This window comes from Xaviernesmea rhizosphaerae, from assembly GCF_001938945.1.
GTDB lineage: Bacteria > Pseudomonadota > Alphaproteobacteria > Rhizobiales > Rhizobiaceae > Xaviernesmea > Xaviernesmea rhizosphaerae.
Window position 1 is genome coordinate 1 of sequence record NZ_MKIO01000048.1, and the last position, 57671, is coordinate 57671.

General features: G+C 64.9%; 47 protein-coding genes (1 of these 47 running past the window's edge). 15 read left to right on the forward strand and 32 right to left on the reverse strand.

Annotated features, from left to right (window positions below; genetic code table 11):
- From BJF92_RS23955 to BJF92_RS23985, 7 genes are all read right to left on the reverse strand, one after another.
- Positions 1-663: polysaccharide biosynthesis/export family protein (locus BJF92_RS23955; RefSeq protein WP_143524190.1), on the reverse strand; the 663-nt coding region annotated here is incomplete at its 3' end.
- Positions 664-1207: 544 nt separating this feature from the next.
- A complete protein-coding gene (locus BJF92_RS23960; RefSeq protein WP_075637288.1) occupies positions 1208-1432 on the reverse strand; it encodes a hypothetical protein in 225 nt (74 codons plus the stop codon).
- A 505-nt stretch (positions 1433-1937) separates the two neighbouring features.
- Positions 1938-3899 (reverse strand): molecular chaperone HtpG, encoded by a 1962-nt coding sequence (gene htpG / locus BJF92_RS23965; RefSeq protein ID WP_075637289.1) that lies wholly within the window; start codon positions 3897-3899, stop codon positions 1938-1940.
- 104 nt (positions 3900-4003) lie between these two features.
- On the reverse strand, positions 4004-4768 hold the full coding sequence (gene tam, locus BJF92_RS23970; RefSeq protein ID WP_075637290.1) for a trans-aconitate 2-methyltransferase: 765 nt from the start codon (positions 4766-4768) through the stop codon (positions 4004-4006).
- A gap of 168 nt (positions 4769-4936) precedes the next feature.
- Positions 4937-5587, reverse strand: coding sequence for a nucleotidyltransferase family protein (locus tag BJF92_RS23975; RefSeq protein ID WP_075637291.1), 651 nt, complete (start codon positions 5585-5587; stop codon positions 4937-4939).
- Between the two features lie 307 nt (positions 5588-5894).
- Positions 5895-6407, reverse strand: coding sequence for a YciE/YciF ferroxidase family protein (locus BJF92_RS23980; protein WP_075637292.1), 513 nt, complete (start codon positions 6405-6407; stop codon positions 5895-5897).
- Positions 6408-6579: 172 nt separating this feature from the next.
- Positions 6580-7182 (reverse strand): hypothetical protein, encoded by a 603-nt coding sequence (locus BJF92_RS23985; protein WP_075637293.1) that lies wholly within the window; start codon positions 7180-7182, stop codon positions 6580-6582.
- A 215-nt stretch (positions 7183-7397) separates the two neighbouring features.
- Here BJF92_RS23985 and BJF92_RS23990 point away from each other — a divergent pair, with 215 nt between their 5' ends.
- The gene (locus BJF92_RS23990; RefSeq protein WP_075637294.1) at positions 7398-7697 is read left to right on the forward strand and encodes a hypothetical protein; all 300 of its coding nucleotides are present in this window, start codon (positions 7398-7400) and stop codon (positions 7695-7697) included.
- Positions 7698-7798: 101 nt separating this feature from the next.
- On the opposite strand, the gene BJF92_RS23995 is transcribed toward BJF92_RS23990, so the two are convergent.
- From BJF92_RS23995 to BJF92_RS24005, 3 genes are all read right to left on the reverse strand, one after another.
- Positions 7799-8572, reverse strand: a complete 774-nt coding sequence (locus BJF92_RS23995) for an ATP-binding cassette domain-containing protein (RefSeq protein ID WP_075637295.1) — start codon at positions 8570-8572, stop codon at positions 7799-7801.
- A complete protein-coding gene (locus BJF92_RS24000; protein WP_075637296.1) occupies positions 8572-9648 on the reverse strand; it encodes an ABC transporter permease in 1077 nt (358 codons plus the stop codon). The genes BJF92_RS23995 and BJF92_RS24000 overlap by 1 nt, the downstream gene beginning before the upstream one ends.
- A gap of 345 nt (positions 9649-9993) precedes the next feature.
- Positions 9994-11022, reverse strand: coding sequence for a sugar ABC transporter substrate-binding protein (locus tag BJF92_RS24005; RefSeq protein WP_075637297.1), 1029 nt, complete (start codon positions 11020-11022; stop codon positions 9994-9996).
- A 221-nt stretch (positions 11023-11243) separates the two neighbouring features.
- Between BJF92_RS24005 and BJF92_RS24010 the strand changes: the two genes are divergently transcribed.
- Together BJF92_RS24010 and BJF92_RS24015 are read left to right on the forward strand one after the other, a co-directional pair.
- Positions 11244-12491 carry an ROK family transcriptional regulator gene (locus tag BJF92_RS24010; protein ID WP_075637298.1) on the forward strand — a complete coding sequence of 416 codons (1248 nt, stop codon included), beginning with the start codon at positions 11244-11246 and terminating at the stop codon, positions 12489-12491.
- Positions 12491-12919, forward strand: coding sequence for an RbsD/FucU family protein (locus BJF92_RS24015; RefSeq protein WP_075637299.1), 429 nt, complete (start codon positions 12491-12493; stop codon positions 12917-12919). The genes BJF92_RS24010 and BJF92_RS24015 overlap by 1 nt, the downstream gene beginning before the upstream one ends.
- Before the next feature lie 172 nt (positions 12920-13091).
- On the opposite strand, the gene BJF92_RS24020 is transcribed toward BJF92_RS24015, so the two are convergent.
- The gene (locus BJF92_RS24020; RefSeq protein ID WP_075637300.1) at positions 13092-13607 is read right to left on the reverse strand and encodes a ferritin-like domain-containing protein; all 516 of its coding nucleotides are present in this window, start codon (positions 13605-13607) and stop codon (positions 13092-13094) included.
- 503 nt (positions 13608-14110) lie between these two features.
- On the opposite strand from BJF92_RS24020, the gene BJF92_RS24025 reads away from it, so the two are divergent.
- The 3 genes from BJF92_RS24025 (at position 14111) to BJF92_RS24040 (ending at position 18860) form a co-directional block, all read left to right on the forward strand.
- On the forward strand, positions 14111-14908 hold the full coding sequence (locus BJF92_RS24025; RefSeq protein WP_075637392.1) for an SDR family oxidoreductase: 798 nt from the start codon (positions 14111-14113) through the stop codon (positions 14906-14908).
- Between the two features lie 231 nt (positions 14909-15139).
- The gene (locus BJF92_RS24035; protein WP_075637302.1) at positions 15140-18472 is read left to right on the forward strand and encodes a hybrid sensor histidine kinase/response regulator; all 3333 of its coding nucleotides are present in this window, start codon (positions 15140-15142) and stop codon (positions 18470-18472) included.
- Between the two features lie 145 nt (positions 18473-18617).
- Positions 18618-18860 carry a DUF6894 family protein gene (locus BJF92_RS24040; protein ID WP_075637303.1) on the forward strand — a complete coding sequence of 81 codons (243 nt, stop codon included), beginning with the start codon at positions 18618-18620 and terminating at the stop codon, positions 18858-18860.
- A 113-nt stretch (positions 18861-18973) separates the two neighbouring features.
- Here BJF92_RS24040 and BJF92_RS24045 read toward each other — a convergent pair whose 3' ends face one another.
- Together BJF92_RS24045 and BJF92_RS24050 are read right to left on the reverse strand one after the other, a co-directional pair.
- Positions 18974-20377, reverse strand: coding sequence for an NAD(P)/FAD-dependent oxidoreductase (locus BJF92_RS24045; RefSeq protein ID WP_078058376.1), 1404 nt, complete (start codon positions 20375-20377; stop codon positions 18974-18976).
- Positions 20378-20717: 340 nt separating this feature from the next.
- Complete coding sequence (locus BJF92_RS24050; RefSeq protein WP_075637305.1) at positions 20718-21551, reverse strand: manganese catalase family protein; 834 nt, start codon at positions 21549-21551, stop codon at positions 20718-20720.
- A 273-nt stretch (positions 21552-21824) separates the two neighbouring features.
- Between BJF92_RS24050 and BJF92_RS24055 the strand changes: the two genes are divergently transcribed.
- Together BJF92_RS24055 and BJF92_RS24060 are read left to right on the forward strand one after the other, a co-directional pair.
- Positions 21825-22916 carry a glycosyltransferase family 4 protein gene (locus BJF92_RS24055; protein WP_075637306.1) on the forward strand — a complete coding sequence of 364 codons (1092 nt, stop codon included), beginning with the start codon at positions 21825-21827 and terminating at the stop codon, positions 22914-22916.
- Between the two features lie 150 nt (positions 22917-23066).
- On the forward strand, positions 23067-23813 hold the full coding sequence (locus BJF92_RS24060; protein WP_075637307.1) for a polysaccharide deacetylase family protein: 747 nt from the start codon (positions 23067-23069) through the stop codon (positions 23811-23813).
- Positions 23814-24264: 451 nt separating this feature from the next.
- Here the strand turns inward: BJF92_RS24060 and BJF92_RS24065 are convergent, their stop codons facing one another.
- A complete protein-coding gene (locus BJF92_RS24065) occupies positions 24265-25095 on the reverse strand; it encodes an MBL fold metallo-hydrolase (RefSeq protein WP_245294884.1) in 831 nt (276 codons plus the stop codon).
- A 425-nt stretch (positions 25096-25520) separates the two neighbouring features.
- Here BJF92_RS24065 and BJF92_RS24070 point away from each other — a divergent pair, with 425 nt between their 5' ends.
- Positions 25521-27254: a metallophosphoesterase family protein gene (locus BJF92_RS24070; protein ID WP_075637309.1), complete on the forward strand. Its 1734-nt coding sequence runs from the start codon at positions 25521-25523 to the stop codon at positions 27252-27254.
- A 90-nt stretch (positions 27255-27344) separates the two neighbouring features.
- Here the strand turns inward: BJF92_RS24070 and BJF92_RS24075 are convergent, their stop codons facing one another.
- The 9 genes from BJF92_RS24075 to BJF92_RS24120 form a co-directional block, all read right to left on the reverse strand.
- On the reverse strand, positions 27345-27806 hold the full coding sequence (locus tag BJF92_RS24075) for a cyclic nucleotide-binding domain-containing protein (protein ID WP_075637310.1): 462 nt from the start codon (positions 27804-27806) through the stop codon (positions 27345-27347).
- Between the two features lie 165 nt (positions 27807-27971).
- Positions 27972-30809, reverse strand: coding sequence for an ABC transporter transmembrane domain-containing protein (locus tag BJF92_RS26500; protein WP_245294885.1), 2838 nt, complete (start codon positions 30807-30809; stop codon positions 27972-27974).
- 312 nt (positions 30810-31121) lie between these two features.
- Positions 31122-32369 (reverse strand): glycosyltransferase family protein, encoded by a 1248-nt coding sequence (locus BJF92_RS24090; RefSeq protein ID WP_078058364.1) that lies wholly within the window; start codon positions 32367-32369, stop codon positions 31122-31124.
- Entirely contained in the window at positions 32359-33609 is a 1251-nt protein-coding gene (locus BJF92_RS24095; protein WP_075637311.1) for a glycosyltransferase family 4 protein, read from the reverse strand. The genes BJF92_RS24090 and BJF92_RS24095 overlap by 11 nt, the downstream gene beginning before the upstream one ends.
- A gap of 7 nt (positions 33610-33616) precedes the next feature.
- The gene (locus BJF92_RS24100; protein ID WP_075637312.1) at positions 33617-34828 is read right to left on the reverse strand and encodes a glycosyltransferase family protein; all 1212 of its coding nucleotides are present in this window, start codon (positions 34826-34828) and stop codon (positions 33617-33619) included.
- A gap of 98 nt (positions 34829-34926) precedes the next feature.
- Positions 34927-36102 carry an ABC transporter permease gene (locus BJF92_RS24105; RefSeq protein ID WP_075637313.1) on the reverse strand — a complete coding sequence of 392 codons (1176 nt, stop codon included), beginning with the start codon at positions 36100-36102 and terminating at the stop codon, positions 34927-34929.
- A complete protein-coding gene (locus tag BJF92_RS24110) occupies positions 36099-37097 on the reverse strand; it encodes an ABC transporter permease (RefSeq protein WP_075637314.1) in 999 nt (332 codons plus the stop codon). The genes BJF92_RS24105 and BJF92_RS24110 overlap by 4 nt, the downstream gene beginning before the upstream one ends.
- Positions 37098-37100: 3 nt before the next feature.
- Positions 37101-39026, reverse strand: coding sequence for an ABC transporter substrate-binding protein (locus BJF92_RS24115; RefSeq protein ID WP_075637315.1), 1926 nt, complete (start codon positions 39024-39026; stop codon positions 37101-37103).
- Entirely contained in the window at positions 39023-40927 is a 1905-nt protein-coding gene (locus BJF92_RS24120) for an ABC transporter ATP-binding protein (protein ID WP_075637394.1), read from the reverse strand. The genes BJF92_RS24115 and BJF92_RS24120 overlap by 4 nt, the downstream gene beginning before the upstream one ends.
- Positions 40928-41325: 398 nt before the next feature.
- Between BJF92_RS24120 and BJF92_RS24125 the strand changes: the two genes are divergently transcribed.
- Both BJF92_RS24125 and BJF92_RS24130 read left to right on the forward strand, forming a co-directional pair.
- Complete coding sequence (locus BJF92_RS24125) at positions 41326-42660, forward strand: nucleotide sugar dehydrogenase (RefSeq protein WP_075637395.1); 1335 nt, start codon at positions 41326-41328, stop codon at positions 42658-42660.
- Positions 42661-42796: 136 nt separating this feature from the next.
- Positions 42797-43384: an RBBP9/YdeN family alpha/beta hydrolase gene (locus BJF92_RS24130; RefSeq protein WP_075637316.1), complete on the forward strand. Its 588-nt coding sequence runs from the start codon at positions 42797-42799 to the stop codon at positions 43382-43384.
- 7 nt (positions 43385-43391) lie between these two features.
- On the opposite strand, the gene BJF92_RS24135 is transcribed toward BJF92_RS24130, so the two are convergent.
- On the reverse strand, positions 43392-44552 hold the full coding sequence (locus BJF92_RS24135) for a DUF3095 domain-containing protein (RefSeq protein ID WP_075637396.1): 1161 nt from the start codon (positions 44550-44552) through the stop codon (positions 43392-43394).
- 200 nt (positions 44553-44752) lie between these two features.
- On the opposite strand from BJF92_RS24135, the gene BJF92_RS24140 reads away from it, so the two are divergent.
- Positions 44753-45235 (forward strand): class I SAM-dependent methyltransferase, encoded by a 483-nt coding sequence (locus BJF92_RS24140; protein WP_075637317.1) that lies wholly within the window; start codon positions 44753-44755, stop codon positions 45233-45235.
- Between the two features lie 106 nt (positions 45236-45341).
- Here the strand turns inward: BJF92_RS24140 and BJF92_RS24145 are convergent, their stop codons facing one another.
- The 3 genes from BJF92_RS24145 to BJF92_RS24155 form a co-directional block, all read right to left on the reverse strand.
- Positions 45342-45641, reverse strand: a complete 300-nt coding sequence (locus BJF92_RS24145; RefSeq protein ID WP_075637318.1) for a type II toxin-antitoxin system RelE/ParE family toxin — start codon at positions 45639-45641, stop codon at positions 45342-45344.
- Entirely contained in the window at positions 45638-45901 is a 264-nt protein-coding gene (locus BJF92_RS24150) for a type II toxin-antitoxin system ParD family antitoxin (protein ID WP_075637319.1), read from the reverse strand. The genes BJF92_RS24145 and BJF92_RS24150 overlap by 4 nt, the downstream gene beginning before the upstream one ends.
- A 99-nt stretch (positions 45902-46000) precedes the next feature.
- Positions 46001-46858, reverse strand: a complete 858-nt coding sequence (locus tag BJF92_RS24155; RefSeq protein WP_075637320.1) for an FkbM family methyltransferase — start codon at positions 46856-46858, stop codon at positions 46001-46003.
- Between the two features lie 405 nt (positions 46859-47263).
- Here BJF92_RS24155 and BJF92_RS24160 point away from each other — a divergent pair, with 405 nt between their 5' ends.
- Complete coding sequence (locus BJF92_RS24160; protein ID WP_075637321.1) at positions 47264-47662, forward strand: response regulator; 399 nt, start codon at positions 47264-47266, stop codon at positions 47660-47662.
- A 109-nt stretch (positions 47663-47771) separates the two neighbouring features.
- On the opposite strand, the gene BJF92_RS24165 is transcribed toward BJF92_RS24160, so the two are convergent.
- A complete protein-coding gene (locus BJF92_RS24165; protein WP_078058365.1) occupies positions 47772-49685 on the reverse strand; it encodes a PAS domain-containing sensor histidine kinase in 1914 nt (637 codons plus the stop codon).
- 132 nt (positions 49686-49817) lie between these two features.
- On the opposite strand from BJF92_RS24165, the gene BJF92_RS25425 reads away from it, so the two are divergent.
- Positions 49818-50228 carry a hypothetical protein gene (locus tag BJF92_RS25425; protein WP_143524192.1) on the forward strand — a complete coding sequence of 137 codons (411 nt, stop codon included), beginning with the start codon at positions 49818-49820 and terminating at the stop codon, positions 50226-50228.
- Between the two features lie 114 nt (positions 50229-50342).
- Here BJF92_RS25425 and BJF92_RS24170 read toward each other — a convergent pair whose 3' ends face one another.
- The gene (locus BJF92_RS24170; RefSeq protein WP_075637323.1) at positions 50343-51521 is read right to left on the reverse strand and encodes an aminotransferase; all 1179 of its coding nucleotides are present in this window, start codon (positions 51519-51521) and stop codon (positions 50343-50345) included.
- Positions 51522-51831: 310 nt separating this feature from the next.
- Between BJF92_RS24170 and BJF92_RS24175 the strand changes: the two genes are divergently transcribed.
- Positions 51832-52422, forward strand: coding sequence for a DUF3833 family protein (locus tag BJF92_RS24175; protein WP_245294886.1), 591 nt, complete (start codon positions 51832-51834; stop codon positions 52420-52422).
- A gap of 72 nt (positions 52423-52494) precedes the next feature.
- Here the strand turns inward: BJF92_RS24175 and BJF92_RS24180 are convergent, their stop codons facing one another.
- From BJF92_RS24180 to BJF92_RS24190, 3 genes are all read right to left on the reverse strand, one after another.
- Complete coding sequence (locus tag BJF92_RS24180) at positions 52495-53034, reverse strand: MOSC domain-containing protein (protein ID WP_075637324.1); 540 nt, start codon at positions 53032-53034, stop codon at positions 52495-52497.
- Positions 53035-53351: 317 nt separating this feature from the next.
- Positions 53352-55877: a cadherin-like domain-containing protein gene (locus BJF92_RS26290; RefSeq protein WP_075637325.1), complete on the reverse strand. Its 2526-nt coding sequence runs from the start codon at positions 55875-55877 to the stop codon at positions 53352-53354.
- Positions 55878-56566: 689 nt separating this feature from the next.
- Positions 56567-57671 carry the 3' portion of a branched-chain amino acid ABC transporter substrate-binding protein gene (locus BJF92_RS24190; RefSeq protein ID WP_075637326.1) on the reverse strand. 14 nt of this gene lie beyond the right edge of the window, so only the last 1105 of its 1119 coding nucleotides appear in the window; its start codon lies beyond the right edge, outside the window; its stop codon occupies positions 56567-56569.

A 57671-nucleotide genomic window follows, 5' to 3' on the forward strand; every position in this document is an offset into this window, starting at 1 on the left:
GACATAGGTCTCGATCCCCGGCGTCGACAGGCCGCCGGCCTGGGAGAGCAGGTCGAGGATACGGTCGCCGCCCTCGTTGAGTTCGATCTTGGCGGGATCGTTGACATCGCCCAGCACGGCGACCTGGGCCGACTTGGTGGAGATCTTGGAAATGACCACCTGCGGCTCGATCGCGCGGTTCTGCAGGCGTTTCTGGATGTCGCTCTGCACGGCCTCGACGCTGCGGCCGGCGACCGGGATGCGTCCGGCATAGGGGATGGTGATGGTGCCGTCCTTGCCCACGGTCTGGTTGGGCATGGTCACGTAATTGCCCGGCCTGGAGCCGGCATCGGCGGGCACGAACAGGCCGCCGGACTGGCTTTCGAAAATGGAAACCTGGATGACGTCGCCGGGGCCGAGCGGGAGATTGGGGGCGGGGCCGCGGCCGGCGCCGAAGCCGCGGAAGCTGTCGGCCGTGGTGATCGACTGCAGAAGAGCCAGGACGGTCTTGTTGATGTCGACAAGCGCGTAATCGACGCCGGCGCGACGGTCCTTGTTCGGCGAGCTGACCTTGACCGATGCCTGCGCCTCGACCCGGCCAAAGGAGGGGCCGGCCGTCGGCGTCGACGTGCAGCCGGACAGGGTCAGAGCGGAGACCGCCGCCAGAAGAAGCGCCTTTCGCATGAGTGTATCACCTTCCATCAGAGGTCCCGTATTGCCTTGAACTGCCTCATGTCCAATCTTGCTGATAGCAACCCATGGGGCCGCCTTCCCGTCGCTTCCGGCGGTATCGACGCCCTCGGCCGATGCAACAGCATCGCTCTGCGGACTTCTCCTAGAGCATCTGAGTGAAAATCAGACGCAGTCTGATGCTCCATGATTTTCTTTTTGCATCGAATTTCTCCGAAAAAACCGGTTCCCACGTTTTTGTCCGATGCTGTGCGTTTTGTCCGCTCCGATGGAATCAGGTCGGCGCGTCTCAAGGCCGTTTACTTGAAGCATAAGATTTGAAGCATAATCGTAGCGATCTTCGTTTCACGCCGGTCGGATAATGTCCTAAAGCGCGTCGCGATCTTTCACATTCGCTTCCCGCGCTTTCAGTTTTTGTTTTGCCGCAAGCCGTTATCGCGAAACCGGCAGCCAGTTTTGCGCGATATCGTTGATATCCTCGGGTGGCGTGGATTTTCAGTCTGACGCTCCACAGCATCAGCCGGGATACAAAACCAGATCAGATGCTCCCGATCTCCGGCGTTCCATCGGATCCTGCCGAAAGGGGATTGCCGACCTGCCGCACGATGAACGCGCCTGCGCGCGCGCCGCTGCTGTCGATAGCGATGCTGCTACGGTCGCGTTTTAGTTCCTGATAGGCCTGCGCCCCGGCGATAATCATCACCGACCACAAGACAGTCGATAAAACACTGGCCAGAAAAAGAGAGCGACATCGAAGGGTCATGTGCCGAGCTGTGTGAAAGTTTCTCCTTGAGACCTTCTATCGGTTGCCGCTTACGAAGAGGTTCGCGGCCATGGGGACATGCTTGTCTTCGATGCGGAATGATGAGACTTTCCTTAAAATTGTCGTAATATGGTAAATATTTCCTTAACACACTGCACGCGGTCGTTGCGCATCTTAGTTGCAGTCCGTTGGGCGGGGCCCGATTGGCGTGACTTTTGAACGCCTTGCCGCCTGATGATGCAGTAAATGATCGTATCGACGAGAGCGATCGCCTGAGATGGTTTGTCGGTGATCAGGTCGGCACCGGCTGCTTGAAGAACCCGATTGTCTCGTTAGGACAAGGCCGGGTCTGACCGCGATCACCAATCAGGCCTGGAGCATCGAACCGAAAAGAGGTTGCCCCTGGAACCGGTTGTCGGCAGCTTGCCCCAAGCGTAGGCGCCCGCGGTTGCGGCCGATCCGGTCGCAACCGCTCTGCTCCGGCGCCGAAGCGCCGGCTGTCGAATCAAGCCTTCAAGGCGCGCTCCAGCAGGCGGGAAAGGCGCTCGGCGAAGGCGCGGGGGTCGGCCGGCTTGTCGCCATCGAGCACGCGAGCCTGGTCGAGCAGCAGCCGGGCCGCATCCTCGCGCAGCGCCGCCCTGTCCTCGCCGATCGCGGCGAGCGTCGCGATCAAGGGATGGGCGGGATTGACTTCGAGGATCGGTTTGGCCGTTTCCTGCAGCCGGCCCGCGCCCTGCAGGATCTTCTCCAGCTGGCGGTCATAGCCATCCTCCGGCGCCACGAGGCAGACCGCGCTTTCGGTCAGCCGGTCGGATGCCCTGACGTCGCTCACCTCCTGCGCCAGGATTGTCTTCGCCAAGCCGATGAAGCCGTCGGCGGCGGCGGTCTTGTCAACATCCTTGTCGGCGCCTTCCGCGCTGTCGGGCAGCGGGAAGCGCTTGAGATCAGCCGCCCCTTGTGTGATCGAGCGGAAGCTTTTCTCCTTGAAGCTCGGCGCGTTCATCGCCCAGAAGCTGTCGACGGAATCGGTGAGCAGCAGCACCTCGATGCCGCGCGCCCGGAAGCCCTCGAGCTGCGGCGAGGCCTTGATCTGGTCGAGCTGGGCGCCGCTGATGTAGTAGATCGCGTCCTGCCCTTCCTTGGCGTCCTTGACGTAATCCTCCAGCGTGCGCAGGCCCTCGCCGGAGGCGGTGGTCTTGAACAGGGAAAGCGCCAGCAGCTGCTCACGCCGCTCGAAATCCTCGTAAATGCCTTCCTTGATCACCCCGCCAAAGGTGGACCACAGGGTTTCGTAATCGCTGCGGGCATTGGCGAGCTGCTTTTCCAGCGCCTGGAGCACGCGGTTGGTCACGCCCTTCTTGATGACCTGCAGCACCGGGCTTTCCTGGATCATCTCGCGCGAGAGGTTGAGCGGCAGGTCGGCGGTGTCGACCAGGCCGCGTACGAAGCGCAGATAGCGCGGCAGGATGTCGGCATCGTCGGTGATGAAGACGCGCTTCACATAGAGCTTCATCCGGCCCTTGCGGTCGGGATCGAAGAGATCGAAGGGCGCGACGGTCGGTACGAAGGCGAGCGCGGTATATTCCACCCGGCCTTCAGCGCGGTAATGCAGCGTCAGCGCCGGCGTGTCGTACTGGCCGGACAAGCCGCGATAGAAGTCGTTATAATCGTCCTGCGAAATCTCGCTGCGGCTCCTTGTCCACAGCGCCGTGCCGTCCGTCAGCCGTTTCGGCTCCTCGCCGGGCTTCTCGACCAACTCGATCGGCACCGGCACATGGCCGGACTGGGCCTTGATGATGCGCTCCACCGTCCAGCGGCTGGCATAGGTCTTGGCCTCTTCCATCAGCTGCAGGGTAATGCGCGTGCCGCGCGCGGGCGCGTCCGAAAGCTCTGCCGGGCGGATGTCGAAGCTGCCCTTGCCGTCGGAGGACCAGATCCAGGCCTCGTCCGTGCCGGCGCGCCGCGAGATCACGTCCACCCGGTCGGCCACCATGAAGCAGGAATAGAAGCCGACACCGAACTGGCCGATCAGCTGGGCGGTGTCGCCCTCGCTCTTGCCGCCCTCGCTCTCGCGCTCCTCGGCCGCGCGCGCGGGCTTGCCGCTCTGCAGCCGCTCCATGAAGGCGCGCGTGCCGGAGCGGGCGATGGTGCCCAGTGCATCGATCAGCTCGGCGCGGCTCATGCCGATGCCATTGTCTTCGAGCGTCAGCCGGCGGCCCTCTTCGTCCAGCGTCAGCCGGATGCGGCTTTCACCGTCCCCGGCGTTGAGGCCCGGCGTGGTGATCGCCTCGTAACGCAGCTTTTCGCAGGCATCGGCGGCATTGGAGATCAGTTCGCGCAGGAAGACGTCCTTATCGGAATAAACCGAATGGACCATCATATGCAGCAGGCGGGAGACATCGGCTTCAAAGCTGTGATGTTCGCCCGACATGTCCGCCGTCGACGTTTCTGCGGTCGCTGTGGTCATCGCTGAAATCTCTCCTTGTCCTTGCATGTTGGTCTGTGCATGTCGCAAATTGCGTCCGTCAGGTGGCAAGGGCGAAGGCGAAAATCAAGAGAGAGGCCGCGTGTTCAAGCACGGGTCGCGACCAGGAAGAAGCGCGGAAAGCGCAGGAGCCGCCGGCCATCGCTGCGCAGGGGATAGGCGGCATCGATCCGTGCCGCGTAATCCTTGAGAAATGCCTGGCTGTGGTGTTCCCCGGCTGCCTGGAGATAGGGGCGCAGCCCCGTGCCCTTCACCCATTCGACGATTGCCGCGGCATCGGTCATGGGGTGCTGGTAGATCGTGTGCCAGAGATCGAGGCGGCGCGTGAGCGGCGACAGACGGTCGTAATAGGTCTCGGCGGCGGGAAGCGGCGGGCGCTGCAGGCCCCTACATCTCTCCGCCCATGGACCGGCCTTGGCCGCTTCCTCCATCATCCGGTGCGAGGGCTCGTCGAGATTGTCGGGCATCTGCACAGCGAGCACGCCGCCCGAGGGCAGGGCTTCGAGCAGCCGGGCGAGAATGTCGAGATGGCCGGGCAGCCACTGGAACACCGCATTGGCATAGAGCAGATCGGTTTCGGGTGCCGGCGCCCATTGGGCAAGATCGGCCTGGACGAAAGGGGTCTCGGGCAGCCGCCGGCGGGCCGCGGCCAGCATGTCCGCGTCGCCATCCAGTCCGCTCACCGCGGCAAGGCCGAAGCGCTCCACCAGAAGCTCCGTGGAATTGCCGGGGCCGCAGCCGAGATCGACGATATGGCGGGCGGTTTCGAGCGGCACCTGCGCCAGAAGATCGCGCGCCGGCCGCGTGCGTTCATCCTCGAAGCGGAGATATTGGGCGGCAGACCAGGCCATGGAACGTCCTCCTTGTGGTGCGCGGCCGGGGCCCGGCCGAGTGCGCGGGCCGCCGGGGGCGCTCAAGCATCGGAGCGAAAAGGGGCGACCGAAAGGCGGTCCCCGCGTCTCGCTCGCAGGCTCAAGGCAAGCCATAGGCCGATTCGCGCGCGCCGTCGCCGGGCTTCGTCAGCCGTCCGGCACGCCGCCGGCTGCCACAAGCGCTTGCGGCGTATCGACATCGAGATGGGCCGCAGGGCCAAGTTCGACCGCAAGCACGGGGATGTCCGTGGCCGCGATGATGCGGCGCGCGCCTTCGTCGCCCGTCAGCGCCGCGAGCGCCGGAAACAGGCTGCGCGGCAGGATCACCGGATTGCCCGGCCGTCCTTCGCTGGTCGCGCGCACGATCGCCTGAGTCCCGGCCTGCTCGAATCGTGTAATCAACAGGTCGAGATCATCATGGGTCAGGCCCGGCATGTCCGCCAGCATCACCAGAATGCCTTTCGGCGCGTCCATCCGCATGCTGCCGGCTGTCGTCAGTGTGCTGAGGTGCCGCACGCCGAGCGCCAGAGAGCTTCCCATGCCTTGGGCATGATCCGGATTGTGGAGAAGGCGAAGGGACAGGCCGGCAAGTGCGGCTTCGATGGCCTGCGCACGGTCGCCCGTGACCACGGTCACCTCCCGGGCGCGGCTGGCAAGGGCGATCGCCGCCATCCGCCGCACCAGCGGCACGCCGCCGAACCGGGCCAGCAGCTTGTTCGGCCCGCCCATGCGCCGGCTGGCCCCGGCCGCAAGGAGGAGCAGCGCGACAGAGGAGGGCCTTGTCCTGTTCAGAGACATTTCATTTGCCGAATGGGGGTCTCGCTCCAGGATCGTCTCTCCGCTTGGCATGGGGAAGGGCGTGTACGGTTCTGCCAGGATATAGGGCAGGACCGGCGCGGCGTCGCGCGGAGCACTCCGCTTTTGCAATCCCGCGATCGGAGGCGTTGACCCCTGCGAGAGAGGGCAGACCTCTCCGCCATTTCCTGCCCGAAAAAGGGATGCCTCCACGCGAAAAAGCCGGCGGCGCCTTTAGGCACCACCGGCTTCTCATCATCGGGTCTTTGCGAAAAGCGGTTTCCGCTTTTCGGTCCGAGGCCCTTTAATGTCAGGCGGCCTTCTGGCCCTTCTTCTGGCCCTTGTCATTGGCCGAGCCTTCGGCCAGCTGGGTCAGGGCCTCGTCCGTGGCGGATTCTTCCTGAAGGGTGGCGTCGAGCAGTTCGACGGCTTCGTTCATGCCGAGCTTCTGCGCCCACGCCTTCAGCGTGCCATAGCGCGCGATTTCATAGTGCTCGACAGCCTGGGCAGAGGAGATCAGGCCGGCATCGATGGCGGCCGTACCCTTGTAGTCCTCGATGATTTCCTCGCCCTCGGCGATGATGCCCTGGATGGCTTCGCAGGTCTTGCCGCGGGCCGGCTTGCCGACCAGTTCGAAGACCTGCTGCAGCCGTTCGATCTGGCCTTCGGTTTCTTCCTTGTGCTTCTGGAAGGCGGCCTTCAACTCTTCGGACTGGGCGGCGCGCGCCATCTTCGGCAGGGCACGAGCGATCTGGCGCTCGGCGAAGTAGATGTCCTTGAGCGTGTCGATGAAGAGGTCGTTCAGGGTCTTTTCGGTAGCCATTCTCGTTCTCCTTGGAATTTGTTTGTCAGGGAATTCGGGTTCTCCGCTTGTCCCTTTGGTCTGCGCTAGAGGGTGATGCTTGGGCGGTTAAGGCGTGAGGCGGGGGCCGGCACAGATTGGCAGCTGCGTTGTCCGCCTGGCTGCCGCCCTGTGTCACGACCGGCCGCGCGGGTCAGAACCAGGAACGGCGCCGAGAGTTGCGTGGGTCCATCTCAGAAAGACGATGAAAAAGATCCTGGGAGGCGTCGTGCAGCTGTGCACCCATCTGGCGGGGCGGGCGGGCGATCAGATAGACCGCAAGGCTCGCCAGTCCTGCCAGCGCAGCCGTGGCATAGGGGCGCTCCATCGCCTTTTCCCGCACGATCTGTCCGGCTTCTCCAACCTTTTCGCCGGCGCGGCTGGCGGCGGCCTTCGACAGGCGTCCCAGCGTGGCGGTGATATTGGCAAGCTCCTGGCGCATGGCGGCCAGATCGGCCTCGTGACACGAGCGGCCTTCGCCTTCGATCACGGTGAGCGCTTTCGAGCGTGTGCCAGCGTCAAAGGGGGCCCTGCTTGTCGCCTGGTCAGCCTCATCCTTCGACTCGTCCTTGCCGATATCATTGCCGGAAGCGGGTATGTCGGCTTTGGCATCCTGTCGCGAGGTTCGCGAGAGGTTCTCGATGGTCTCGCGTGCTGCGTCGTCGCGGCGATCGATGGCCTCAAGGGCATCATCGACAAACGGGGTGCCGTCCATGGGCACCACGCCTTTGGGTACGGGCTGACCGATCTCCGTCATGGGGGGTCTCCTTCATGATCTCGCAGGAATGGGGTGCGTTTGCTTTCCCATCCCAAATGAGCGGGACCCTAAGATGTTCCCTCTGCCGGTGGAGACGGCAGGCACGATCGCGATCGTGCGGCAGGGCGGCGCTGCCAAGGTCGCATGACGGAACCTAACATCGGGGCAGGGGTTAGCATTCCACAGCCTCAAACCGACGATGGAAGGATCTCCGCATGGACAAGTCGAGACAGATAGAGGGCGCCGACGCGGATCTGCGCGGTCAGGACCCTGCGGAAGGCGCGCGCGACATTATCGACCACGAGCTTGCGCGCTCGCAGGGCGAGAGCGACGATCAGACGGAGAAGGGCGCCTCGGATAAGAAGAGCTTGGAAAAGGATAGTGGCGGCAAAGCGAACGACACACCCCATCCCGCCGGTCCGCATGCCCGCCCCGATCTGACGGACAAGAGCCGCACGCCCGGCGCGGGAACGCTGGCCGAAGACAGCCCCGATACCGATCCCGGCGCCGGTTGACGCCAGTCAGACACCGTCGGCCGCAGGATATCTGAACGCAGAACGCCGCGCTTGCCTTGAGCAAGCGCAGCGTTGTCATGTGAGCTCGATGGCGAAAAGCCTCAGGCGGCCTGATCCAGCGTCTTGGCGCCGGTCATCAGGGCCACGGCGTCGGACATGCTGTAGTCCTTCGGCTTGATCACCGCCAGGCGACGGCCCAGGCGATGGATGTGGATCCGGTCGGCGACCTCGAACACATGCGGCATGTTGTGCGAGATCAGGACGATCGGGATGCCCCGGGCGCGCACGCTCTGGATCAGCTCCAGAACCTTGCGCGATTCCTTGACGCCGAGTGCAGCCGTCGGCTCGTCGAGAATGATGACCTTCGAGCCGAAAGCCGCCGCGCGGGCCACGGCCACGCCCTGGCGCTGGCCGCCAGACAGCGTTTCCACTGCCTGGTTGATGTTCTGAATGGTCATCAGGCCGAGCTCGGAGAGCTTTTCGCGGGCAATGCGTTCCATCGCCTTGTGGTCGAGCTTGCGCAGCACCTTGCCCATGAAGCCGCCGGCGCGGATCTCGCGGCCGAGGAACATGTTGTCGGCGATCGAGAGCGCCGGCGACAGGGCGAGCGTCTGGTAGACGGTCTCGATGCCGTTCTGGCGCGCATCCATCGGCGAGGAGAAGCTGACCGGCTTGCCGTTCATGCGGATCTCGCCTTCGTCCGGCCGGATGGCGCCGGAGAGCGCCTTGATCAGCGAGGACTTGCCGGCGCCGTTGTCGCCGATGACCGCCAGGATCTCGCCCGGCATCAGGTCGAAATCGGCATTGTTGAGGGCGGTGACGCGGCCATAGCGCTTGACGAGGCCACGCGCGGTAAGAATGGGTTCCTGTGCCATCAGCGAGCTGCCTTTCTGATCCACTGATCCACGGCGACCGCGACGATGATCAGGACGCCGATGAGAAGATAGGTCCACTGCACATCGGTGCCGAGCAGGCGCAGGCCGAGCGCGAAGACGCCGACGATGAGCGCGCCGAACAGCATGCCGAGCACTGAGCCGCGGCCGCCGAAGAGCGAGATGCCGCCGATCACCACGGCGGTGATCGACTCGATGTTGGCGAACTGGCCGGCGGTCGGAGAAACCGAACCGATGCGGCCGATCAGCGCCCAGCCAGCCAGCGCGCAGATGAGGCCGGACAGCGCATAGACCGAGGTGAGCATGCGCGCGACATTGACGCCGGCCAGTTCCGCTGCATCCGGATCGTCTCCGACGGCATAGAGATGGCGGCCCCAGGCGGTGTGGTTCATCACGTACCACAGCGCTGCGACGAGCAGCACCATGGCGACGACGCCATAGGTGAAGACCGCGCCGCCCAGGCGGATATTATTGCCGAAAAACTGCAGGATCGGCGCTTCGGCCTGGAGCTGCTGCGAGGGAATGGTCTCGTTCGCCGAATAGAGGAAGTTCGAGGCCAGTACGATCTGCCACATGCCGAGCGTGACGATGAAGGGCGGCAGCTTCATGCGCGAGACGAGAATGCCGTTGATGAAGCCGCAGAAGGCGCCGACGATGAAGCCGCAGAGGATGGCGATCTCAGGCGGGAAGCCGTAGCGGAAGGTGAACTGGCCCATGATGACCGAGGAGAGCACCATGATGGCGCCGACCGACAGGTCGATGCCGGCGGTCATGATCACCAGCGATTGCGCCGCGCCGACGATGCCGGTGATGGCGACCTGCTGCAGGATCAGGGACAGCGAGAAGGCCGAAAAGAACTTCGAGCCGAGCAGCGCGCCGAACACGGTGACCGAGACGACGAGCACGATCAGCGAAACCGCCGAAGGGCTGGTGTGCAGGAAATGCTGAAGTTTCTGGATCGGGGTCCGCTTGACTTCGAAGGAGGCGACCTCTTTCGAGCTGTCCTTAATGACCTTTTCATAATCGTGATGCGGCACGGCGGCCGTCGGCTCGCTCATCGTCATCCTCCGCTTTTGGTTTTCAAGAAATTCGATCCGGTCGCGCGATCTGCCGCGTCTGCTCCGGTGTTCATCCGAGCCTCACGCTTGCTCCGGCGAAAAGGCCGGCAGCGTTCGCATCGAGGTTCGGGCAGGTTCGGGCATCAGCTCCTGATGGACGAGATCGACCCGCAACCTCGCGGCCATGCGAGGGACGATCCGCCTTGCGTCTGGCGCAGGAGAGAGCGAAGGGTTCGCTGGTCACGCCTGCGTCACAGCCAAGCCAGAGCCGGAGCCCGGGTCTGATCTGAAGACCCGGGATCCGCAAAATTCGCAAGCAGAAGCGCCCTCAGGCGCTGCCGCCGATCAGCCCCAGCACTTGGCGAGGCCTTCCTTGGTGTCGATCGACTTCACGCCGGCAGCCGGCTTGTCGGTAACGAGCGTCACGCCCGTGTCGAAGAAGTCCTTGCCGTCGGTTGCCTTCGGCTTTTCGCCGGTTTCGGCGAACTTCTTGATCGCTTCCACGCCGAGCGCGGCCATCTGCAGCGGGTACTGCTGCGAGGTCGCGCCGATGGCGCCGGCCTTGACGTTCTTCACGCCGGGGCAGCCGCCGTCGACGGAGACGATCAGCACGTCCTTCTCGCGGCCAACGGCCTTGAGCGCCTCATAGGCACCGGCAGCGGCCGGCTCGTTGATCGTGTGGACGACGTTGATGGTCGGATCCTTCTGGAGAAGGTTTTCCATGGCCTGACGGCCACCTTCCTCGTTGCCGTTGGTGATGTCGTGGCCGACGATGCGCGGATCGGTCTCGTCGCCGATCTTCTTCGGATCCTTGGGGTCGATGCCGAAGCCGATCATGAAGCCCTGGTCGCGCAGAACGTCGACGGAGGGCTGGGCGGGCGTCAGGTCGAGGAAGGCCACGCGGGCATCCTTGGCGCCGGCACCCATGGTTTCCTTGGCCCACTGGCCGATCAGCTTGCCGGCGAGCAGGTTGTCGGTGGCGAAGGTCATGTCAGCGGCGTTGATCGGATCGAGCGGGGTGTCGAGCGCAATCACGAGCAGGCCGGCCTTGCGGGCCTTCTCGATGGTGGGAACGATGCCCTTGGTGTCCGAAGCGGTGATCAGGATGCCCTTCGCGCCGTCGGCGATGCAGGTCTCGATTGCCGCGACCTGGCTTTCGCTGTCGCCGTCGATCTTGCCGGCATAGGACTTCAGCGTCACGCCGAGTTCCTTGGCCTTCGCGGTCGCGCCTTCCTTCATCTTGACGAAGAAGGGGTTGGTGTCCGTCTTGGTGATCAGGCAGGCCGTCGGCTGCGCGGCAGCGGCCGGCGTTGCGAAAGCAGCGGCCGACAGAGCAAGTGCGCTCATGGCGGTGTACAGCGCAAAATTCTTCATGGATCTCCTCCCAGAGACAAGGTGCGATAGAGCGGATGGAAAGGGCACGGTTTCGAGCTCGAAGTCTCCTCTTTGGATCGAGCAACCTCCCCGAAGCCGATGCCTTACAGTTCCGATTAACAGCAGAACCGCTGCGCTTGTCAATAAATAAATCGAGTTGAATTATTTATCGATGGGGGATATTGGTTTGGCCTGACGTGGCTGAGTGGGAGGAGCCGACCATGTCGTCCCAGATCGACGATCCGGTCGCCGCCACCGGAAGACAAGGCGGCAGTTCAGCAGTGTTCGACCCGGCGGGCGGCGCCAACCAGATCCGCGTGCGCGCTTATAACGAGCGGCTCGTGCTGTCGCTGGTGCGGCTGCATGGCGAGCTGTCCAAGGCGGAGATCGCCCGGCGCACTGGTCTTTCGGCGCAGACCGTGTCCGTGATCATGCGCGCGCTGGAAGGCGAAGGCCTTCTGCTGCGCGGTCCGGCCGTGCGCGGACGCGTGGGCCAGCCGTCCATTCCCATGCGGCTCAATCCCGATGCCGTGCTCTCCTTCGGCGTCAAGATCGGCCGGCGCAGCGCCGATCTCGTCCTCATGGATTTCGTCGGCACGATCCGCCAGAAGCTGCGCCAGACCTATGCCTATCCCCAGCCGGAGGTGATTGCGGATTTCGTCCAGTCGGCGATCGAGGCGATGGAAACGGGGCTGGACGATCGCCAGCGCCGCAGCATCGCCGGCGTCGGCATCGCCGCGCCGTTTGAATTGTGGAACTGGGCCCATGAGGTCGGCGCGCCCGATGGCGCCATGGAGTGCTGGCGCCATGTCGACCTGCAGCTCATGATCAGCCAGCGGCTCGACCATCCGGTCTATCTGCAGAACGACGCGACGGCGGCCTGCGGCGCCGAGCTGGTCTTCGGCGTCGGCCCCGCTTATCCCGATTTCGTCTATTTCTTCATCGGCTCCTTCCTCGGCGGCGGCGTCGTCATCAATTCCGCGGTTTTTTCCGGCCGAACCGGTACGGCCGGCGCGCTCGGCCCCTTGCCCGTGCGCGGGCCGAAGGGCGAGAACCGCCAGCTTCTCGAAGTCGCCTCGATCTTCGTCCTGGAAAAGATGCTGCGCGCGGAGGGCATCGACCCGGAGCCGCTCTGGTACTCGGCCGATGACTGGATCGACTTTGGCGCGCCGATGACGGCCTGGATCAACGAGGCCGGCAAGGCGCTGGCCCAGGCCGTGGTCGCGGCGGCGTCCGTCATCGATTTCAGCGCCGCCGTCATCGATGGCGGCTTTCCGGCCTGGGTGCGCAAGCGCCTGGTCGAAGCCACCATTCAGGAAACCGTGCGTCTCGACCTTCAGGGCGTGCTTCTGCCCGAAATCGTCGAAGGCGCGGTCGGCCCTCATGCCCGCGCGATCGGCGGCGCCAGCCTGCCGATCTTCTCGCGCTATCTCATCGATACCAATGTCTTGTTCAAGGATCCTATCTGATGCTGAAAGGTCTTAACCCGCTTCTGAGCCCCGAGCTGCTCGCCACGCTGCGCGCCATGGGCCATGGCGACGAAATCGCCGTGGTCGACGGCAATTATCCGGGGCTGGAACATGCCCGGCGGCTGATCCGTCTCGACGGCCATGCGCTGGTGCCGGTCATCGACGCCATTCTCAGCGTCATGCCGATCGACGACTTCGTGCCCGAAGCGATCTTCCGCTCCACCGTCAAGCAGGATCGCGACCTCCTGGACCCTGTGCACGAAGAGATGATCGCCTGCTGCGCCCGACACGAGCCGAACCAGCCCGTCGTGCCGCTGATCGGCGAGGCCTTCTACGGCCGCGTCAAGGCCGCCCATACCATCGTCCAGACGGGCGAACCCCGGCTTTACGCCAACATGATCCTGCGCAAGGGCGTCATCTATCCCTGATCGAGTCCCTTGAGCGCACAGACGTGCTCATCAGAAAAATGCCGGCAGGACTTGGGGTAAGAACCCCGTCCTGCCGGCCTTTCTGCCTATCTGGGCCGTCCAGCCTCGTTTGCCATTGGCCTGCAGCCGCCTTCGGGCTACGGGAAGCAAGAGCATCGGCCCCGAAACCGGATCAGACCTTGGCGGTCTGCCCGGCTTCTGACAGCGTTGCATAGCGGGTGGTGACCCCGTGCAGATTGTCCGCCAGCCAGGCCGCCATGGCCTCTTCTTCCTTCAGATTGGCCTGGAGCACACCGAGCGCGGCCGTATAGCCGCCGAGCTCGGCCAGCGTGATCAGTGATTTATAGGCGGCGATCTCGAAATTCTCGAAAGCGTAATTGGCGAAGGAGTTCTTCAGGATCTCGTCGCCGGCCATGCTGTGACCGAGCGCCGCCATGCTGCCCGACAGCGAAAGCGCCATGTCCTTGAGTGTGGAGTGATCCTCGCCGAGCTCGCTGAGCACACCTTCGAGCCGGTCGATCTGGCCCTCCGTTTCCTGCTGATGCTCTTCCAGCCGCCGGGCCACCTCGGGATAGTTCTCGATGCGCTTCAGCTGCGGTTTGATGATGGACAGAGCCTGGTTTTCCATGGCGTGCGCATTGCGCAGGCCGGTGATGAACAGGTCGCGCCGGGTATCGGTCGTGGACATGCAAGCTCCTCTTGAGGCATCTGGCCGAAAAGGCGGGGGCCGTTTCGGATGACGCTATGCGAAAAAATGGCGAGACTGTCGGACATATCGACAGCCTCAATCTGGCCGATCCGCTTTGCGAACGGCCATGGCGACAGAACGGCAGGGCGAAGAGTCTCTTGGGTCTCCGCCCGGAATCCCGCTCTGATTTCTGGTTTGGCCAGGAAAAACGGGCCGGGGTGCCTGACGCACCGGTTCCCGAACAAGCCTTCCGCCGCAAAGTTGCACGTTCTTTCGCATCAACGGCGCGCACGCTTTTGCGGTGACGATTCGCCGTGTTTTCTTGAAGGGAGAATTCAGACGGGGAAATTTTGATGGAGGAATTTTGAGCGGGAACTTTTACCCTCGAGCCCTGTTTGGCGTCTCGTCCTGCCACGCGTTTTGATCGCCTCCGTTGCGGTCAGGGGCGCTGCGTCGGGCCTCGTCACCCTGCCGTCCGGCGGATCGATTTTCGGAGCATGCTCATGAACCAGTCCCCTTCCGCCGCATCCCCTGCCGTCGCGCTGGTCACAGGGGCCGGTTCGGGCATCGGTCGCGCAGCGGCCATTGCCCTGTCGGCCGAAGGCGTGCGCGTCGGGGTGCTCGGCCGCACACGCGACGAGCTGGAGGACACGGTCAGCGCCATTCTGGCACGCGGCGGGCGGGCGGTGGCGCTGGTCGCCGACGTCTCCGACGAAGCGCAGATGCGCGCGGCGATCGGGGAGCTTGTCTCGGCATTTGGCAAGCTCGACATCGTCGTCGCCAATGCCGGCATCAACGGCGTCTGGGCGCCGATCGACGATCTGACGCCGGAGGAATGGGACAAGACCATCGCCGTCAATCTGCGCGGCACCTATCTTACCCTCCATCTGAGCGTTCCCCACCTCAAGCAGGCCGGCGGCGGGTCGATCACCGTCGTCTCCTCCATCAACGGCACGCGCACCTTCACCACGCCGGGCGCCACGGCCTATAGCGTGACCAAGGCGGGACAGGTGGCCATGGTGCAGCAGCTTTCGCTGGAGCTGGCGCGCTATCGCATCCGCGTCAACGCGGTCTGCCCCGGCGCGATCGCCACCCGCATCGACGACAACACCGCTCAGCGCGGCGTGGAGGAAACGGCCATTCCGGTGGAGTGGCCGGAGGGCGAGGTGCCCATCACCGGCGGCAAGCCGGGGCGCGCCGAGGACGTGGCCGATGTCATCGCCTTCCTCTCCTCCGACCGCGCGGCGCATGTGACCGGCACGCCGGTCTGGATCGATGGCGGGCAGGGCCTGCTGCGGTAGCGCGTCAGGCCGAAATGAGCTGCGGGATGGTCGCTCCGGCCCGCGCGCCCGCATGCAGGTCGCTCCTGCCCAGGCCCGATCCCTCCCGGCGCGCGGCGTGGCGGATTCTCGGCATTCTCGTGAATTTCTTCATTAGAGTGATGCCAGCGCCATGCAAGATACGACTTCGAATGATTTTCCATCCCATGCACGTCCTGTAGGAACAGCGGACATTCACAGCGGAATCCGACCTTGACTTCATCTGATCCTGGGTTCCTGTCCGGCTGCGGCAGGCTCGGCGCGCTTATCGCGCAATTCGACTGGTCGAAGACCAGTCTCGGGCCGATCGGCACCTGGCCGCAGGCCGTCACGAGCACGCTTTCCCTAATCCTGCACTCGCCCGTGGCGATCGTCACGCTGTGGAACGAGGACGGCGTGATGATCTACAATGACGCCTATTCCGAATTCGCTGGCGCGCGCCATCCGGCGCTCCTGGGCTCCAAAGTGCGCGAAGGATGGCCCGAGGTGGCCGATTTCAATGACCGGGTGATGCGCGAGGGGCTGGCCGGCAACACGCTGTCCTTCAAGGATCAGGCGCTGACGCTCTATCGCGCAGGCCGGCCGGGCCAGGCCTGGATGGATCTGGACTACTCGCCGATCCTGTCGCAGGAGGGCACGCCCATCGGCGTGATGGCGATCGTGATCGAAACCACGGCCAAGGTCATGGCCGAGCGGCGGCTGGCCGAAAGCGCCCATCACGCCAAGCAGATCCTCGACGGGGCGATCGACTATGCCATCATCGCGCTCGACCGGGACGGGCGCATCACCCGCTGGAACGAGGGCGCGCGGCGCATTCTCGGCTGGAGCGAGGAGGAGGCGCGGGGTGCCGATGCCGGCCTGTTCTTCACGCCCGAAGACAGGAAAGCAGGATGGCCGGCGCAGGAAATGGCTGAGGCGCTCGAGCAGGGCGTGGCCAATAACGAGCGCTGGTTCGTGCGCCAGTCCGGCGACCGTTTCTGGGCGAGCGGCGAGATGTCGCCGATCCGCAACGAGGCCGGCGTAGCCGTCGGCTTCGTCAAGGTGCTGCGCGACCGGACGGAGGAATATCTGACCGAGGCCCGGCTGAACGAGGCGGAGCGGCGCCTGCGCCGGGCGCAGGAGGTGGGCGGGGTCGGCCTGTTCATCCTCGACGCGCAGGAAGACAGGATGCAGGTCACCGGCCCCTTCTGCCGGATCTTCGGCTTTGCCGAGGCCGAAACCCTCTCCGTGCATGCGGTCGAGGCCTGCGTGGTGCCTGAGGATCGAACCGTCGCCTCCACCCCGGAAAGCCGCAAGGATGGCAGCGCGCCGATGGATGTGGAATATCGCATCCGCCGCGCCGATACGGGCGAGGAGCGGATCATCTCGCGGCGCGGCGAGTTCGAGCGCGATGCGAACGGCCGCATCCTGCGCCTCGTCGGCGCCGTGCAGGACGTGACCGAGCGGCGGCGCGCCCAGCGCGAGCTGCGCGAGAGCGAGGCCAAGCTGAGGGCCTTGACCGAGACGCTGGAGCAGCGCGTCAACGAGCGCACAGCCGACCGCGACCGCATCTGGCGCCTGTCGACCGACGTGATGCTGGTCGCGGATTTCGCCAGCCGCATCGTCGCCATCAATCCGGCCTGGACGCGCCTGCTCGGCTGGCAGGAGAGCGAGCTCGTCGGCCGCTCCTTCCTCGATTTCATCCATCCCGACGATCTCGCCGCGACCATGGCCGAGACGGAACGGCTGAGCGAGGGCGCCACGGTCTTCACCTTTCTCAACCGCTACCGCGCGGCTGACGGCAGCTATCGCCGCTTCTCCTGGACCGCCGTGCCGGACGAAAACTACATCCACGCCGTGGGACGCGACGTCACGGCGGAAGTCGAGGCGGCGGAAAACTTGCGGCGCACCGAGGCCGCGCTGCAGCGGGCGCAGAAGATGGAGGCGATCGGCAATCTGACCGGCGGCGTCGCCCATGACTTCAACAATCTGCTGCAGGTGATTTCAGGCAATCTCCAGCTGCTCTCCAAGGACATGGCTGGCAATGAGCGGGCGGAGCGGCGCATCGGCAATGCGCTGGCGGGGGTCAATCGCGGCTCCAAGCTTGCCGCCCAGCTTCTCGCCTTCGGCCGGCGCCAGCCGCTCGATCCCCGGGTCGTCAATATCGGCCGGCTGCTGCAGGGGCTGGACGAGATGATCCGCCGCAGCATCGGCGAGGGCATCGCGGTGGAGACGGTGCTCTCGGGCGGGCTGTGGAACACGCTGGTCGATCCGACGCAGCTGGAAAACGCCCTGCTCAATCTGGCGATCAATGCCCGCGACGCCATGGAAAACTATGGCCGGCTGACCATCGAGGTGATGAACACGGTTCTCAACGGCAACCATGTCGCTCAGGGCGAGGATGTGGAGGCAGGGGACTATGTCGCCATCACCGTCTCCGACACCGGCACTGGCATCGCCCCCGAGATCATCGACCGCGTCTTCGATCCCTTCTTCTCGACCAAGGTCGAGGGCAAGGGCACCGGGCTTGGCCTTTCCATGGTCTATGGCTTCGTCAAGCAGTCGGGCGGGCATATCCGCATCTATAGCGAGCCTGGTTCGGGCACGCAGGTGCGCATGTTCCTGCCGCGCGCGCTGGCCGAGGAGGACGCGACCGATGCGACCGAACAGGCAGGCGTGACCGGCGGCAGCGAGACCATTCTGATCGCCGAGGATGACGAGGGCGTGCGCACCACCGTGGTGGAAATGCTGCAGGATCTCGGCTACCGGGTGCTGAAGTCGTCCGATGCCGCAAGCGCGCTGAGCGTGGTGGAAAGCGGCCTGCCGATCGACCTGCTCTTCACCGATGTCGTCATGCCCGGTCCGCTGAAAAGCACCGAGATGGTGGAGCAGGCGCGCCGGCTGATTCCCGGCCTCGCCGTGCTGTTCACCTCAGGCTATACCGAAAACTCGATCGTCCATGGCGGCCGGCTCGATGCCGGCGTGCAGCTTCTGTCCAAGCCCTATACCCGCCAGCAGCTGGCGCGCAAGGTGCGCGCCGTGCTCGACCAGCGCCTTCAGGCAAGCCAATCAACGCCCGCGCCCGTCTTCACGCTCCGGCCCTCCGCGCCTGAGGCCGTGCCTCCTCAGGCCCCGGAAGCGCAGGCCCCCGAGACGCAGGCCGCCGCCCCGCCGTCATCCACGGCCCCCTCCGCGCCGCCGTCGGGGTCGGCAGGCCGGCAGGTGCTGGTCGTGGAGGATGATGCGCTGATCCGCATGGACACGGCTGAAATCCTGGAGGTGGAGGGTCTTGCCGTTCTGGAGGCGGCCACGGCACGCCAGGCGCTCGACCTCCTGGAAGGGCCGAAGGGTGGAGAGATCGGGATTCTCTTCACCGATCTCGGCCTGCCGGACATGTCCGGCGGTGAACTGGCCCGCCAGGTGCGCGAGCGCTGGCCGGACATCGCCATCATCTTCGCGACCGGGGAGGCGCAGGCGCCGAAAATCGACGGCGGTCGCGTGGCCTTTCTGCAGAAGCCCTATACGCCGCAGCGCGTGCTGGCGCTTCTGGCGGAGCTTTCCGGCTGAGCGCATCCGTTCTGTCGGCAAGCGGGGCCGCGAGCCGACACGGGTTCTTGGTCCTTGAGAGGAACCTTTTGAGGCATGACCCATTTGCGCGGAAACGATCCGGCGCCGATGAGCAGACGGGAGACGCCGGGCATGAGGAGTTGCCATGGCGTTGTTCTATTTTCGCGTTCTCGACAGGGATGGGGACGCAGCGAGCGAATCGGCTCACGAGTTTGCCAGCCTTGCCGAAGCGAAGGCCGAGGCACGCCGGGCACTCGGCGAAATGGCGGCCGATGGCCTTCCCGGCGCTCCGCTGAACATGATGTCGGTGGAAGTGCTCGATGCCGAGCACCGCTCCCTGGTCGAGCTGAGGCTCCTGGTGGAGGAGGTGCCCAAGGGGCTCTCCTGACGACTGTGCCTCGCCTGAAGACTGTGCCGGCCTGAAGACTTTGCCGGGAAGCGGGCGCGACAGGTTGAAGCGCGGTGCCGGCCCGCATAATTGATCGCCAAGCGCGATGGCCGTCAGGCGCCCTGTTCCCGCGTCTGCCCGCCCGCCGGCTGCGGCCTGCGCTCCACCACCAGCCCCTGGGCCTCCTCATCGATAATGCGCGCGCCGCGCTGGCGGCTGAGATAGCGCCAGAACCATTGCAGGCTGACGAGCAGCTTCTTCTCAAAGTTGACGAGCAGATAGACGTGGACAATCGCCCAGAGCACCCAGGCGAGCCGTCCCTTGAGGGTCCAGCGACCGAAATCGAAGATGGCGGCGTTTCGGCCGATCACGGCGGTGTTGCCGCGATTGTTGAAATGGAAGGGGCGTACCGCCCCCGGCCCGCGGCCGATGCGGCGCAGCTCCCGGCCGAGATGGCGGCCCTGCTGCTTGGCCACCTGCGCCAGCGCCGGCAGCGCCTTTCCGCCTTCGCCCACACCCAGGGCGGTATCGCCCAACGCATAGACATGCTCGATGCCCTTGACCGCGAGATTGGGCTCCACCGGCAGACGGCCACCGGGGCCCGGCTCCTTGCCCAGCCAGCGCGCCGCCGGCGAGGCCTTGACGCCCGCGCCCCAGACCACGCAGCCGACCTTCACTGTCCGCCCGGCCATGACCACGTGGTCGGCGCCGATCGCCTCGATCGCCTCGCCCGTGCGCACCTCGACGCCCATTTTCTCCAGCGTGCGGCGGGCATAATCGGTGAGGTTCTCGGGAAATTGCGCGAGAATGCGCGGGCCGGCCTCGACCAGCAAGACCTTCAAATAATCCGGCGCCAGCGCGCGGAAATCACGGGTGATCATGAAGCGCCCCAGCTCGGCGATCGCCCCGGCCATTTCCACGCCCGTCGGGCCGCCGCCGATGACCACGCAGGTCAGCAGTGCCTTCTTCTCCTCCGGATCGGTCGCCACCTCAGCCTTTTCAAAGGCAGTCAGCAGGCGCTGGCGGATCTGGCGGGCCTCGTGAATGGTCTTCAGCCCCGGCGCGAATTCGCGCCATTCGTCATGGCCGAAGTAATTATAGACCGAGCCGGTGGCCAGAACGAGCGTGTCATAGGGCACGCTCGGCCCATCCCCGGTCTTGACCAGGCGACGGGCCGTGTCGATGCCCGTCACCTCCGCCAGCATCACATGGATGTTTTCGTAGCGCCCGAGCGTGCGCCGGATCGGCTCGGAAATATCGGCCGGCGACAGCTCCGCCGTGGCGACCTGATAGAGGAGCGGCTGGAAGAGATTGTGGTTGCGGCGGTCGATGACGGTGACGGTGGCATCGCTGTTGCCCAGCGCCTGGGCGCAGGCCAGCCCGCCGAACCCGCCGCCGACGATGACGATGCGCCGTGATGCCGATGCGCCGGTATGGGCCAAGGCCCGGCTGATGCCGTCGGGAAGGGGCTGTTCCAGCAGAGATGCTTCGTCCTCGATCGGGCGTTGATCGGTCATGTCGCTCTCCATTGCCGGTCTGCCAGAGCATCGTTATGCATGCGATTGTCGGTCCGGTGCTCTGGTGGAATGAATTTGCCATTTGAGACCCAGCTGCAGCGATCTCGGGGATCAAATGTCAGGATCGGACCATCAGGCCCCGCTCTCCTCGAACCGGACGAAGCGGACAGAACGTGTCCAGACTCCGCAAGGCCCGGGAAGACCGGAACCCAGTGCCGCGAGGCCCGTCAGCAGGCCTCGCTTCATGTCGTCAGAGATTTCGAATCCAGGCCTCATCCGTCAAGGCGCGAAGACCTGTGTTTTGCACAGGCCAGCCATGCGGCAAGCCGTATTCTTCCCGTCAGGCGGGCGTGATCTGCTCGGTTTGTGCGCCGCTCATCGGCTTGGCCGGGCCGAGAACCGGCTTTTCGCCGAGGGGCGACATGGGATTGGCGGTAAACTCGCCCTTGCCGTCTGGCGACGGTCCCTGAGACCAGCGTCCGGCCACCGGCGCGCTGCCATCGGCCTGGAAGCCGAGGAAAGCATAGCTGAATTCGGTCTTTTCCATCTCCTGCGGGAAGGAATTGGGAATGGGGAAGACCTGTGTCGGCCCGCCAAGCTCTTCCAGCGCCGCCACCCACTGGTTCTGGTGCATCGTGTCGCGGGCAATCAGGAAGGAGAGCATCTCCTTCATGCCGGGGTCCTGCGTCATGTTATAGAGACGCACGGCAAGCGTGCGTCCTGTCGCCTCCGCCGCGATGTTGCAGGTCATGTCGGCGGCGATGTTGCCGCTGGCATAGATGTGCGACATGTTGAAGGGCACGCCGTCGGAATCGACCGGCATGGCCGAAAGACCGGCTGAAAGAATGTTCTTCAGATTGAGCCCGCCGAGCACCGCGCCGCCGACCGGATCGGCCGCGACCTCCTCCTTGACCGACACGGGCGCGCCCTCGAGATTGAGCGCGACGGCGGTCGCCAGCATTTCGATATGGCCGAGCTCCTCGGCGGCCGTGTTCATCAGCAGATCGCGGAATTTCGGATTGCCGCGCGCGCCGCAGGCCTGGAAGAAATATTGCATGGCGACCCGGATCTCGCCCTCCACGCCGCCGATCGCCTGCTGCAGGGCGCGGGCAAACTGCGGGTCCGGCGTCTCGACCCGCACCGGAAACTGAAGGCGTCCATCGGTATAAAACATGGTATTCTCCTTGAAGGTCTTGCGGAAGGTCTCGGGGAAGGTGTTTGGGGGGAGCGCTAGGGAAGGTCTTGGCTCGTCTTCCCCGGCCTCCAACAAGCGCTTCCCCCCGCAGTTCCCGCGCCGCCCGCGCTTTTGCCCGTTGCTGCCAAGATTTCGGGCTTTCCCCGGCGGACCATCCCGGGCTTTGCGATGGGGCTGCGTCGGGAGCAGGCTGTGCTGAGAGGATTAGGCTGATGGGTTCCCATGAGCGAGGCTTGGTATAGATAAGGCGCCATGCAGATCGCCTTTTACGCCCCTCTGAAATCCCCCGACCATCCCGTGCCCTCGGGCGACCGGCTGATGGCGCGGCTGCTGATTGCAGCACTGTCGGCGCGCGGCCATCGCGTCACCGTCGCCTCGACCCTGCGCGCCTTTGGAGCGACGCCGGAGGCGGTCATGGAGGGGGGCGCGGCGGCGCGGGCCGAGGTGGAGCGGCTGACGGCCCTCTATGAAAGTGAGGGCGGGCCCGATCTCTGGTTCACCTATCATCCCTATTACAAGGCGCCGGACCGGCTGGGCCCGGCAATCGCCCGCCGCTTCGCCATTCCCTATGTCACGGCCGAAGCTTCCTATTCCGCCCGGCGCGACCGGGCCGGGTGGGCCGAGGCGCAGGCGCTGGTGCGCGCGGCAGTCTCTGAAGCCGCGCTGAACCTGTGCATGACCGACCGCGACCGCGCCGGCCTCATCGACGCGATCCCGCAGGCCCGCGTGGCCCGGCTGGCGCCCTTCATCGATGCCGCGCGCTTCCTGGCGCTGCCGCCGCGGCCGGAGCCGGGCCATCTCGTGGCCGTGGCGATGATGCGGGCGGGCGACAAGATGGACAGTTTCCGCTTCCTCGCCGAGGCGCTGGCACTGCTGGACCGGCCGGACTGGCGGCTGACGCTGGTGGGCGGCGGGCCGCTGGAAGCCGAGGTGCGCGCCCTGTTCGCCCGCTTCGGCGCGCGCGTGACATTTGCCGGCGAGCGGCCGGCGGAAGAGGTGGCCGCCATTCTGTCCACCGCTGCGCTCTATGCCTGGCCCGGCTGCGGCGAGGCCTATGGCCTGGCCTATCTGGAAGCGGCCGCCAGCGGCGTCCCGGCCGTGGCCCAGGCCATCGCCGGCGTGCCCGAGGTTGTGATGGCGGGACAGACCGGGCTCCTGACGCCGGCCGGCGATGTCGCCGCCTATGCGGAGGCGCTCGCCCGTCTTCTGGCCGAGCCGGCGCTTCGTGACCGTCTGGCCGACGGCGCCCGTCGGTTCGTCACCGAAGAGCGCGATCTCGGCCGCGCCGCTGACCGGCTCGATGCGCTGCTGCGCCCGCTGGTCTCGCCGCTCGCACGGCTCTGATGGCGGCGCGAAACCGCCGGCACGGGCCGGATTTCACTTGAAGCCTGTCCGCCAACATGGGAAGCGACGGGCGACGCATGGGCGACGGCAGGCTATGCCCCTTTGCGTCATGCCTGTGCCGCGCCATCGCCGATAAAGGATCTCTGCCCGATGCCTCTTCCATCCGTCGCCGATCCGCTGCTGCGCGAACTCGACCGCTGGCATGCGCGCGGCGCCGTAGCGCCGCTCTGGCTGCGCGATGACGATGCGGTGAGCGCAACGGCGTCGCTGGAGCGGCTGGTGGAGCAGACGGAGCGCTTTTCCGTGCCGGTGACGCTGGCCGTGATCCCGGCTGAGGAGGAGCCGAGCCTGCGCAATCTGGTGGCGAGCGAGCCGCATGTCAGCGTGGCGGTGCATGGCTGGCGCCATGCCGACCATGCCGCTCCCGGCGTCAAGAAGCAGGAACTGGGCCCGGAACGCCCTGCCGAGACCGTGCTGGCCGAGCTTTCATCCGGGCTCGGCCGCCTGCGCGCGCATTATGGAGAGCATCTCCTTCCCGTGCTGGTGCCGCCCTGGAACCGGATCGACGCCGCGCTCCTGCCGGCCCTTCCGGGCCTCGGCTTCCAGGCGCTCTCCGTCTATGGCCGGGAAAAGCCCGGGCCGATCCCCGCCATCAATACCCATGTCGATCTGATCGACTGGCACGGCACGCGTGGCGGCCGCCCGCCCGAGCGTCTCTTTGCCGAGATTGCCGCGCGGCTGTCCGAGGTCGCCGGGACCGGGGCGACCATGGGGCTTCTCACCCATCATCTCGTCCATGATGCCGCGGCCTGGTCGTTTCTCGAAACCCTGTTCAAGGTCACGGCTGCCCATCCCGCCTGTCGCTGGGAGCCGCTGTCGGCGCATCTACAGCGGTAAGCAGGGCCATTCCGGTAAGAGCGGGCGTTGTCCGGCCTACAATCCGCCCTGTTCCGTCATGAGGCGGTAAGGGGCTCGGCCCCTGGCGCATCGGGGCTAAACCGGTTCCCAGTTTCCAAAGTACACGACACACGTATTTGCGTGCCGTGGCGCCCCCTCGTCCGCCTGCCGGCACCCGACCGGGGACGAGCCACGGGTCTCGTCCCGTCCTTCGGACCCCCGCTGGGGAGAAGAGACCCAGCCGACAGTGCCGCGCCTCCATCCAACTCCCTGAAAATGCATAAACCGCATTTTCTCATGGGTGGCAGCGGGGCAAAGCGGTGCCGCACGTCTCTTCTCCCCAGCGGGGAGAAGGTGGCCCGAAGGGTCGGATGAGGGGGGCAGCCAAGGTCGCAAATCATAGTGGCGTGTACGGGAGTGAAAAGCGGTTCCCACTTTTCGGGCCGATGCTCTAAAGATCGAGAACCTGCCCGTCACGGGCGACGAAGGCGCCGGGGAATTCGGACTGGGCGCTGAGGTGGATGGCGTCGAGCTCCCCATCGCTCCGCTTCGGCGAATGGTGGATCAGCGCCACCCGTGCCGCACCTGCGGCCTTGGCCAGGCGCACCGCCTGCTGCCAGGAGGAGTGGCCATAGCCGCGATAACGCGGCATTTCCGCTTCCGTATAGCTCGCATCGTAGATGAACAGATCCGTCTTCTCGATCAGCGCGAGTACGGTCGGGTCGAGCCGGTCCGGCTCATGTTCGGTGTCGGTGATCATGGCGACGCTGCGCCCGTCCCAATCCACGCGATAGCCGACCGCGCCGCCCGGATGGTTGAGCATGCCGGTCTTGAGCGTGACCCCCGCAACCGGCGACAGCGTGTCGCCCGGCTGGAAGTCGCGCGTCTTCAGCGCGGCGCAGCAAATATCGGGGCTCACCGGAAACCAGGGCGGGCGCATGAATTCGTCGATCATGGCGCTGGTGGTCATTTTGCCCGCAAGATGGCCGGACCAGAAGGTCACGCAGGACTGGCGGTCATAGATCGGCGGGAAGAAGGGAAGGCCGAGGATATGGTCGTAATGGCTGTGGCTGAAGAACAGGTCGAAGCGCGAAACGCCTTCGGCCTGCAGCGCCATGCCAGCTGGCATCAGACCCGAGCCGGCATCGAAGATCAGGCAATGATCGCCGCACCGCATCTCGATGCAGATCGTGTTGCCGCCATAGGTCTGGAAGGCGGCGCCCGACACCGGCAGGCTGCCGCGAACGCCCCAGAACCGTACCGTGAACCTGCTCTTCGTCACTGAGCGCACGCAACCATGGCGACGTCTTGCCATGGAAAAGCAGGCAATCTGCCTGCTGCTCCGTTCGTCCCGCTCTGCACCATGCCGTTTCCCTTGTCTGGCGTTTCAGGCTTCTGCCGCATGCCGCACTGGATTCGAAAATCGTCCCATGCTTATAAAGGCATCCGGTGAAGATTTTTTCTCTGAAACGTCCTCGTTTTTTCCCATGCTAGCCAAAAGCGGGGCATGAGGCGAGAGATGCGTTCGCATTTTCTCGGAGGCTGTGAGAAACATCCTCCGTTTCCGCTTGGCACAGGCCGCGCGGGCCCGCCCCGGCGGCTGCGCGGCGAGCGGCCTGTGTCGCGCGCCCAAGACCCCGTGACTGCGGCGCCCTAGCCCTTTGCCAGTGCGACCGTGCTTTGAAGAGATGATCCAGGCAGTGCCCGATGCCTTCAACTGACCCCTTCCGTTTCGCCATTCTCTCGGATGCGCATGTCCATGACATCGCCGCCGATTACGGCCTGCCCGATGCGCCCGAGGCCTTGAGCGTGCGCCCGCTCGCTGACACGATGCGCTCCACCCGCGTCTTCAACGAGAGCAAGGCGGCCCTTCTGCGAGCGCTTGAAGAGATTGCCGCACGCGGCATCCGCCACGTCGTCATCACAGGGGATTATACCGATGACGGGCAGGGGCCGGCGCGCGCGGCGGCGCAGGCGATCTTCTGCGAGGCGGAAGAACGGCTCGGCCTGCGCATCTTCCTTACCGTCGGCAATCACGATGTCTTCGCCGATGACGGCCGGCACCGTACGAAACGCTTCCTCACGGCTTCCGGCGGCCATGGCGTGCTGACCAGTGATCCGGAGCGGCGCGATCCCGACGCGCGCTTCGTGGCGCTTCGGCCCGACATGCGCTGCCTCGGCAGCCCGGCGGGGCTTGCGCCCTTCGCCACCTTCGGCTTCATGCCGCGAGAGGACGATCTCCTCTGGGAAACGCCTTTCGGCACCGATCCGGATCCCGAGGCGCGCCGCTATGCGGTGACCTCGCCCGACGGGCAGCGGCGCGAATGGCTTTTCGATGCGTCCTATCTTGTGGAGCCCGTGGCCGGCCTGCGCTTCCTGATGATCGACGCCAATGTCTTCGTGCCGCTGAACCCCGGCCAGATGCTTGCCGACATGACCTTTGAGGACAGCACCAATGCCGGCTGGACCGCGCTTCTGCGCCACAAGCCCTTCCTGCTCGACTGGATCGGCCGGGCGGCAGAGACGGCGCGGCGCGATGGGGCGCGGCTAATCGCCTTTTCGCATTATCCGGTTCTCGATCCGCTCGACGGCACAGGCGCGGACGAGCGCGCGCTTCTCGGCGAGACGGACATGGTCAAGCGGCGGCCGTCGCCCGAGGTGGCCGAGGCGCTGATCGCGGCCGGGATCACGGTGCATGTCAGCGGGCATCTGCATGTCAACGACACGGCGCAAGGGCGCAACGACGCCGGCGTGCTGACCAATATCGCCATGCCGGCGCTCTGCGGCTTTCCCCCGGCCTATAAGATCGCCACCCTTCGCGCCGAGGGGCTCGGCATCGAAACCGTCAGCCTTGATGCCATGCCGCTCGATGCCAGGCTGATGCGGCTCTATGCGCGGGAGGCGGTCCAAGATGGGCTGGAGACCGGCGGCCTGCTGGAGGCGGGCGATTACGGCGCCTTCCTCCATGCCCATATTGGCCGCATTGCCACGCGCCGGTATCTCAAGCGCGACTGGCCGCAGGACCTGGCCGAAGCGATCCGGCTTTTGACATTGGGGGACCTCGCCCGACTGGCGCTTACGGCCGAGCCTGTCACGCTCGAAGACTTTCTGCGCACAGGCGGTCTGGCGGGCGCAGGCGTCGCAGAAGCGGGCAAGGCCGGGCTTGTCGACCCCTCATTGAGCGACCTGCCGGCGACAGAGCTTGTCGGCGACTGGTATCGGCTGCGCATGGGCAGCGATCTCGGCCTCAAGGCGATCGCGGCGGAGCGCCGCACAGCCTATGCCGCGCTCGCTCGCGCCTTTGCCGGGCGCGACTGGCCGGAGAACAGCCTGCAGAGAGCCCTGGCGCTGATGATGCGGATGATGACAGCCTATGCGGAGGGGCTTCCCTCAATCGACTTCACGCTCGACTGGGACAGCGGAGCGATCCGCCGCGATTGAGGCACTGCATGAATTGGAGCAGTTGGCCGAAAACCGGGGGCCGGAAACCGGGAGCCGGTTGTCCGAACACTCCGATGGTCCGGACGCGCTTTATTCCAGCTGGCGCACGCGGCTGCGCGCCTCGGTCAGTTCCGAGGTGGTGTGGCTCAGGCGGTCGGCCAGCACGCGCATGATCTGGATGGTGATTTCGGGAAAATCGGTCAGCAGCTTGAGGAAATGATCCTTGCGGATGCGCAGCGCCTCCACCCCCGTGGTCGCCGTCACCGTGGCCGTGCGCGAGACGTCGCACAGAATGGCGATCTCGCCGACGATCGAATTGCGCTCGACCTCCGCCACCTTGATCGGCCCGGTCGAGGACTCCACCAGAATGTCGGCCTTGCCATCCAGCACAACATAGGCGGCATCGCCGATATCGCCCTGATGGAACAGCGTCTCTCCGACGGAGTAGCTCACCCGGTCCGAGGTGAAGGCGAGCAGTTTCAGCTTTCCCGGCTCGACTCCGGAAAAGAGCGGCACGCGCCGCAGCATCTGAACCTCGTCCTTGAGAAGCATGGCACTCCATTCCTCTAAATCTCGTGCAGTCCCGCCTCCCGCAGGTGCCTGCGCTGATTGTCGTTGATGCCTTGGCGTCGAGGCAATGATCGCCGCCGGCCTTCCGATCCACCCGTCCATCCGCGAAGGGGCGGCGCCTGAGGCGCGAAAGGCTGGCGCGTGATCTTAGGACGCAACGAGCTGTTTGAACACACCGTTCTTGCGGCCGAGCTCCGCATGATGTCCATCTTCCACCAGAAGCCCGCGATCGAACACCAGCACCCGCTCGAACAGGCTGGCGGAGGCGAGGTTCGACAGCACCCAGATGATCGCCTGATGTTCGCCGGAGCCACGCACCAGCTTCATGACGTCGCGCAGGATCTCGTCCTGCAGGCGGTTGTCGAGACCGGGCAGGGGCCGGTTGAATATGTAGAAATCGGAGCGGCGGATCATCGCGCGGGCCAGATTGAGCTTCTGCCGCTGGACGATGGTCAGCCGCTTGCCGCCGGCGCCGACATTGAAGTCCATGCCGATATCCAGCACCTGCTCCAGAAGGCCCATGGTGTTCAAAAGCGAGGAGACGATGGCGCGGATGCGCTTCTGCCCGTCGGCATGCTTGTTGGAAATGCGGCCGAACAGCACATTGTCCATCAGCGTCGCCGAGGCGAGATAGCGTTCGGGATCGTAGCGCTCGATCTCCTCGCGCATGTCCTCCGGCATGTTCTCGTGGAAGGTCTGGCGCACGGCGATGATCTTGTCCATCAGCTCGCGCGTCAAAAGGCCGAAGCGGTGGCGCGGCTCGATATATTGGAAGCTCAGCCGGATCATCTGCCCGCGCTCGGTCTCGCTTGCCCGCTCGAAGCCGTTGGCCCCGCGCAGCTTCTGCAAAAGCCCCTGATAGAGCGGAATGTCATCCGCGCTCATGAAGGTCAGCTGCTGGAAGAAGGGGTGATCCGGCGGCAGGTCGGCAAAGAGTTCGACGGCGTTTTCCGCGATCTGATAACCCATGTCGAACAGGATGCGGTCGAGCCCCGACTGATCGATCACCTGACGGAAATAGGTGTTCTTGGCCAAGGCCTGCGGCATCATGCGCGGGCCGATAGCGGTGCCGAACAGCAGGTTCTCGCCGACCGTGGCTTCCGGATTGTAGGCACCGGGCTCGAAGGGCACGACCAGACCGCTCAAGCCGGCTTCCTCCAGCTCGCCGGTCAGCGCACTGCGCATCTCGACGATGCGCTCGGCCAGTTCCGGCCGGCTCTGCGGGTCGATGGTGGTGCGCAGCGCCAGGTCGAGAATGTCCTTGGACAGCTGCACGGCATCGAGCACGGTGAGGATCGAGGCGAACAGGTCGTCGGCATGGGTGGCACCGGCGGCGCTGTAGTCGATCCAGTCGCTGTTGATGTCGTGGTGCGGATTGCCCGCGAGCCTGGCTTCGTTGATCTCCCATTTGCGATGGGCCAGCAGGCTGCCTTCGTAATGGGCCTCGGCGAGCGGCGCGTGCTTCAGCCCGTAGAGCAGGTTGTCGCGCAGCGAACCGTAGAAGAAGAAGCAGTCCGAGGCGGCATAGGTGATCCGCCGGCCGACGACCGACTCGGGCAGTTCGAGAATGTCCTTGCCGCCAAGCGTGATGCGGCCGCTCTCCGGCCAGATCAGCCGGGCGAAGGCTTCGGCCACCGCATCGCCGCCGCTTGCCGCCGCGCCGATGATCGCCACCGTCTCGCCGGGCTGGATCTCCACCGACACCCGCTCGGCCAGCCGCGCGCCACTGTCATCCGAAAGGGTCAGGTTGACGGCGGCCAGCGGCCCGGCACTTTCGCGCATGGCCTCGGCCTCCTCCTCGGGGCTCGCCTCCTTGTGCATGGCGGCCGGAGGCGGCTTTGCCAGGCCGGCGGTGGCGCCCGCCGCCGCGATCCCCGCCGCCGCCATGCCGGCTGCCGCCACGGGCGCGGGCAGGGCCTGCAGCGCGGGGTCGATCATGTTCTCGGCCTCGAACTGCTCCACCACCTGAACGAATTTCACCTGCACATCCTGGCGGGTCTGGTCCCAGTCGATCAGTTCCTTCAGCGGGCCGGGCAGATCCTTGTAGGCGCTGATCACCGCGACCAGCTGGCCGATGTCGAGGCTGCCTTTCAGCGCCAGATAGCCGCCGATGCAATAGAACAGGAAGGGGGTCAGCTGCGCCAGGAAGTTGTTGATGAACTTCACCATGAACTTCCACTGGTAGAGGTCGTACCGGATCTTGAAGATCCGCCCCAGCCGGTGGGCAATGTCGGCCCGCTCGTAATTGGAGGTGTCGTAGGCGTGGATCGTGCCGATGCCGTCGACGATCTCGCCGACGCGGCCGGCCAGTTCGCGCGCGGTGATCTGCCGCTCGCGGCCGAGAACCAGCAGCCGGCGGCGCATGCGCGGGATGATGACGGCCTGGATGCCGACCATGAAGGCGGCGATGGCGCCGAGCCAGACATTCTGCAGGAGGATGAAGGTCAGTGCCGTCAGCGCCTGGCCGCCGAGCAGCACCGGCTGGACGAAGGCATCGCCGGTGAAGCCGCCAAGCGGCTCCACCTCGTCCTTGACCATGCTGGAGACCTCGGAGCCCTTCATCCGCTTGAACTGGGCCGGAGGGAAGCGCAGGATCCGGTCGATCAGCTGATAGCGGATGCGCCGAAGCAGCCGCTCGCCAAGCCGGCCCTTATAGGTGTTGATATAGAGCTTGAAGAGGCCGTTCACCACGACGAGGCCGAGGAAGACCATGCTCAGCGCATAGAGCATCTCCATGCGCGTCAGTTCCAGCCCGCCGAAGATCGGCACGCTGCCGAAGCCAGGAATGGGCAGCGAAATCGCCCCGAAGATCTGCCGCGCGCCCGGTTCGCCAAAGCCGTCACCCTGGATCGGCCCGTTGACTATGCGCTTGGGCAGGTCGAAGGACATGAAATAGGGAATCATCGAAACCAGAACGACGATCAGAATATAGATCTGCTGCCGCCGCGTATGGTTCCAGATGTATCGTGTCAGGCTCTTTTCCATGGGCACCGAAGGCAGGTCAGGATCGGGTCAGTCGCGGCGGAGGCGGGGGGGGCGGTCGGCGGCGGGCGCCGGTTCCCGGACAGTCAGGGGAAGATGGGATATCCGTCCCGGTTTAACAGGGCAGGCATCGACATCGATGTCTGGACGATCCGGCGCAGCGTGCGGCCTGTCCTCCCGATGCCGCCTACGAGCCTTAGCATCGCAAGCCTACACCAGCCTTCCGCCGAAATCCATGAGGGGAAATCGCCGGAACATCTCCAGGCTGTCTTTTGCACGCCTTGTGCACCTGGTCGACAATCCGGCCGCAAGCCGTCATGCGCGCTGGCGCAGACTGTCAGCCAGAAGCCGGGCCGTGTGGCGTGCGCCGTCGAGATCGAGGGAGGCCGTTGACTGCCGTGGCAGGGCCAGCGCCTCGCCGATCGTGATGGCAAGCCGCTCGGGCGACAGGGCTTCCTGCTTCAGCACCCGGGCGAGGCCCAGGCGCTCCAGCCGCTCGGCCCGCTCGCCTTGTTCTGTCTCGCCTCCGGTGGTGAAGGGAATGAGCACGGCGCGGCAGCCGGCCTGAAGAATGTCACCGGCCGTATTGTAGCCGGCCTGGGAGACCGACAGCGTGGCGCTTGCCAGCAGGCTGGCGAAATCGCGGCGGAAGCGGAATACCTCCACGCCGTCAGGCGCTGCCGCACGGATCCGGTCGAAATCCGCCTGCGGCAGGTTGGGGCCCGTGATCAACGCCCAGGGACCCGCGCGCTTACGCATGCGGGCCGCTTCCAGCGCCGCCTCGATCAGCTCGCGCCCGACCGCGCCGCCGCCGGCCGAGACGACCACCTCGTAGCGCTCCGGCGATGGCTCGGGCTTCGGCGGGGCAACGAGGCCCGTATAGCGCACCTTGTCGGCGACCTCGGCCGCCAGCGGATAGGTTTCCTCCAGCCGTACGAAGGCGGGGTCGCCATGAACGAGGATCTGATCGTAGAAGCGATTGACGAAATCGAGCGTCTCGCGGTCGCGTTCCGGCTTGGGCCGCTCCTGCAGGATGTCGCGCAGCGAGGCGACGATGAGCGGACGCGGCCGGCGTGCGGCTGCCGCCTCCATCAATGGGATAAGCTCGAAGAGCATCTGCCGCCGGCCGAAGGGGAAGGCCTCGGTGATCAGCACATCCGGCTGCAGCCGCTCGAAGGTCGACAGAAGCAGGTCGCGGCGCGCAGCCTTGAAGGCCTCATCGGCCGGCGTCCCGTCCAGCTGGAACAGGCCCTTGAAGCCGGCATCGCCGGCCTTGACTGCCGGCAGCGCCACATGGTCGATGCCGGCGCCGGGAAAGCCATCGACCGGCGCGCCGCCGGTGACCACCGTCACGACGAAGCCCGACTGCCTGAGCGCGGCGGCAATGCGGCTGGCGCGGGCGATATGGCCGATGCCGAGCAGATGCTGCACATAGAAGAGCACGCGTGCCGGGCCACCGAAGGCCGATGCGGGCGGCGTTGCCGCATCCTGCGCAGCCTTGATAGGGGCGGCCGTGACAGGGGCGGCCGTCTCTTTGGCGGGCGTTTGGCGGTCAGCGGTCATGGTGTGTCTGCCATTCGGTTTCAAACAGGGTTTTCAGCTGGCGTATGCTCTGGTGATAGTCGAAGGCGCCGCGTACCCGCGCCTCCGCCGCCCGTCCGAAGCGCATCCTCGTCTGCGGATCGCGGATCGCCTGCTCCAGCGCGGCGGCGAAGGCTGCGGGATCTTCAGAGGGCGTGAGATAGCCGTTCACGCCATCCGTGAGAAGCTCCGGCACGCCGGAAATATCGGAGGCCACCACGGTCAGCCGCTGGCTCGAGGCCTCAACGATGACATTGGGCAGGCCGTCGCGGTCGCCATCGGGCGTGATCCGGCAAGCGAGCGCGAAGAGATCGGCGCGGCGGTAGAGCGCCAGCACATCCTCCTGTGCCAGCGCGCCGTGCCAGGTGATGCGCTGCTCCAGGCCGAGGGCAGCGGCCAGCGCCTTCAGCCTCTTGGTCTCCGTGCCGCCGCCCACATGCTCGAAACGCCAGTGAAGATCGGCCGGCAGGGCGGCCAGCGCCTTCAGCAGCACGTCATAGCCCTTTTTCGGAACGGCCCGACCGACGCTGGCGATCAGGACCGGATCGGCCGGATCGCTGCCGTCGCGCGCCGGGCGCTCCCCGGCAAAGAGGCCGAAGCGGTCGAGGTCGAGCCCGTGATAGCTTAAGTGCACGCGGGCGGGGTCCTGCGCCAGGCTCTGGAGATGGGCATGGCCGGTCTGGGTGCAGGTCACGGTCCAGCGGCTGTCGGCAAGCTTGCCGGCCAGCTCCCAGTCCGGCGAGGTCCAGATGTCCTTGGCATGGGCCGAGCAGGTGAAGGGCGTGCCGGTCATCAGCGACGTGTAGCGCGCGACGGCGGCGGGCGCGTGGATGAAATGCGCATGCAGCCACGTCCCGCCCTCGGGCCACTCGGCCGCCAGAACGCAGGCCTGGCCGAAGCGGCGCAGGCGGTTGCGCGAGAGGTCGCGCGGCAGATCCTTCCAGAAGGCTTTCCAGGCCAGCTGATAGCCGGGCAGCTTGCGCGCCTTCCACCAGGCTCTGGCCACGCGCAACGGCTCCTCATGCAGATATTCCGGCAGATAGAGCACCGGCGCGCGGATCTCGTCATGCACGGGATGGCGACGGGTGTCGGTCGGCCGGCGCATGGAAATCAGCGACAGTTTCAGCCCGGCCTGTTCCAGGCCGAGCAGCTCCTGGGCGATGAAGGTTTCCGACAGGCGCGGATAGCCCTTCAGCACCACGACGATCATGGGCGTCGTCATCGGCCGCTCAGCCGCTCACCAGGCTGAGGCGGGCGCGGTCGCCGCGCCGGTCGAACACCTCGGCCACGAGATCGGCGATGTTTGCGAGCCCGTCCAGGCAGAGATGTCTGGCGGAGGTCGATGGCGGCGGACGGTCCGGCAGCGCCTTCAGCGCGGCCGACAGCCGCATGGGATCATGCGCCTCCTCGGGCAGCAGCATGTCGATCAGGCCGAGTTCTGCGGCGCGGCGCGCGCGGATCAGCTGCTCCTCGCGCGGCACCACGCGCGGCACGATCAGCGCCGGCTTGTCGAAGGACATGATCTCGCAATAGGTGTTGTAGCCGCCCATGGCGACCACGGCCTTGGCGCCGGCGATCAGCTGCTCCATCCGGTTGTCGAATTCGATGACCTCAAGATAGGGAATTGCCTGAGCGCGGCGGATCAGCTCGGCGCGCTGCTGCGCGGGCATATAGGGCCCGAGCACCACCAGCGCGCGCTCGGTCAGCGTCGGATCGGCCTGATAGGCATTGAGCACGTCGTCGATCAGCTCCTCGCCATCGCCGCCGCCGCCCGTCGTCACCAGGATGTAATCCTCTTTGGGCTTGTGCTCGGACAGGACGTCCGCCGAGGCGGAGCGCTGCAGGAAGCCGACGAATTCCATGCGGGCGCGCACCTGCGGCGGCACGTCGAGCCCGACGAGGGGATCGTAGAAATCCGGTGGGCCATAGACCCAGACCTGATCGTAGAACTGGCCGATCTTGCGCAGCGTGTCGCCCCGCGCCCATTCGGCCTCCAGCAGGTGCGGCGCGTCCATCACCTCTCGCAGGCCGAGGACGAGCGTCGTGCCCTGCTGCTTGAGATAGGTCAGCGTCTCCTCCACCTCGCCGCGCAGGCCCATCGGCTCCTTGTCGACGATGAAGATATGCGGCTTGAAGGTCTCGGCCGTGTGGCGGATGATCGAGCGGCGCATCTTCAGCGTGTCGTGGAGGTCGATATGCTGGTCCATCGACGTATATTCCCCGTTGCGCAGCTTGATCACGCTAGGGATCTTCACGAAATCCACCCGCGCGCGATAGTCGAAGGCTCCGGCGATGGTGGCGCCGGAGATGATGAGCACGTGGACGCCGCGATAATGTTCGACCAGCGAATGGGCGATCGTCCGGCAACGGCGCAGATGGCCGAGCCCGAACGTGTCGTGGCTGTACATGAGGATGCGAGCGTCTTCGAAGCGGCGTGTCATGGCTTCAAGGTCCAGGCGAGGTTGTTCGGCCGGCGGGGCGCAAGGGGGAGGACGCGTCGGAGCACGCGTCTTGCCGCAGCGGATACCGCACTGCAATGTTATTTATAGGGATCGGCCGCGTCGCGTAGTCCATCGCCCAAAAAGTTGAACGCGAGGATCACGAGAATCACGGGAATTGTGGGAATGAGCAGCCAGGGATAGAAGGCGATCACACTGACGCTTCGCGCTTCCGTGAGCAGAATGCCCCAGCTCGTGATCGGCGGACGCAGGCCGAGGCCGAGGAAGCTGAGCGCGGTCTCGCCCAGGATCATGGCCGGGATCGACATGGTGGCGCTGGCGATCAGATGCGACAGGAAGCCCGGCACCAGATGCCGGCCGATGATGCGCCCCGGCCGCGCGCCCATCAGCTGCGCGGCCAGAACATAGTCCTCCTCGCGCAGCGCCAGAAGCTTGGAGCGCACGGCGCGCGCCAGCCCCGTCCAGTCGAGCAGGCCGAGAATACAGGTGATGCCGAGATAGATGACGATCGGGCTCCAGGTCACCGGCATGATCGCCGCCAGCGCCATCCACAGCGGAATGCTGGGGATGGATTGCAGCACCTCGATCACCCGCTGGACGATGAGGTCGAAAATCCCGCCGTGATAGCCGGCCAGACCGCCGATGACGATGCCGAGCACGAAGGCCATGCTGACGCCGAGCAGGCCGATGGTGAGCGAGATGCGGGCGCCGTAAAGGATGCGCGAGAGCACGTCGCGGCCCAGCCGGTCGCTGCCGAACAGAAAGAAATCGCTGCCTTCCGCCGGACAAACCAGATGGCGGTCGGCCTCCACCAGCCCCCAGAAGCGGTAGGTATCCCCTTTGCAGAAGAAGCGCAGCTTCTCCACCTTGCCGCGATCCTCGGTATAGACGCGGCGCAGCGTGTCCATGTCGAGCGTCAACGCGCGGCCATAGACGAAGGGGCCGACAAAGGCGCCGTCGTGGAACAGATGCACGGACTGCGGCGGGGCGTAGATCCTCTCCACATTGCGGGTGTGAAGATTGTAGGGGGCGAGGAACTCCACCACCATGATCATCAGATAGGCGGCGACAAGGAAGACCAGCGAGGCCAGCGCCAGCCTGTGCTTCTTGAACTTCCACCACATCAGCCGAAGCTGCGAGGCTTCGTAGATCTCCGACTGCTTCTGGCTCATGGCCTCGACCGACATCGGGTCGAAGGGCTTGTCGGACACGTAGTGGCTGAGCGGTGCGCCGGGTTCGGGGAGCGACAGCGTCATTTGCGGCTGCCTCCCTGCAGGCGGATGCGCGGATCGAGGAAGGCGAGCGCGATATCGGAAATCAGCACGCCGATGACGGTGAGGAAGGCGAGAAACATCAGGAAGGAGCCCGCCAGATACATGTCCTGGCTCTGCAGCGCCTTGATCAGCATCGGCCCGGTCGTTTCCAGCGAAAGGACGATTGCGGTGATTTCCGCGCCGGAGATGATTGCCGGCAGGATCGAGCCGATATCGGAAATGAAGAAGTTCAGCGCCATGCGCAGCGGATACTTCACCAGCGCGCGGAAGGGATGCAGCCCCTTGGCGCGTGCGGTCACGACATATTGGCGCTGCAGCTCGTCCAGCAGGTTGGCGCGCAGCCGGCGGATCATGCCCGCCGTACCCGCCGTGCCGATGATGAGGACCGGGATCCAGAGATGTTCGAGGATCGACTTGGCCTTCTCCCAGCTCATCGGCTCGGACAGATATTTCTGGTCCATCAAATGGCCGATCGAGGTGCCGAACCAGATATTGGCGAAATACATCAGGATCAGCGCCATCAGGAAGTTCGGGATGGCGAGGCCGAGCAGGCCAAGGAAGGTCAGCCCATAATCGCCCCAGCTATATTGGTGCGTGGCCGAATAGATGCCGATCGGAAAGGCGATCAGCCAGGTCACGAGGATGGTGACGAAGGAGACCAGCACGGTCAGCCAGAGACGGTCGCCCACCACATCGCTCACCGGCAGCTGATATTCGAAGGAATAACCGAAATCGCCATGCAGCATGCCGGCGACCCAGTGGAAATAGCGCATGACCGGCGGCTGGTCGAAGCCATATTCGGCGCGCAGCGCCTCGATCTCGGCCATGTCGACGCCTTCGCCCTGGGCGCGCATCTCCGAGACATAGCTCTCGAAATAATCGCCGGGCGGAAGTTCGATGATGGTGAAGACGAGGGCTGAGATGATGAGGAGGGTGGGGACCATGGCGGCGATGCGCCAGCAAATATATCGCAGCATCGATCAGCTCACACTGTCGCCATACCAGAAGGTGTCCATCATGTAGATGCCGAGATAGCAGGTCGGCTCGAAGCCGTAGAGCCCGTTTTCCGGCACGTTGTTCATGCGCGCCGAATAGACGAGCGGCTGCAGCGTGCCGTTGACGATGCCGATCGAGAAGACCTGGTCGGTGTAGATCGCCAGCATCTCGTGCCAGATCGCCGCGCGCTCGAGCGTCGTCGTGGTGCGCTTCCACTCCTTGAGCAGATCCACCAGCTTCTGGGCCTCGGGCAGTTCCGGCGCATGGCCGAACTGTCCGAGCGAGAGATGATGCATGCCCCAGACGGGCCATTGCAGCTGCGAATCGGCGCTGGGCGCCAGCTCGCCGGGGTTCATGTCGGCGGTGGGCACCCCATTGTCGAGGCCGAGCCACATGGCCATCATGATGTCGCCGCCCATGGCGCGGTTGCGGAACACCTCGCGCTGGGAGGTCTTGATGAACAGGGGGATGCCGACCTTGGCCCAGTGATCGGTGATCAGTTCCAGCACGTCGGTGTCGAGATTGCTTTCGCCGGCCGTCTCCACCACGATGCGCGCCACGCGGCCATCCGGCAGAAGCCGCATGCCGTCGCCGTCGCGGTCCGTCAGGCCCAGCTCGTCCAGAAGCCTGTTGGCCGTGGCGGGATCATAGGACGACCAGGCCTTGGCATATTCCGGCCGGAACAGCGGGCTCTCCGGCAGGATGGTGTCGGCGCTCTCCTTGCCCAGGCCGTAGAAGGCGGCCATGTTGATCTCGTGACGGTTGATGGCGAGCGACAGCGCCCGGCGCATCCGCACATCGCGAAACAGGCCCTGCCAGACCGGATCGCCGCAATTGAGATTGGGCAGCAGCGCCACGCGTGAGCCGAGCGTGCGCTTCCACAGATTGACCTTGACCGGATAGCGCTTTTCCGAATCCTTCAGGAAGGCATAGTCGATGAAATCGATGCCGGAGACCTGCAGGTCCGCTTCACCGGCGCCGGCCTTGGCGGGAATGATGCCGGCCGAGGAAATGTTCAGCACGAAACGGTCGATATAGGGCAATTGCCGCCCGTTCTCGTCCACGCGGTGGAAATAGGGGTTGCGATCGAAGATGAACTGCTCGGCTGGCAGCGCGGTGGTGTTGCGCCAGGGATCGAGCGTCGGTAGGTCGGGGTTTTCCGGCCGGTACTGACGCGACATCTTGATGTGCAGATCGGCCCATTTCTTGACGCGGGCCGCCTTCATCTTCGCCTTCAGGTCGTCTTCGCTGACATATTTCTTGTGGAACTGCTTCATGTAATGCGCGGGCAGAAGCAGGGTCAGCGGCGAGGCGGCGGCGAGCGAGGGCAGGAAATCGGGATTGGGCGCATCCCAGCTGTAGCGCACGGTGCGCTCGTCGATCACCTCGAAGCGCGGCGGCTTGCCCTCGGCCAGAAGCTCGCGCTGCACGCCGCCCTTGCGCAGATCCTCGTTGAGAACGACGTCCTCCCAGGTATAGCGGAAATCTTCCGAGGTCACCGGATGGCCATCCGACCAGCGATGCCCTTCGCGCAGATGGAAGGTGAAGATCCGGCCTTCCTCTTCCTCGTAGCGCTCGAGGATATCGGCCTGGAATTGCAGCTCCTGCGTATAGCCGACCAGGCGGGCATAGCCGTTGATCGTCATCAGCCGGATGTCCTTCTGGCTGCCGATGATCATCCGCACCGTGCCGCCATAGACGCCGGGCTTGCGGCCCATCGCCGCGAGATTGATCACGCGCGGCGCCTTCGGCACGCGCTCGGCCATCGGCGGCATCTCGCCCTTGGTCACGGCTTCGGCCAGCGGCTGCGGCTCGTCGCCAGGCGTGCCGGCCGCCCGCGACAGGCGGGTGAAGGCAGGGGTCAGCGCTGCGCCGGCCAGAAGCGAAAGGGTCAGGCGGCGGGTGATCATGCGCACAGCTCCCGGAAATCGGCATTCGGCCGCGCCAGCACCCAATGACCCTCGGCAATCTCGATCTTGGTCAGCGGCCCCTCATCCTCGTCGGAGAAGGCCTTTTCCCAGCGCTGCTGGCTGGCCGCGCCGCTCTTCTTCAGCGCGTCGAAATCCAGCGGCTTGTCGAGATCGGGGAAGGGCACGGCGGCGAGCAGCGCCTTGGTGTAGGGGTGCACGGGATTGCGCATCAGCCGCTCGCGCGGGGCGAGCTCGACGATGCGGCCGGCGCACATCACCGCGATCCGGTCGGCCATATAGTCCACGACCGCGAGATTGTGGGAGATGAAGAGATAGGTCAGCCCCAGCTCGGCCTGCAGGTCCTTCAGAAGATTGAGGATCTGCGCCTGCACAGAGACGTCGAGTGCGGAGACCGGCTCGTCGCAGATCAGCAGCTCCGGTCCGAGCGCGAGCGCGCGGGCGATGCCGATGCGCTGGCGCTGGCCGCCGGAGAAGCTGTGTGGGTAGCGGTTGAGGTGGCGCTTGTCGAGGCCGATGGCTTTCAGCAGTGCCTTGGCGGTTTCGCGGCGCGCGGGGGCATCGCCGCGACCGTGGATCTCCAGCGGTTCCGTCAGGATGTTCTGCACGGTCATGCGCGGCGAAAGCGAGGAGACCGGATCCTGGAACACCATCTGCACCCGGGTGCGCAGCCGGTCGAGCGCGGCACCGCGCGCGGCCAGGAGATCGATCGGCCCGTCCTGGCTGTGGAGCGTCACCGAGCCGGAATCGGCGGTCACCCCGCGCATCAGGATCTTGCTGACGGTGGTCTTGCCACAGCCGGATTCGCCGACCAGCCCGAGACATTCGCCGCGCCGGATATCGAAGCTGACATCGTCGACCGCGCGCATGGCGCTGGCCTCGCCCTTGCCGAACCAGCCGGATTTGCGGGTGGTGTAGGTCTTGGCGAGACCACGCACCGACAGAAGCACGTCGCCTGCAGCTGCCGCCGGCGCTTTCGGCCGTGCGCCGGCCGTGCGGCCAAGCAGCGCCTCGGCCTTCACCGGCACCTCGCGCAGCGCTTTCAGCCGCTCGCCGGGCTTCATGTCGAAATGCGGCACGGCGGCCATCAGGCCCTTGAGATAGGGATGGCTCGGCCGGCGGAAGATATCCTCGACCGGCCCGGCCTCCATGATCTCGCCGTGATAGATCACCACCACCTCGTCGGCCATGTTGGCGACGACGCCGAGATCATGGGTGATCAGCAGCATGGCCATGTCGAACTGCTGTTGCAGGCCGCGCAGGAGATGCAGGATCTGCGCCTGAATGGTCACGTCGAGCGCGGTGGTCGGCTCATCGGCAATCAGCAGCGAGGGGCCGCAGATCAGCGCCATGGCGATCATGGCGCGCTGGCGCATGCCGCCCGACAGCTCGAAAGGATACATGTCGATGGCGCGCTTGGGATTGGTGAAGCCGACCAGCGACAGCATCTCCTCGGTGCGCTCGCGCTGCTCCGCCTTGGTCGCGCCCTTGTGCAGCGCCAGGCTCTCGCCGATCTGGTTGCCGATCGTGTGCAGCGGCGAGAGCGAGGTCATCGGCTCCTGGAAGATCATGCCCATGCGGTTGCCGCGCAGGCCGCGGATCGGCTGGCCGTCGCGCGGCAGGGGAATGAGATCGATCGGGCCGCCGGACAGCGACGGGTCGTCGAAGAGGATACGGCCGCCAGCGGACGCCGAGGGCGGCAAGATGCCCATCACCGCTTGGCTGATCACCGACTTGCCGGAGCCGGACTCGCCGACCAGCGCGGTCACCTTGCCCGGCAAAACGCGCAGGCTGGCGCCACGCACGGCCTCCACAGCGCCGCCGAACATCGAGAAGGACACGGTCAGATCCTCGATCCGCAAAAGATCCGCGCCAAGCGTCATGCCAAGGCTTTCCTTCTCCATGAAGGCGGCGTCCGGCATGGTCTCATGCCGCCTGCGCTACCAAATATTCGCGGACACTAGCGGACGACTATGACAGTGTCCACACCGCCACCTTTTCGCCACAAGGCATCCCGGCCGAATTTGTTCCGCCGGATGCGGCAAGGTCTTTGCGGCAGCCCCGGACCGAGGTCGACAGGCACTTGCGCGGGGCGGATGCGCCGACTGCCTTGACAGCGCCACATCCAACTTCCAACTGACCTTCAGCGCGGGCCGTCGGGTCCGGCCTCTCTTTGCCTGCCTATCCTTTTGACTGCCGACCCCTTTGAACCCGGGAACCGTCCATGTCCGCCCCCTTTGCTGATGCGCCCACCGGGCATGCCGCCGCCGCCGGCGCCCCCATGCCGAAGTTTGACCTGGACCGCCTTCTCCAGTCGATCGACAGCCGCACGGCCCGCGCCGGCGTCATCGGTCTGGGCTATGTCGGCCTGCCGCTTGCGGTGGCCACGGCGGCGCGCGGCTTTTTCGTGACGGGTTTCGACATCGACCCGCCGAAGATCACGGCCATCGAGGCCGGCCGCTCCTATATCGAGGCGGTGACGGATGCGGCGCTTCAGGCGGAGGTTGCCGCCGGCCGCTTCCGTGCCGCCAGCGATTTCGATCTTCTGTCGGACTGTGACATCGTCGTCATCTGCGTGCCGACGCCGCTCACGCGCCATCGCGATCCCGATCTTTCCTTCGTCACCGCCACCACCCGGGCGATTGCCGCGCGCCTGCGCCCCGGTCAGGTGATCGTGCTGGAATCCACCACCTATCCCGGCACGACGCGCGAGGTGCTGCAGCCGATCCTGGAGGAGACGGGGCTCATCTGCGGCCGCGATTTCCTGCTCGGCTTCTCGCCCGAGCGCGAGGACCCCGGCAACCGCGACTTCCACACGACGGTGATCCCGAAGATCGTCGCCGGCGAGGGCGAGGCGGCCTGCCGGGTGCTGGCCGCCTTCTATGGCGCCGTGGTCGACAAGGTGGTGCCCGTCTCCACCACCCAGACCGCCGAAGCGGTGAAGCTGACCGAGAACATCTTCCGCGCTGTCAATATCGCGCTGGTCAACGAGCTGAAGGTGCTGTTCGACGCCATGGGCATCGACATCTGGGAGGTGGTGGACGCCGCCAAGACCAAGCCCTTCGGCTATATGCCCTTCTATCCCGGGCCGGGCCTCGGCGGTCACTGCATCCCGATCGATCCCTTCTACCTCACCTGGAAATCGCGCGAGTTCGAGCTGCCGACGCGCTTCATCGAGCTGGCGGGCGAGATCAATTCCGCCATGCCGCGCCATGTCGTCGGGCGGCTGGCCGAGGCGCTGGACATCCGCTCGGGCAAGGCGCTGAGCCGCGCGCGGGTGCTGGTGATCGGTCTCGCCTACAAGAAGAACGTGCCTGACATCCGCGAAAGCCCCTCGCTGAAGCTGATCGAGATCATCGAGGAGCGCGGCGGTAAGGCGGCCTATCACGATCCGCATGTCGCGGAGATCCCGAAGACGCGGGAATATATGGCGCTGAAAGGCCGGCAATCGGTGGATCTGACGCCGGAGACGCTGGCCGGCTTCGATGCGGTTCTGGTGGCGACCGATCACGACGAGATCGACTATGCCGCACTGCTCGCCGTGCCCGTGATCATCGACACGCGCAACGCCTTCGCTCGGCGCGGGCTGGCGAGCGAGCGGATCATCAAGGCGTGAGGCGGTTCGTGCCGACGCAAAGGGCATTGAGTCCAGCGCTTCGGGATGAGGCGCCAAAAATAATGGATCTTGTTCCCCCGCTGGGCCGGGCTTAAACCCATCGGGGCATATTCGATGGGACGAAAAGGTGCGCGTGATGCCGGAACGTGAGAAAGTAGCGCTGGCGAAGGCCGTGATCGTGCATGGCTATATGGCCAATCCCTCCGCCCACTGGTTTCCCTGGCTTGGCCGTGCGCTCGAGCAGCGCGGCCTTGACGTCACAATCGCCGCCATGCCGGAGTCGCAGGCGCCACGCCCCGACGTCTGGGCCGAGACGCTGCAGGTGCTGCTGCCTGAGCCGGATGAAACCACGCTGTTCATCGGCCACAGCCTCGGCTGCATCACGCTGCTGCGCCATCTTTCGCGCTTGCCTGCCGGCGCCAGAATTGGTGGCTATGTGCTGGTCTCCGGCTTCGACCGGCCGCTTCCCAATTTGCCCGACCTGGACGACTTCACCACAGAGCCATTGGACTATGACGCTTTGAAGCGCATGACGGATGTCCGCCTGTCGATCTATTCCGACAACGACACGATCGTCGATCCCGCCTATTCCCGGGCACTGGCCGCCGCGCTGAACACGGCGGAGATCGAGCGTCCCGGCGCCGGGCATTTTCTCGCCTCCGAGGGGGTTACGGAATTGCCTGAAATTGTCGACCGGCTGCCGCTTCCGCAAGCGGTCGCCTGATCCGTCCTTACAGCGCCGATGCAGGCTCCGGCGTCTGCTTCAGCCGGCTCGCCGCCTGGGCGTAGCCGCCGGCGGCGCCGTCGATGAAGTGCATGTGGTCGCGCTGGAGCGGTGTGGGCACGAAGCAGGTGATCAGCGCCTCATCCTGCCGGTGCAGGCCGTAGCGGCAGACGCCTTGCGCTTCTGCCGCCTTGAGCGCCGCCTCGATGCGCTCCAGCCTTGTAACGTCGATGTCGATCGTCATCTTCAGCCCGTCGTCGAATTTGCGGAAGTCGGAATTGTCGCCGACATCGCGACGATAGCGGCGGGCGTCGAAGCCGCCGAGATTGCGGCCTAGGCGCACCAGGGTCGAACTGAGGACATATTCGCCGGTAATGCGCAGCCACCGCCGCCAGGCGGGCTCGCCCTTCGCCCGCGCCTTGATCTCCGTCGCCAGCCCCTCGCTCGACAGGCCGAGCGCGGGGCCTTCGGGGGCGACGGGATGGCCGTCGCGCTCCAGCATGGAGGCGATCGCGATGATGCGGGCGACCAGCGCCTCGAAGGCGGCCACGTCGTTTGCCGGACCCGGCACGGCGATGATCGAGACGATCAGCCCGTGACGGGCGCGGATCGGGTTCCAGCGGCAGGAAAGGCCGGAAAGATCCGGCCGCGTGCCGGGCGGGGCGGGCGCAATGGCGTTGTCGCCCGCCTTCATCCGCATTTCCGCATAATGCGCCCCGCCGCCGGAAAACATGGCGTAGGACACCATCTCGCTTGCCTGGAAGCGCGCCACGCGGACATCATGACCCGCCGCGCGGATGGCGGCGACATCGAGCATGGCGACCCGCATCGTCAGCGACAGCTCTTCGCGCGCCCAGGTGGCGCAGGCGGCCAGCGCGGCCGCCGCCGCTTGCCTGCCAGATGCCGGCACGGCCACCAGCGCCCCGTCGCCGCCGAAAACGAAGGGCAGGTCATGGCGGCCGAGCCCGTTCAGCACGGCGGAAATGACGCTGGCGCCGGCCATATTGACCGTCTTGTAGCGTCCGGCCTCGATCGCCCCGGTCGAATCGACGATATCCGCCGTCGCCAGCCACCAGTCATCCGGCAGCGGGCGATAATGGGCGGCGTCGGTGACCCCGGCGAAGCGGGTGAAAACCGGCAACGTGGAAAAGAAGGTTTCGCTCGACATGGTGGCGGACACGATAGGCGATCGCTGCGCGCGGCGATAGCCGTCACCGCGAGGGAAAGCGCCGATGGGCGGCGGCAACGGACGAGGGGCAAGCGCCTCTGCTGGCAGGCATGGATCGGCAGAGGCATGGACCGGCGGGGGCGGATGGTCTACCACCGCCGTGAAAGATCAAAAGGCCGCTTCGTCAAGGAAAGACCGTCATGAGCCGTCTCGACAGCTTCATCCACAGGGTCCAGGCCCAGCGCGACATTCTGAACCATGTGCGCGATCTCGGCCTGCCGGCCGCCGAAGGGGTGATCCTTGAAGTGGGTCTGGGCAATGGCCGCACCTTCGACCATATCCGCGAGAACTTCCCCGGCTACCGCATCATCGCCTTCGACCGGGCGCTCGGCGCGCATCCCGCCTCCACGCCGGGGGATGGCGATCTGATCCTGGGCGAGATCAACGAGACCATCGGTGAGGTGGCCGGCATCGGCGCCGTCTTCGCCCATGCCGATATCGGCACGGCCTATCCCGAGGTCGATGCGCAGACGATCACCTGGCTACCCGACGGCCTTGCCGACGCGCTCGCCCCTGGCGGCATCGCCGCCAGCGGCCTGCCGCTCGATCATCCTGCCCTTGAGCCCCTGCCGCTGCCCTCAGGCATCCGCCCGGGGCGCTATCACCTCTACCGCCGGCGGTGATCACAGTTTTCAGAACGAAACGTCAACGATGGCGTGCAACAGCTTTCACTGGCATTGCGATGACGCCATGCGCCAAGACAAGCGCTCCAGCGCCGTGTGCGGGCTTTCACGCGACAGGAAACAGGATCGCCTCGTAATCTTGCGCGCCGTGAACGACGTGCAGCACGTCGATGGTCTCGGTGCCTATCCGATAGAAGATCACATAGTCGCCATAAGGTCGGCGGCGAAAGCCGGTCTGTTCGTAGCGCGGGACCAGCGGGTATGCGCGGGGCATTTCCGCCAGCCGAAGGCATCGCTCCGTCAGTTCCTGCACGAAAGTCTCGGCCCGCCGCGGATTGTTGGCCGCGATATGGTCGCCGATATGTTCGAGGTCGGCCTCGGCTTCGTCGGTGATGACGACGATCACAAGCCGCGATCTTCCCCCATTTTGCGATATTTGGCGCGCAGGCGCTCGGCAACCTCTTCGACAGGTTTGACCCGTCCGGCGTCCACATCCGCAAGGCCACGCGCGATGGCAGCATCGAGCGCAGCCAGGCGCTTTTCCCGTTCTTCGACCAGCCGAACGCCTTCCCGCAGCACTTCGCTGCGCGAATTGTAGCGGCCCGTTTTCACCAGCTCGCTGACATAGCCTTCAAGCCTGTCGCCCAGGTTTGCACTGCTTGCCATGGCGGACACTCCTTGTCCCCCATTTATGCCACGACCTGATAACTGTTAGCAAGTTGCCTGGCCGCGGGGCCGTGACTTGCTGACCGCGTCAGCTCTGGTTCATGGCAGCAACAGCACGTCGAATTGCGGCTCGTCCACCGGAAGCGCCCTGATGGTCACCGGTTCCTGCCGGCCGTCCTCGCGAAAGATCAGGCCGTTCTCGTAATGGCGGGCGAGCTTGTCCCTGAGCGCTGCGGCGCCGGCGGGGCCGTAGAAGACTGGGGAAAACTCCAGATAGATCGGCGTGCGCCGCGCCAGAAGCGGTTCCATGGCGGCGATCGCCGCCGGTTCGTAGCCCTCAATGTCCATCCAGACGAGGCCGACCGCATCCACGGAGACCTGCGCCTCCGTCAGGATCTCCGGCACTGTCTTCACCGGCACGGCAATGCGCGTGGTGCCGCCGCCGGCGGCAAGCGCGCTGCTCTTGCCGGAATTGCCGGCATGCTGGAAAAAATCCAGCGTGCCGCCCTCGGCCCCGGCCGCGCAAGGGGCGACGCGGATGCGCCCCTCAAACCCGTTCTGGCGGATATTGGTTTCCAGAAAGGCGAGATTGCGCGGATCGGGCTCGACGGTGACGATCTGGCGAAACCGCCCGGTCAGCGCGAAATAGAGGGTCTGCGTGCCGATATTGCCGCCGAGTTCGAGCAGTACTGTTTCGGGGCGCAGCAGGCCGCGCGCTTCGAGCACGGCCATGAGACGGTCGACATGATCGCGCTCGAAATGACCCTTCCGGTAGATCTTGCGGCCGATATAGTCGTGCGGCGAGAAGGTCATGCGGTGGTCGCCGCAATCGGCGGTCATGGACAGGACGCGCGGGCTGATGCCCTGCACCAGGAGTTCGCGGCCATAGCGCGTGTCGAAGAGGCGCCGGGCGATCCGGTTGCGGATCTTGCGCAGGCGACGCTTGAAACTTTTCATGGGTCCTGCCCGATGTTGAGAGCCCTTCACCTCGAAGCCGCATCCGGCTTCGCTGCGGGAATGGCTGGAGCATCGGACCGAAAAGTGGAAACCGGTTTTCGGCAAAATCCGATGCAAAAACAAAATTCAGGAGCATCAGGCTGCGTATGGTTTTCAGTCCGATGCTCTTGAGAGCGAAAAGAGGCCTTGCAGGCGAGACCGCTGCGCCGGAACCATTCCCCGGGCGGGCTGTTTCCCGGCGCAGCGGCAAGAGGCTTTCTGCCACGGAGCGGCCGTTCATCATAGCGGTCGGCGCGGGTGTTTTCTGCCGGAACCTTTATCAGGATGTTGCGTTAGCGAAGGTCTGGGGCAGACAGGCGCGTGCACGGGCAGTGCGGCGTCCGGGGTTTAAAGTGAGTGTCGCGCATGGGTTGCCGTATCCTGGTGGTGGAAGACGAGGTCTTCGTGGCCACAGAAATCGAGTATGTCGTCGAAGAGCTTGGTCATCATGCCGTGGGCATCGCCCCCGACAAGCCGACCGCGCTCAAGCTCGCCCCCTATGCCGACGTCGCCTTCGTCGATCTCAACCTTCTCGATGGCACGACCGGGCCCGAGATCGGCCGGCTGCTCGCCGAACAGCATGGGCTGACCGTGCTCTTCATGACCGCCAATCCCGGCCTGCTCGGCAATGGCATTCCCGGTACCGTCGGTGTGCTGCCCAAGCCCGTGGGCGAGGATCAGCTCAAGCAGGCGGTGGAATACACCGTCGCACTGCGCAAGGCGCAGGCTGCGCGGGCGCCCCGCGGGCTCAGGGTCTTCAATTGAAGCGATGCGGCGCAGGCGCAAACGATCTGTTTTCGCCATCACCTGCAGCGCACAGGGCATCGAACACGACATCCTCCGAATGGATTGCTCTCGGCGCCATTAAGATCCCTCAAGCCTTCGGCATCTGACTGCTGCGCGCCAGCGCCGTTAAGGGGAACTGCGCCTCGACCGTCACCCCGTCGCTTTCAAACCGCCGCGTCAGCGTTCCCGATAGCTGCCCTTCGACACTGATCGACATCAGGCGCGAGCCGAAGCCCTGGCGCTGCGGCGCGACGAGATCGTCACGGGGCAGCTTTTCCGTCCAGATCAGCCGGTAGCGGCTGTCGATGCGTTCGCCCCGGATCAGAAGGTCTCCGCCCTGTTCGGCCAGGGCGCCATATTTGGCGGAGTTGGTGGCGAGTTCATGGATCAGCAGCGCCAGGGGCGTCGCCGCGCCATCGCCGATTGCCGCATCCTCGCCCTCGAACCGTACAGGCAGCGGAGCGTCATCGGCCGAATAGGGCTCGAGCAGCAGCCTGATCAGGCCGAAAATGGTGATGTCCTGGCCGGCGACGGCGGCGCTATGGCTTTGCGGGCGGACGAAATCATGCGCCCGGCCCATGGCATCGATCCGCCGGCGCAGCTGGTCGGCAAAGGCGCGCGCTTCCGGCGCGGCGCGCGCCGAGAGGCTGATGATGCTGCTCAGCACGGAGAAGATGTTCTTGATGCGATGGCTGAGCTCGTGGTTGACGACATCACGTTCCGCCTGGGCGAGCTTGGCCTCGTGAATGTCGGTGCAGGTGCCGTACCAGCGCAGGATCCTGCCGGCCTCGTCGCGCATCGGCAAAGCGCGGCCCAGCACCCAGCGATAGACGCCGGAATGATGGCGCAGCCTATATTCGATCTGATAGGGGTCGCCCGTCTCCAGGCAATGGCGCCAGGCCGCCCAGGCACGCTCGCGGTCATCCTCATGGAACATGCCGTTCCATCCATCACCCTCGGTAAAGCCGGGGGCGGTGCCGGTGAATTCGTACCAGCGCGCATTGTAATAGTCGTGATAGCCGTCCGGCCGCGTCGACCAGACGATCTGCGGCATGGTGTCTGCCAGGATACGGAAGCCCGCCTCGGACCGCGCGGCTTCTTCCGCCGCCCGCTTTTGCTGGGTAATGTCGATGGCGATACCCGGCAGGCGCTGGCAGATGCCGTGCTCGTTCAGGATTGGTTGGCCCTCGGCCAGAACCCAGCGCACGGCGCCGTCCGCCCCGCGCAGGCGATATTCCGCCGAGAAATGCGCGCCCGTTTCCACCGAATTCTGGATCTTGGCAAGGAGCTGCGGCTTGTCCTGTGGATCGATGCCGTCGAGAAAAGCCTCGATCGGCGCCCCGCCATCCGATGTGTCGCCTTCGACGCCATACATGTCAGCGAAATGGCTGTCGGTATAGACCCGGTTCTGATCGAGCCGCCAGTCCCAGATGCCGACCACCGCCGAAGCGCTGAGCGCCAGCGACAGCTGTTCGCGGCTGGCGACGAGTGCGCGGGCGGTGCGCACGCTGTTGGTCGTTTCCGAAACCATGGCCATCGCCGCCAGCACCCGGCCGTCTTCGTCATAGACGGGATGGTAGTCGAGATCGAACCAGACCGCTTCGGGTGCGCCATTGCGCATCACCGTCATGGCCTCCTCGGCAAAATGCAGCGTTTCACCGGCAAACACCTGCGCCAGCACCTGCCCGTTGAAACCGGCGGCCTCCGGCCAGCTCGCGCAGATCTCCGCGCCAAAGGCGTCCGGATGGCGCTGTCCGGCAATCAGCGCATAGGCGTCGTTATAGATCGTCACGCCTTGAGGGCCGGCCAGGAGCGCCATGGCTGTGGCGGAGGACATGACGAGGCGCGCGGCCGTCTTCAGCGCCTCGGGCCAGGCTGAAAAAGGCCCGAGCGCGGTGCCCGCCCAGTCATGTCCATCAAACAGCGCAAGACATTCGCTTGCGGCCAACCGTCGGGGCAGGGCGCTCCCGGCCGCGGGAAACAGAAGCGAAGACGATGTCATGCAGACCTTTCAAATACTTGCATCCGCCTGCAAAAGGGCATGGCTGCCTTGCGGCCAGGGATGGCCGCCAGGCCCGGAGCAAACCCGGATGCGACAGGCTCATCACCATATAGGCGGGGCTTCGGGTCTGTCATGAGGCGGACGCTGCGATTTGCGCGCGCGCAAAGCCGCCCTTTTCATGAAAAGCTGCGCCGAGGCACGATTATCGTTTGGCAGCAAGCGCCGCTTGCCAGGCTGCGCCCCGGATCTTTTAGCGGCCGGGCGAATTTTTCCCCCGTGGACGGAACTTTGGATTCTATTTTCTATTTAATCGATGGATTTTTAGAAATCTTAAGCGACGTGATCAAGACCGCGCCCGACACCGGGCCGGGGGCACTTAAGGAGGTTCCCATGAACAGCGTCAAGCAGATGCTTCCGCTTCATCGATCTGTGATCGCATCCCCGGCGGGCCCAGGCCCGAGCCTTGCGGATGTGACGCGCACCGTTGCACTTCTCGGCTCGTTCGCCTTTGTGGCCGCCATGGTCTGCGGCCTGATCGGCTGACGGCCCTTCCAATTCCGTTCCCCTCTGTTGCCGCGCCCGGGCTGGTTCTAGGCGCGGCATTTTCTTGGGCCTGTTCCCGCACCGCGCGGGGGCTCTCCTTTTTTAGATTCCCTGTCAGATTCCGGGCAGGGAGAAGCGCGCCAAACGGTCCTCGAGCGTCTCGATCGCGCTGACGGGGGCATTGGCGAAGGCGAAGCGCAGATAGGCCTCCTGGACCGCGCCGAAGACATCGCCCGCGACCGTCAGCACGCCCCCGATGCGGCCGAGCTTTTCCGCCACGAAGCTGGAGGCGATATCGGGGTAGGGATGGCGGACATAGGCGAAATAGGCGCCGATCGACACGATCTCCCAATCCTCCAGCCCATCGAGCGTCTGGCGCATGGCGACGCTGCGCCGCGCGATCTCGCGCCGGTTTTCCTCCTGCCAGGGCTTGAGATCCGGCAGCACCGCCGCCAGCGCGATCTGTGCCGCGCGCGGCGCGCAGATCTGCAGATTGTCCATCACCTTCTCGATCTGGGCCAGCGCATGCACGCCGGCCGTGATCGCGCCCAGCCGGTGGCCGGGGATGCAGCAGGATTTCGAGAAGCTGTAGAGGCCGATCAGATGGTTCTGCCAGCCGGGCTGGCGCAGCAGCAGGTGTGGTGCGCCATGGCCCTCCGGCAGGAAATCGCGATAGGTCTCGTCGAGAATCAGCCAGATGCGCTTGCGTCGGCAGAGGTGGAAGATCGCCAGCAGCAGATCCGGCGGATAGATCGCGCCGGTCGGATTGTTGGGCGAGACCAGCGCCAGCGCGCGCACGCCGGGCCGGATCGCCTGTTCCAGCGCTTCGAGATCCGGCAGGAAGCCATAGGCGGCATCGCTCGGCACCAGATCCACCTGCAGGCCGAGCATGGCCAGCGTCGACTGATGGTTGAAGTAATAGGGATTGGTCATCAGCATCGTTTCGCCGGGCGCAAGCAGCGCTAGCGCGCAGGCGACGAAGGCCTGGTTGCAGCCGGCGGTGATCTGAATGTTCTGAGCGCCGATATCGGCCCCATAGATGGCGCAGATCTCAGCCGCGTAAACGCTGCGCAAGGCCAGTTCGCCGGCAATCGGCCCGTAGCCGGCTGCCTTGGGCGAGGCCGCGGCCTGGCCGAGCGCGGTGAGAAGGGCTGCCGGCGGGGCAAAGCCGGGCGCGGCCTGGCTCATATCCAGAAGCGGCCCCTGCGCCCCGTCATAGGCGCGCGCCCAGGCGCCGATCTGCGGGATCGGCGGGGCAGGGAGATCGGCAACGAGTGGATTGAACTTCAGCATGGGGCAGCGGACTTTCGGACAGCGAAACAGGCGGGCCCGCCAAGGGCGGGGCCGGGCGCAACAGAGCGGCACGACCCCGGCAGAAAAATGGCGGGGCAGAGCATGGCGGGGACGTTATCGCAGCCGCGAGAAAATCCTATGGCCGATCACGCCGATTCAGCAGAAATTTGCGGCCGCGCTCCGCTTTAACCCAGGGCGCATGGCCTGAGGTCCGGAGCACGGCCTGGGCGCTGAACCAGTTCCGCCGGCGTGGCGTAGACGGAAGGCGCGGGCGACCAGGCTCGCGCCCGCTTTCCCGCAGGAGAAGAGCATGACCCTCCACCTTTATCGCCCGCTCCAGCGCCTCGCGCGGGCAGCCCGCCTGTCCATTGGCCTGTCGATGGGCCTGTTCGTGGGCCTTTGCATCGGCCTCACCGCGTCGGCGGCTCATGCTGATGACCGCAGGATGGCCTATGACCGCACGATGATGGAAACCTTCTTTGCCGGGCGCACGCAGGCGAGCGGCACGTTCCACGCCATTAACGGGCTCACCCGCAAGCTGACGATCACGCTGCAGGGCCGGGTAATGCGCGATGGCCTGATCCTGCGCGAGGACATTGCCTATGACGATGGCGAGCGCCAGACGAAGACCTGGCATTTCCGCCGCACCGGGCCCGACACCTATCGCGGCACGCGAGAGGATGTGAAAGGCTATGCGACGGTGAGGGTCACCGGGCGTGTGGCCCGTTTCAGCTACGATGTCGACCTTGATCCCGGCCAGAAGGAGGCGATCTACCGCTTCTACGACCGGCTGGAAATGGCACCGGACGGCCGCTCGCTGGTCAACACCGCCACGGTGTTCAAGGCGCTGTTCCCCGTGGCACGGGTGAAGATCGATTTCACCAAGGGGGCAGGGCGTTAGAACATAGGTCACGCTCGGATTTTCGCTCCGGTGCTCAAGGCGTATGGCGATTTCTCAAATTCGCCTACGACGCTAAACACGCTCCAGCGGCTGGTGCGGTCCGTTGGGAAGGATCACGTCGACCCGGTCGCCCTTATGCACCGTGCCGCCCTTGAGCACCACTGCCATGATGCCGGCCTTTCGGACCGGCTGGCCTGTTGCGTCCAGAGGCAGCACCGCCTTGAGCAAGCCGCTGCGAAAGGCTTCGATCTGGGCGCAGGGATTGCGCAGCCCGGTCACGCGCAGCGCCACCTCAGGCCCGATGCGCAGAACGGTGTCGCGCGGCAGATCGAGAAGCGCGATCCCCTCGGTCAGCACGTTCTCGCCAAGACCGCCAGGCTGGATGGAGAAGCCCTGCGCGGCCAGTTCGTCCAGAAGCTCGCAATGGATCAGGTGAACCTGCCGCAGATTGGGCTGGCTTGGATCCACCGCCACGCGCGAACGATGCTTGACCGTGACGCCGGCATGCGCATCGCCACGAATGCCGAAATTCTCGATGATCTCAACCCTCTCGACTGGCACCTTGGAAAAGCCGTGAGCGGGATTGACGGCAAGCGAGACGACTGAGGGCATGGTTTGGTCCGGGCATGGCGAGGTGGTAAGCGGGGAGGAGCGCGGATCATTCCACAGTCCGCGCTCGCGCGCAAATGGTGGTCGCGCGTGGCTCTAAAGCCCAATCAGATCGGCGCGTCCCAGGCATTGGCGCGAAGACCGGGAAGCGGTTTTCGGAAAAAATCCGACACGAAAACAGAAAGCGGAGCATCAAGCTGCCGATCATGTGCAGCCGGATGCTCCGCGCCTCCCGCTTCATCAGTCTCCGCTCGCCAAAGGCGGCCGGGGACAATCAGGGAGCATTACGGCGACGCCAGACCGTGGGAGCTTTCCTCGACTTAAAGGACAAAGAAGTCGTCCGCATTTACCGTGCCATGGCCCGCGATCTTGGCGAAGAGCACCGCGCCGCCCTTGCCGGATCCATCGGCATCGTAGAACAGGTCGCCCGTCTTGGTGTTGTAGACGATACGGTCACTCGCATCCTTGGCCGCGCCCTTGCTGTTGGCGGCGAAGGCAGCGTCGGACAGCACGCCCTTGCTGAGCGTCTTGAAGATGGTCTTGTCCAGCACGATCCAGTCGAGACCGCTCTTGAAGTCGGTGATGGTATCCACGTTCTTCTTCGCATCCAGCTTGGTCACGAAGGCAAAATAGTCCGTGCCGCCGCCGCCGGTGAGCACATCCTGGCCCAGGTCGCCACTGAGCCAGTCATCGCCGCCCTTGCCGTCGAGCTTGTCGTTCGCCAGGCCGCCAAAGAGATCATCGTCGCCCTGGGTGCCGACGAGCACATAGCCACCCTTCTTGTCAGCCATGGCCAGCTTTGCAGTGGCGGTGGCCGTGCCACCCTCCCCATCGTACAGTGTATAGGTGAAGGATGCCGGGCCGACATAGCCCTTCTTAGGCGTGAAATAGACGTCGCCGCCCTTGAGCTCCACCTTGCCATTCTTGGCGTTGCCGACCGCGACAATGCTCAGGCTCTGTTGGGTCTCGGGGTCGCCGTCCTCGTCATTGTAAAGGAGCGTCGCTGCGGCAATCTTGTAGGTCTTCCACCCAGGAGCGATCTTCAGACCGACATCATCGCGCGCGACAGGCGCGCCATTGACTGCACCAACGTTCAGCGACACTTCGACCGCGTTAGAGCCCCTTGCGCCATCGAAGGCATAATAGGTGAAGCTGTCGCTGCCGTTATAATTGGCGACAGGCGTGTAGATGAAGCTGCCATCCTCATAGAGCATCAGCGTGCCATGCTCCGGACCGGTGAGAAGCTGTGCAACCAGCGGATCGCCATCGACATCGCCGTCCCCGGCCAGAACGCCCTTGGCGGCATCGACAGTTAGCGCAACATTCTCGACCGCCGCATAGGGACCATCGTCATCGGCGACGGGGGCGTCGTTGCCAGCATCAACATTCAGCGACACCGTGATCGGGGCAGAGACGAGCGTGCCATCGAATGCCTGATAGACAAAACTGTCGCGGCCATTGTAGTTAGCAACAGGCGTATAGACGAAGCTGCCATCCGCGTTCAGCATCAACGTGCCATGGTCCGGGCCGGTGACAAGCTGGGCCACCAGCGGATCACCATCGACATCGCTGTCCCCGGCCAGAACGCCGTTCGCGGCATTGACGACGAGCGTGACATCCTCGACGCCCGCATAGGGGCCGTCGGTATCTGCAATGGGCGCGTTAAGAAAGGTTTGAGTACCGAACTGGATGATTTCGATCGATGAAAGGTAATCGGTCTCGCCTGTGGCGAGATTCGTGACAACCTGCTCACCTCCGGCTTCACCGCTGATCATATAATATGACTCGAGGCCAGCAAAGATCGCACGATCCTGGCCGTCGCCGCCATCGAGCACATTGCTCCCCCTTCCTCCGATCAGGATATCGTTGCCTTCACCCGCATGGATCTCATCATTCCCGGCATCGCCATCGAGTCGATTGTCCTGCTCGTTTCCGTAAATTTTATCGGAGCCCACCCCACCCACGGCATTTTCAATGACGACGCCGTTGGCGATCGTGTATCCGCCGCTCACGCCGCTGATCCATGAGACATGACCCCCGGCATAAGGTCCGACAAGATCGGCATCGCGCAGGTCGATGACGGAATTCTTCGTTGATCCGGCATTTCCGATCGTATCTTCGCCGCCGGCATCCCAGATGCACACCCAACCCGTTCCCGCGGCGTTGTACTGCGGTAGCTGATAGACGTCGGCATTGGTTCGTGTCGACGTGTTGACGCCGTAGATTTTCTGCAAGGCAGCGATATCAAGCGCCATCAATCCTGAGGCATAGCCGTAATCCAGCTCAATTCCGAGCTCCTCCACCGTCCAGCCGGGATTGTAGGACATATTCGTCCAGATCTGCTGGTTCATAGCGTAGTCGCCATAATCCCGAAAGGCGTTGCCATATTCGACACCCGGAAAGGTCTGCGCACCGTCGTGAGGATGGGACAGGCCCACGGCGTGGGAAAGTTCATGGACGATCGTCGAAAAGCCCATCCCACCGACCGTCAGGTTCCACCAGGAAGCATTCTCGGTATTATACCGTCCTTCAGAACCATATGCCCAGGGATAGTAATGATCGGCGAGGGTCGTCACATTGGACGTGTCGTTCCAGGTCGAGCTCGTTGCCTCATACTCCGTCAACATCGCAGGCCCATCTGAAACCGCAACAAAGTCGAGACCGCAGACGCTCTCAAATTGGGAAAAGGCGGTCTCGAACGCTTTGATCTCGTTGGCAGACCAAGATTGGCCCTCGGTTTGACCGAACGTGTAAGTGACCGGCCCAACCCAGCAGCTGCCTTGGATAAGAGAGTCGAGATAAGGGCTTCCGTAGCCGCTCCCCGGGATCGTCGCCGTGGTAAACATATGCCCCTCGTCCTTCTGCCCCTGTTTCACGCCATGTGTCATCGATCATCAGGCGGAGGCAGCACCGGCCTTCCGCGCAAACGCTTAAGCATCGGAGTGAAAGTCATCCTCAGTCCGATGAGCTAAAACTTTTTTGCATCGGATTTTCCCGAAAGCTGATGCAACTTCCCGGTTCTATGCTTACGGGAACGCCATTCGGCAGGCTTCGAAGGAATAACCCTCCACCATGCTCCATCGGCCGCATCCTGTCGTTGAACGTCCCTTTCATGCTCATCGAGCGCATAATACGTCGCCATAGAAGGACAAAAGCAGTGCGCGCTTCAAAGCACAACCTATTCGTGCCTTAACCGCAAGACGATCCTCACACCGCGCGCCCGCAAGCGGCCTTCATAAAAATTCGCTGATAAAATCAGTAATTGTATTTCATGCCACAATCAATCGCAAAACATTGAGTTGGACGCATTGATGGCGCCAGCAATGCGACGATATTGCTTTTCCCAAAGCTCCAGAGCGTCGGACCGAAAAGCGTGAACCGGCTTTTGGAAAAATCTGCTGTAAAAACAGCAATCTAGAGCATCGGACCGAGTACTGTTTTCAGTCCGACACTCCAAACCAACATTGCGCGCATCGACATGAAAAAGCCCGGCGCTTGCGCACCGGGCTCCTCGTCATCGCCAATGAGGCAATGATTACATCTGCTGGAAGTAGCTGTACTTGCCGTCGGGGCCCTTCTTCCACTCGTACATGACGTAGCCGGGAAGCTTGGGGTCGCCCTTTTCGTCGAAGGACATCTCGCCGAGAACCGTCTTGAACGGGCCCTTGGCCTTCATCGCGGCAGCCACCTTTTCGGCGTCGAGCGACCCTGAGGCCTTGGCGGCTTCGGCGATCGACTGCAGGGCGGCGTAGGAGTAGAGCGTGTAGGCTTCGGGGTTGAAGCCTGCGGCCTTGAACTTCTCGACCAGCTCCTTGTTTTCCGGGCGCAGCGTCGGGTCGGGGCCGAAGGTGTTCAGCGTGCCTGCGACGGCGTCGCCGGCGATCGAGGCCAGTTCGTTGGAGACGATGCCGTCACCGGAAACGAGCGTGGCCTTCAGGCCCTGCTCGGCCGACTGGCGGATGATCAGGCCGGCTTCCGTGTGCAGGCCGCCCCAGTAGATGATGGAGACGCCGGCCTGCTTCATCTTGGCGATCAGCGCCGAGAAGTCCTTGTCGCCAGTGTTGACGCCTTCATACATCACTTCCTTGACGCCGGCGGCGTTCATCGCCTTCTTGGTCTCGTCTGCGAGGCCCTGGCCGTAAGGCGTCTTGTCGTGGATGACGGCGATCTTGGCGTCCTTGAACTTGTCCGCCAGATACTTGCCGGCGACGCCGCCCTGCTGGTCGTCACGGCCGCAGGTGCGGAAGGTGTTCCACAGGCCGCGCTCGGTGAACTTGGGGTTGGTGGCGGCCGGCGTGATTTCCAAGATGCCGCTTTCGGCATAGACTTCGGAAGCCGGGATCGAAACGCCCGAATTGAAGTGGCCGATCACGAACTTGACGCCATCTGCGGCAAACTTGTTGGCGACCGAAATGCCCTGCTTCGGGTCGGAGACGTCGTCGCCGAGCACGATCTTGATCTTCTCGCCATTGATGCCGCCGGCGGCGTTAATGTCAGCGGCGGCCTGTTCCGCGCCCTTCTGGAGCTGCGCGCCGAAGGCCGCATTCGGGCCGGTCAGCGGGCCGGCAACGCCGATGGTGACGTCCGCCCAGGCAGTGCCGCTGAAGGCCACGATGGCGCTGAAGGCCACGGCCGACAAA

Coding starts and splice junctions, on each gene's coding strand:
- BJF92_RS24015 (WP_075637299.1), top strand. CDS start 12,491: ATGCTGAAAGGTCTTAACCCGCTTCTGAGCCCCGAGCTGCTCGCCACG.
- BJF92_RS24125 (WP_075637395.1), top strand. CDS start 41,326: ATGCCGAAGTTTGACCTGGACCGCCTTCTCCAGTCGATCGACAGCCGC.
- BJF92_RS24160 (WP_075637321.1), top strand. CDS start 47,264: ATGGGTTGCCGTATCCTGGTGGTGGAAGACGAGGTCTTCGTGGCCACA.
- BJF92_RS24155 (WP_075637320.1), bottom strand. CDS start 46,858: ATGAAAAGTTTCAAGCGTCGCCTGCGCAAGATCCGCAACCGGATCGCC.
- BJF92_RS23995 (WP_075637295.1), bottom strand. CDS start 8,572: ATGGCACAGGAACCCATTCTTACCGCGCGTGGCCTCGTCAAGCGCTAT.
- BJF92_RS23985 (WP_075637293.1), bottom strand. CDS start 7,182: ATGACGGAGATCGGTCAGCCCGTACCCAAAGGCGTGGTGCCCATGGAC.
- BJF92_RS26500 (WP_245294885.1), bottom strand. CDS start 30,809: ATGGAAAAGAGCCTGACACGATACATCTGGAACCATACGCGGCGGCAG.
- BJF92_RS24130 (WP_075637316.1), top strand. CDS start 42,797: ATGCCGGAACGTGAGAAAGTAGCGCTGGCGAAGGCCGTGATCGTGCAT.
- BJF92_RS24060 (WP_075637307.1), top strand. CDS start 23,067: ATGCCTCTTCCATCCGTCGCCGATCCGCTGCTGCGCGAACTCGACCGC.
- BJF92_RS23975 (WP_075637291.1), bottom strand. CDS start 5,587: ATGTCTCTGAACAGGACAAGGCCCTCCTCTGTCGCGCTGCTCCTCCTT.
- BJF92_RS24000 (WP_075637296.1), bottom strand. CDS start 9,648: ATGAGCGAGCCGACGGCCGCCGTGCCGCATCACGATTATGAAAAGGTC.
- BJF92_RS24020 (WP_075637300.1), bottom strand. CDS start 13,607: ATGTCCACGACCGATACCCGGCGCGACCTGTTCATCACCGGCCTGCGC.
- BJF92_RS23990 (WP_075637294.1), top strand. CDS start 7,398: ATGGACAAGTCGAGACAGATAGAGGGCGCCGACGCGGATCTGCGCGGT.
- BJF92_RS24090 (WP_078058364.1), bottom strand. CDS start 32,369: ATGACCGCTGACCGCCAAACGCCCGCCAAAGAGACGGCCGCCCCTGTC.
- BJF92_RS26290 (WP_075637325.1), bottom strand. CDS start 55,877: ATGTTTACCACGGCGACGATCCCGGGGAGCGGCTACGGAAGCCCTTAT.
- tam (WP_075637290.1), bottom strand. CDS start 4,768: ATGGCCTGGTCTGCCGCCCAATATCTCCGCTTCGAGGATGAACGCACG.
- BJF92_RS24140 (WP_075637317.1), top strand. CDS start 44,753: ATGAGCCGTCTCGACAGCTTCATCCACAGGGTCCAGGCCCAGCGCGAC.
- BJF92_RS24120 (WP_075637394.1), bottom strand. CDS start 40,927: ATGACGCTTGGCGCGGATCTTTTGCGGATCGAGGATCTGACCGTGTCC.
- BJF92_RS24070 (WP_075637309.1), top strand. CDS start 25,521: ATGCCTTCAACTGACCCCTTCCGTTTCGCCATTCTCTCGGATGCGCAT.
- BJF92_RS24095 (WP_075637311.1), bottom strand. CDS start 33,609: ATGACGACGCCCATGATCGTCGTGGTGCTGAAGGGCTATCCGCGCCTG.
- BJF92_RS24110 (WP_075637314.1), bottom strand. CDS start 37,097: ATGCTGCGATATATTTGCTGGCGCATCGCCGCCATGGTCCCCACCCTC.
- htpG (WP_075637289.1), bottom strand. CDS start 3,899: ATGACCACAGCGACCGCAGAAACGTCGACGGCGGACATGTCGGGCGAA.
- BJF92_RS24100 (WP_075637312.1), bottom strand. CDS start 34,828: ATGACACGCCGCTTCGAAGACGCTCGCATCCTCATGTACAGCCACGAC.
- BJF92_RS23980 (WP_075637292.1), bottom strand. CDS start 6,407: ATGGCTACCGAAAAGACCCTGAACGACCTCTTCATCGACACGCTCAAG.
- BJF92_RS24075 (WP_075637310.1), bottom strand. CDS start 27,806: ATGCTTCTCAAGGACGAGGTTCAGATGCTGCGGCGCGTGCCGCTCTTT.
- BJF92_RS24115 (WP_075637315.1), bottom strand. CDS start 39,026: ATGATCACCCGCCGCCTGACCCTTTCGCTTCTGGCCGGCGCAGCGCTG.
- BJF92_RS24055 (WP_075637306.1), top strand. CDS start 21,825: ATGCAGATCGCCTTTTACGCCCCTCTGAAATCCCCCGACCATCCCGTG.
- BJF92_RS24105 (WP_075637313.1), bottom strand. CDS start 36,102: ATGACGCTGTCGCTCCCCGAACCCGGCGCACCGCTCAGCCACTACGTG.
- BJF92_RS24175 (WP_245294886.1), top strand. CDS start 51,832: ATGACCCTCCACCTTTATCGCCCGCTCCAGCGCCTCGCGCGGGCAGCC.
- BJF92_RS24045 (WP_078058376.1), bottom strand. CDS start 20,377: ATGACCGATCAACGCCCGATCGAGGACGAAGCATCTCTGCTGGAACAG.
- BJF92_RS24165 (WP_078058365.1), bottom strand. CDS start 49,685: ATGACATCGTCTTCGCTTCTGTTTCCCGCGGCCGGGAGCGCCCTGCCC.
- BJF92_RS24010 (WP_075637298.1), top strand. CDS start 11,244: ATGTCGTCCCAGATCGACGATCCGGTCGCCGCCACCGGAAGACAAGGC.
- BJF92_RS23960 (WP_075637288.1), bottom strand. CDS start 1,432: ATGACCCTTCGATGTCGCTCTCTTTTTCTGGCCAGTGTTTTATCGACT.
- BJF92_RS24025 (WP_075637392.1), top strand. CDS start 14,111: ATGAACCAGTCCCCTTCCGCCGCATCCCCTGCCGTCGCGCTGGTCACA.
- BJF92_RS24180 (WP_075637324.1), bottom strand. CDS start 53,034: ATGCCCTCAGTCGTCTCGCTTGCCGTCAATCCCGCTCACGGCTTTTCC.
- BJF92_RS24150 (WP_075637319.1), bottom strand. CDS start 45,901: ATGGCAAGCAGTGCAAACCTGGGCGACAGGCTTGAAGGCTATGTCAGC.
- BJF92_RS24135 (WP_075637396.1), bottom strand. CDS start 44,552: ATGTCGAGCGAAACCTTCTTTTCCACGTTGCCGGTTTTCACCCGCTTC.
- BJF92_RS24170 (WP_075637323.1), bottom strand. CDS start 51,521: ATGCTGAAGTTCAATCCACTCGTTGCCGATCTCCCTGCCCCGCCGATC.
- BJF92_RS25425 (WP_143524192.1), top strand. CDS start 49,818: ATGAGGCGGACGCTGCGATTTGCGCGCGCGCAAAGCCGCCCTTTTCAT.
- BJF92_RS24005 (WP_075637297.1), bottom strand. CDS start 11,022: ATGAAGAATTTTGCGCTGTACACCGCCATGAGCGCACTTGCTCTGTCG.
- BJF92_RS24050 (WP_075637305.1), bottom strand. CDS start 21,551: ATGTTTTATACCGATGGACGCCTTCAGTTTCCGGTGCGGGTCGAGACG.
- BJF92_RS24040 (WP_075637303.1), top strand. CDS start 18,618: ATGGCGTTGTTCTATTTTCGCGTTCTCGACAGGGATGGGGACGCAGCG.